The sequence below is a fragment of the Vibrio amylolyticus genome (assembly GCF_023145695.1).
Lineage (GTDB): Bacteria > Pseudomonadota > Gammaproteobacteria > Enterobacterales > Vibrionaceae > Vibrio > Vibrio amylolyticus.
In genome coordinates, this window is record NZ_JAJHVV010000013.1 from 1 (window position 1) to 57671 (window position 57671).

General features: G+C 42.2%; 58 protein-coding genes and 10 tRNA genes. 15 read left to right on the forward strand and 53 right to left on the reverse strand.

The annotated features are described in order from the left end of the window. Positions 1-374: 374 nt before the first annotated feature. The 7 genes from KP803_RS18065 to dusA form a co-directional block, all read right to left on the reverse strand. Positions 375-1151, reverse strand: coding sequence for a phosphoadenylyl-sulfate reductase (locus KP803_RS18065; RefSeq protein WP_248010267.1), 777 nt, complete (start codon positions 1149-1151; stop codon positions 375-377). Continuing rightward, on the reverse strand, positions 1144-2862 hold the full coding sequence (gene cysI / locus KP803_RS18070; RefSeq protein ID WP_248010268.1) for an assimilatory sulfite reductase (NADPH) hemoprotein subunit: 1719 nt from the start codon (positions 2860-2862) through the stop codon (positions 1144-1146). The genes KP803_RS18065 and cysI overlap by 8 nt, the downstream gene beginning before the upstream one ends. Then, complete coding sequence (locus KP803_RS18075; RefSeq protein ID WP_248010269.1) at positions 2862-4751, reverse strand: assimilatory sulfite reductase (NADPH) flavoprotein subunit; 1890 nt, start codon at positions 4749-4751, stop codon at positions 2862-2864. The genes cysI and KP803_RS18075 overlap by 1 nt, the downstream gene beginning before the upstream one ends. A gap of 95 nt (positions 4752-4846) precedes the next feature. After that, complete coding sequence (locus KP803_RS18080; RefSeq protein ID WP_248010270.1) at positions 4847-5077, reverse strand: hypothetical protein; 231 nt, start codon at positions 5075-5077, stop codon at positions 4847-4849. A gap of 155 nt (positions 5078-5232) precedes the next feature. After that, complete coding sequence (locus tag KP803_RS18085; protein WP_248010271.1) at positions 5233-5892, reverse strand: TIGR04219 family outer membrane beta-barrel protein; 660 nt, start codon at positions 5890-5892, stop codon at positions 5233-5235. 98 nt (positions 5893-5990) lie between these two features. Further along, entirely contained in the window at positions 5991-6200 is a 210-nt protein-coding gene (gene pspG / locus KP803_RS18090; protein WP_248010272.1) for an envelope stress response protein PspG, read from the reverse strand. Between the two features lie 183 nt (positions 6201-6383). Continuing rightward, entirely contained in the window at positions 6384-7370 is a 987-nt protein-coding gene (gene dusA, locus KP803_RS18095; RefSeq protein WP_248010376.1) for a tRNA dihydrouridine(20/20a) synthase DusA, read from the reverse strand. A gap of 241 nt (positions 7371-7611) precedes the next feature. Between dusA and KP803_RS18100 the strand changes: the two genes are divergently transcribed. The 5 genes from KP803_RS18100 (at position 7612) to KP803_RS18120 (ending at position 11795) form a co-directional block, all read left to right on the forward strand. Continuing rightward, the gene (locus KP803_RS18100) at positions 7612-8691 is read left to right on the forward strand and encodes a tyrosine-type recombinase/integrase (RefSeq protein WP_248010273.1); all 1080 of its coding nucleotides are present in this window, start codon (positions 7612-7614) and stop codon (positions 8689-8691) included. An 892-nt stretch (positions 8692-9583) separates the two neighbouring features. Beyond that, positions 9584-10603 (forward strand): integrase domain-containing protein, encoded by a 1020-nt coding sequence (locus KP803_RS18105; RefSeq protein WP_248010274.1) that lies wholly within the window; start codon positions 9584-9586, stop codon positions 10601-10603. Between the two features lie 13 nt (positions 10604-10616). Continuing rightward, positions 10617-10913: a hypothetical protein gene (locus KP803_RS18110; protein ID WP_248010275.1), complete on the forward strand. Its 297-nt coding sequence runs from the start codon at positions 10617-10619 to the stop codon at positions 10911-10913. 345 nt (positions 10914-11258) lie between these two features. After that, a complete protein-coding gene (locus tag KP803_RS18115; protein ID WP_248010276.1) occupies positions 11259-11606 on the forward strand; it encodes a hypothetical protein in 348 nt (115 codons plus the stop codon). Positions 11607-11657: 51 nt separating this feature from the next. Beyond that, positions 11658-11795, forward strand: coding sequence for a hypothetical protein (locus tag KP803_RS18120; RefSeq protein WP_248010277.1), 138 nt, complete (start codon positions 11658-11660; stop codon positions 11793-11795). A gap of 184 nt (positions 11796-11979) precedes the next feature. Here the strand turns inward: KP803_RS18120 and KP803_RS18125 are convergent, their stop codons facing one another. From KP803_RS18125 to KP803_RS18135, 3 genes are all read right to left on the reverse strand, one after another. Further along, a complete protein-coding gene (locus KP803_RS18125) occupies positions 11980-12219 on the reverse strand; it encodes a pyocin activator PrtN family protein (protein ID WP_248010278.1) in 240 nt (79 codons plus the stop codon). Positions 12220-12740: 521 nt separating this feature from the next. Continuing rightward, positions 12741-14504, reverse strand: coding sequence for a retron Ec67 family RNA-directed DNA polymerase/endonuclease (locus tag KP803_RS18130; RefSeq protein WP_248010279.1), 1764 nt, complete (start codon positions 14502-14504; stop codon positions 12741-12743). Between the two features lie 628 nt (positions 14505-15132). Beyond that, positions 15133-15939 carry a helix-turn-helix domain-containing protein gene (locus KP803_RS18135; protein ID WP_248010280.1) on the reverse strand — a complete coding sequence of 269 codons (807 nt, stop codon included), beginning with the start codon at positions 15937-15939 and terminating at the stop codon, positions 15133-15135. 59 nt (positions 15940-15998) lie between these two features. Between KP803_RS18135 and KP803_RS18140 the strand changes: the two genes are divergently transcribed. Continuing rightward, positions 15999-16892: a DMT family transporter gene (locus KP803_RS18140; RefSeq protein WP_248010281.1), complete on the forward strand. Its 894-nt coding sequence runs from the start codon at positions 15999-16001 to the stop codon at positions 16890-16892. 106 nt (positions 16893-16998) lie between these two features. On the opposite strand, the gene manA is transcribed toward KP803_RS18140, so the two are convergent. The 4 genes from manA to malX all read right to left on the reverse strand — a co-directional run bounded on the left by manA (position 16999) and on the right by malX (position 21731). Then, entirely contained in the window at positions 16999-18105 is a 1107-nt protein-coding gene (manA, locus tag KP803_RS18145) for a mannose-6-phosphate isomerase, class I (RefSeq protein WP_248010282.1), read from the reverse strand. After that, positions 18105-19274: a MalY/PatB family protein gene (locus KP803_RS18150; protein ID WP_248010283.1), complete on the reverse strand. Its 1170-nt coding sequence runs from the start codon at positions 19272-19274 to the stop codon at positions 18105-18107. Before KP803_RS18150 ends, manA begins: the two co-directional genes overlap by 1 nt. 52 nt (positions 19275-19326) lie before the next feature. Next, positions 19327-20010: an oligogalacturonate-specific porin KdgM family protein gene (locus tag KP803_RS18155; protein ID WP_248010284.1), complete on the reverse strand. Its 684-nt coding sequence runs from the start codon at positions 20008-20010 to the stop codon at positions 19327-19329. Positions 20011-20156: 146 nt separating this feature from the next. Beyond that, positions 20157-21731, reverse strand: coding sequence for a maltose/glucose-specific PTS transporter subunit IIBC (gene malX, locus KP803_RS18160; RefSeq protein WP_248010285.1), 1575 nt, complete (start codon positions 21729-21731; stop codon positions 20157-20159). Between the two features lie 231 nt (positions 21732-21962). Between malX and KP803_RS18165 the strand changes: the two genes are divergently transcribed. From KP803_RS18165 to KP803_RS18175, 3 genes are all read left to right on the forward strand, one after another. Further along, positions 21963-22985: a Mal regulon transcriptional regulator MalI gene (locus KP803_RS18165; RefSeq protein WP_248010286.1), complete on the forward strand. Its 1023-nt coding sequence runs from the start codon at positions 21963-21965 to the stop codon at positions 22983-22985. Between the two features lie 695 nt (positions 22986-23680). After that, a complete protein-coding gene (zur, locus tag KP803_RS18170; RefSeq protein ID WP_248010287.1) occupies positions 23681-24145 on the forward strand; it encodes a zinc uptake transcriptional repressor Zur in 465 nt (154 codons plus the stop codon). Positions 24146-24154: 9 nt separating this feature from the next. Continuing rightward, positions 24155-24616: a chemotaxis protein CheX gene (locus tag KP803_RS18175; RefSeq protein WP_102403200.1), complete on the forward strand. Its 462-nt coding sequence runs from the start codon at positions 24155-24157 to the stop codon at positions 24614-24616. Between the two features lie 99 nt (positions 24617-24715). Here KP803_RS18175 and pgi read toward each other — a convergent pair whose 3' ends face one another. Beyond that, positions 24716-26368 carry a glucose-6-phosphate isomerase gene (pgi, locus tag KP803_RS18180; RefSeq protein WP_248010288.1) on the reverse strand — a complete coding sequence of 551 codons (1653 nt, stop codon included), beginning with the start codon at positions 26366-26368 and terminating at the stop codon, positions 24716-24718. A 293-nt stretch (positions 26369-26661) separates the two neighbouring features. Here pgi and KP803_RS18185 point away from each other — a divergent pair, with 293 nt between their 5' ends. Then, positions 26662-27081: a secondary thiamine-phosphate synthase enzyme YjbQ gene (locus tag KP803_RS18185; RefSeq protein ID WP_248010289.1), complete on the forward strand. Its 420-nt coding sequence runs from the start codon at positions 26662-26664 to the stop codon at positions 27079-27081. Positions 27082-27116: 35 nt separating this feature from the next. On the opposite strand, the gene KP803_RS18190 is transcribed toward KP803_RS18185, so the two are convergent. Genes KP803_RS18190 through KP803_RS18200 form a run of 3 tightly spaced genes read right to left on the reverse strand, consistent with a single transcriptional unit; the run spans position 27117 to position 30815 of the window. Continuing rightward, on the reverse strand, positions 27117-28274 hold the full coding sequence (locus KP803_RS18190) for a BamA/TamA family outer membrane protein (protein ID WP_248010377.1): 1158 nt from the start codon (positions 28272-28274) through the stop codon (positions 27117-27119). Between the two features lie 44 nt (positions 28275-28318). Continuing rightward, entirely contained in the window at positions 28319-29437 is a 1119-nt protein-coding gene (gene alr, locus KP803_RS18195) for an alanine racemase (RefSeq protein ID WP_248010290.1), read from the reverse strand. Beyond that, entirely contained in the window at positions 29409-30815 is a 1407-nt protein-coding gene (locus KP803_RS18200) for a replicative DNA helicase (protein ID WP_248010291.1), read from the reverse strand. Before KP803_RS18200 ends, alr begins: the two co-directional genes overlap by 29 nt. A 169-nt stretch (positions 30816-30984) precedes the next feature. Here KP803_RS18200 and KP803_RS18205 point away from each other — a divergent pair, with 169 nt between their 5' ends. After that, positions 30985-31749, forward strand: a complete 765-nt coding sequence (locus KP803_RS18205) for a DUF481 domain-containing protein (protein ID WP_248010292.1) — start codon at positions 30985-30987, stop codon at positions 31747-31749. 156 nt (positions 31750-31905) lie between these two features. On the opposite strand, the gene rplI is transcribed toward KP803_RS18205, so the two are convergent. The 15 genes from rplI to fkpA form a co-directional block, all read right to left on the reverse strand. Beyond that, positions 31906-32358 (reverse strand): 50S ribosomal protein L9, encoded by a 453-nt coding sequence (gene rplI / locus KP803_RS18210; protein ID WP_248010293.1) that lies wholly within the window; start codon positions 32356-32358, stop codon positions 31906-31908. Between the two features lie 32 nt (positions 32359-32390). Then, a complete protein-coding gene (rpsR, locus tag KP803_RS18215) occupies positions 32391-32618 on the reverse strand; it encodes a 30S ribosomal protein S18 (RefSeq protein ID WP_000090472.1) in 228 nt (75 codons plus the stop codon). A gap of 16 nt (positions 32619-32634) precedes the next feature. Continuing rightward, positions 32635-32937: a primosomal replication protein N gene (gene priB / locus KP803_RS18220; protein ID WP_248010294.1), complete on the reverse strand. Its 303-nt coding sequence runs from the start codon at positions 32935-32937 to the stop codon at positions 32635-32637. Between the two features lie 7 nt (positions 32938-32944). Then, positions 32945-33343: a 30S ribosomal protein S6 gene (gene rpsF, locus KP803_RS18225; protein WP_248010295.1), complete on the reverse strand. Its 399-nt coding sequence runs from the start codon at positions 33341-33343 to the stop codon at positions 32945-32947. Between the two features lie 261 nt (positions 33344-33604). Then, positions 33605-34084 (reverse strand): bacterioferritin, encoded by a 480-nt coding sequence (gene bfr / locus KP803_RS18230; RefSeq protein ID WP_248010296.1) that lies wholly within the window; start codon positions 34082-34084, stop codon positions 33605-33607. Positions 34085-34174: 90 nt separating this feature from the next. Further along, positions 34175-34363, reverse strand: a complete 189-nt coding sequence (locus KP803_RS18235) for a (2Fe-2S)-binding protein (protein WP_248010297.1) — start codon at positions 34361-34363, stop codon at positions 34175-34177. Positions 34364-34544: 181 nt separating this feature from the next. Then, the gene (gene tuf, locus KP803_RS18240; protein WP_248010298.1) at positions 34545-35729 is read right to left on the reverse strand and encodes an elongation factor Tu; all 1185 of its coding nucleotides are present in this window, start codon (positions 35727-35729) and stop codon (positions 34545-34547) included. A gap of 144 nt (positions 35730-35873) precedes the next feature. Next, a complete protein-coding gene (gene fusA, locus KP803_RS18245) occupies positions 35874-37970 on the reverse strand; it encodes an elongation factor G (RefSeq protein ID WP_248010299.1) in 2097 nt (698 codons plus the stop codon). 128 nt (positions 37971-38098) lie between these two features. After that, the gene (gene rpsG, locus KP803_RS18250) at positions 38099-38569 is read right to left on the reverse strand and encodes a 30S ribosomal protein S7 (RefSeq protein ID WP_017035801.1); all 471 of its coding nucleotides are present in this window, start codon (positions 38567-38569) and stop codon (positions 38099-38101) included. Positions 38570-38672: 103 nt separating this feature from the next. Next, positions 38673-39047, reverse strand: coding sequence for a 30S ribosomal protein S12 (rpsL, locus tag KP803_RS18255; protein WP_017035800.1), 375 nt, complete (start codon positions 39045-39047; stop codon positions 38673-38675). 181 nt (positions 39048-39228) lie between these two features. After that, positions 39229-39507: a sulfurtransferase complex subunit TusB gene (gene tusB, locus KP803_RS18260; protein ID WP_248010300.1), complete on the reverse strand. Its 279-nt coding sequence runs from the start codon at positions 39505-39507 to the stop codon at positions 39229-39231. 8 nt (positions 39508-39515) lie between these two features. Further along, the gene (gene tusC, locus KP803_RS18265; RefSeq protein ID WP_248010301.1) at positions 39516-39872 is read right to left on the reverse strand and encodes a sulfurtransferase complex subunit TusC; all 357 of its coding nucleotides are present in this window, start codon (positions 39870-39872) and stop codon (positions 39516-39518) included. After that, the gene (tusD, locus tag KP803_RS18270; RefSeq protein ID WP_248010302.1) at positions 39869-40267 is read right to left on the reverse strand and encodes a sulfurtransferase complex subunit TusD; all 399 of its coding nucleotides are present in this window, start codon (positions 40265-40267) and stop codon (positions 39869-39871) included. The genes tusC and tusD overlap by 4 nt, the downstream gene beginning before the upstream one ends. Beyond that, on the reverse strand, positions 40264-41001 hold the full coding sequence (locus tag KP803_RS18275; protein WP_248010303.1) for a helix-turn-helix transcriptional regulator: 738 nt from the start codon (positions 40999-41001) through the stop codon (positions 40264-40266). The genes tusD and KP803_RS18275 overlap by 4 nt, the downstream gene beginning before the upstream one ends. A gap of 206 nt (positions 41002-41207) precedes the next feature. Next, positions 41208-41993, reverse strand: a complete 786-nt coding sequence (gene fkpA / locus KP803_RS18280) for an FKBP-type peptidyl-prolyl cis-trans isomerase (protein ID WP_248010304.1) — start codon at positions 41991-41993, stop codon at positions 41208-41210. Positions 41994-42124: 131 nt separating this feature from the next. Between fkpA and KP803_RS18285 the strand changes: the two genes are divergently transcribed. Beyond that, positions 42125-43105 (forward strand): WD40 repeat domain-containing protein, encoded by a 981-nt coding sequence (locus KP803_RS18285; protein WP_248010305.1) that lies wholly within the window; start codon positions 42125-42127, stop codon positions 43103-43105. After that, a complete protein-coding gene (locus tag KP803_RS18290) occupies positions 43098-43325 on the forward strand; it encodes a SlyX family protein (RefSeq protein WP_248010306.1) in 228 nt (75 codons plus the stop codon). Before KP803_RS18285 ends, KP803_RS18290 begins: the two co-directional genes overlap by 8 nt. A 38-nt stretch (positions 43326-43363) precedes the next feature. On the opposite strand, the gene KP803_RS18295 is transcribed toward KP803_RS18290, so the two are convergent. The 9 genes from KP803_RS18295 to tsaE all read right to left on the reverse strand — a co-directional run bounded on the left by KP803_RS18295 (position 43364) and on the right by tsaE (position 52668). Next, positions 43364-43549 carry a DUF2065 domain-containing protein gene (locus tag KP803_RS18295; RefSeq protein ID WP_248010307.1) on the reverse strand — a complete coding sequence of 62 codons (186 nt, stop codon included), beginning with the start codon at positions 43547-43549 and terminating at the stop codon, positions 43364-43366. 70 nt (positions 43550-43619) lie between these two features. Then, positions 43620-44597, reverse strand: a complete 978-nt coding sequence (hflC, locus tag KP803_RS18300) for a protease modulator HflC (RefSeq protein ID WP_248010308.1) — start codon at positions 44595-44597, stop codon at positions 43620-43622. A 2-nt stretch (positions 44598-44599) separates the two neighbouring features. Further along, complete coding sequence (hflK, locus tag KP803_RS18305; RefSeq protein ID WP_248010309.1) at positions 44600-45784, reverse strand: FtsH protease activity modulator HflK; 1185 nt, start codon at positions 45782-45784, stop codon at positions 44600-44602. A gap of 45 nt (positions 45785-45829) precedes the next feature. Next, complete coding sequence (gene hflX / locus KP803_RS18310) at positions 45830-47119, reverse strand: ribosome rescue GTPase HflX (protein WP_248010310.1); 1290 nt, start codon at positions 47117-47119, stop codon at positions 45830-45832. Positions 47120-47160: 41 nt separating this feature from the next. Then, a complete protein-coding gene (gene hfq, locus KP803_RS18315; RefSeq protein WP_017035788.1) occupies positions 47161-47421 on the reverse strand; it encodes an RNA chaperone Hfq in 261 nt (86 codons plus the stop codon). A gap of 201 nt (positions 47422-47622) precedes the next feature. After that, positions 47623-48555 (reverse strand): tRNA (adenosine(37)-N6)-dimethylallyltransferase MiaA, encoded by a 933-nt coding sequence (miaA, locus tag KP803_RS18320; RefSeq protein ID WP_248010311.1) that lies wholly within the window; start codon positions 48553-48555, stop codon positions 47623-47625. An 8-nt stretch (positions 48556-48563) separates the two neighbouring features. Continuing rightward, the gene (mutL, locus tag KP803_RS18325; RefSeq protein WP_248010312.1) at positions 48564-50498 is read right to left on the reverse strand and encodes a DNA mismatch repair endonuclease MutL; all 1935 of its coding nucleotides are present in this window, start codon (positions 50496-50498) and stop codon (positions 48564-48566) included. Between the two features lie 8 nt (positions 50499-50506). Beyond that, on the reverse strand, positions 50507-52174 hold the full coding sequence (locus tag KP803_RS18330; RefSeq protein ID WP_427916970.1) for a LysM peptidoglycan-binding domain-containing protein: 1668 nt from the start codon (positions 52172-52174) through the stop codon (positions 50507-50509). A gap of 29 nt (positions 52175-52203) precedes the next feature. Beyond that, positions 52204-52668, reverse strand: a complete 465-nt coding sequence (gene tsaE, locus KP803_RS18335) for a tRNA (adenosine(37)-N6)-threonylcarbamoyltransferase complex ATPase subunit type 1 TsaE (protein ID WP_248010313.1) — start codon at positions 52666-52668, stop codon at positions 52204-52206. Between the two features lie 209 nt (positions 52669-52877). Between tsaE and queG the strand changes: the two genes are divergently transcribed. Then, positions 52878-54020, forward strand: a complete 1143-nt coding sequence (gene queG / locus KP803_RS18340) for a tRNA epoxyqueuosine(34) reductase QueG (RefSeq protein ID WP_248010314.1) — start codon at positions 52878-52880, stop codon at positions 54018-54020. Positions 54021-54608: 588 nt separating this feature from the next. Here the strand turns inward: queG and KP803_RS18345 are convergent. The 10 genes from KP803_RS18345 to KP803_RS18390 all read right to left on the reverse strand — a co-directional run bounded on the left by KP803_RS18345 (position 54609) and on the right by KP803_RS18390 (position 55883). Further along, positions 54609-54685, reverse strand: a tRNA-Met gene (locus KP803_RS18345). A 71-nt stretch (positions 54686-54756) separates the two neighbouring features. After that, positions 54757-54832 (reverse strand) — tRNA-Gly (locus KP803_RS18350). 56 nt (positions 54833-54888) lie between these two features. Further along, a tRNA-Met gene (locus KP803_RS18355) sits at positions 54889-54965 on the reverse strand. A 49-nt stretch (positions 54966-55014) separates the two neighbouring features. Continuing rightward, positions 55015-55090 (reverse strand) — tRNA-Gly (locus KP803_RS18360). Positions 55091-55146: 56 nt separating this feature from the next. Then, a tRNA-Met gene (locus tag KP803_RS18365) sits at positions 55147-55223 on the reverse strand. A gap of 49 nt (positions 55224-55272) precedes the next feature. Beyond that, a tRNA-Gly gene (locus tag KP803_RS18370) sits at positions 55273-55348 on the reverse strand. A 55-nt stretch (positions 55349-55403) separates the two neighbouring features. Further along, a tRNA-Met gene (locus KP803_RS18375) sits at positions 55404-55480 on the reverse strand. 49 nt (positions 55481-55529) lie between these two features. Beyond that, positions 55530-55605: transfer RNA gene (locus KP803_RS18380), tRNA-Gly, on the reverse strand. 55 nt (positions 55606-55660) lie between these two features. Beyond that, positions 55661-55737: transfer RNA gene (locus KP803_RS18385), tRNA-Met, on the reverse strand. Positions 55738-55807: 70 nt separating this feature from the next. Continuing rightward, a tRNA-Gly gene (locus KP803_RS18390) sits at positions 55808-55883 on the reverse strand. A 305-nt stretch (positions 55884-56188) separates the two neighbouring features. Here KP803_RS18390 and KP803_RS18395 point away from each other — a divergent pair. Beyond that, entirely contained in the window at positions 56189-56920 is a 732-nt protein-coding gene (locus tag KP803_RS18395) for a hypothetical protein (protein ID WP_248010315.1), read from the forward strand. Positions 56921-57005: 85 nt separating this feature from the next. Here KP803_RS18395 and orn read toward each other — a convergent pair whose 3' ends face one another. Continuing rightward, a complete protein-coding gene (orn, locus tag KP803_RS18400) occupies positions 57006-57551 on the reverse strand; it encodes an oligoribonuclease (protein WP_248010316.1) in 546 nt (181 codons plus the stop codon). Positions 57552-57671: the final 120 nt, after the last annotated feature.

Consider the following 57671-nt stretch of genomic DNA (forward strand, 5'->3'; position numbering starts at 1 on the left):
GTTCTTCTTTTGTGATTCGTATCACTTGGAAGAGGCGGCCATTTTAGCGAGATAATCTTCAGTGTCAAACACTTTTTTAAAATTTTCTCTTTTTGCTTTCTAGCCTTGTCAACGTTGCTTGTTAGCCCGTAAGCCCTTGCTGTGTCAACGAGGAGGCATTATAGAGATCGAACTCACATTGGCAAGTATTATTTGTGAAAAAATGCAAAAACAAGCATTAAGAGCTGCTTTTTCATTCAAATGGCTATTTAGTCTATTTTACACAGAGTAAATATACACCTTACCCCCAAACTTATGCACAACATTACCATTTCTCTATTAGTGGTTGCCTAAAAAAAGCCACTTACGCGGCTTTTTAGTAGTCTTCGGTCTAATTAAATTCCTGAACCGTATTGCTCACCATCATCTTCATGGAGACCACACTCTCTTTTCAATCCAAAAAATCGAGTTTCTTCTTCATTCATTCCTGGCTCCCACTTTTTAGACGTGTGGGTATCGCCAACCGATAGATAGCCTTCTTCTCTAAGCGGGTGGTAAGGCAATCCATGTTTCTCTAAGTAGTAGTGGACATCCTTATTACTCCAATCGATCACAGGGAGGAATTTGAACACTCCATTTTGTATAGAGAGTATCGGTAAGTTTGCTCGGCTACTTGACTGTTCTCTTCTTAATCCAGAAAACCATGTACCCACTTCTAACTCATCTAGGGCGCGACGCATCGGTTCTACTTTATTCAGCTTATTGTATTTCTCAATTCCTTCTATACCTTTATCCCATAATTTTCCATAACGGGATTCTTGCCAGTTCGGACTATGGTGTGAGCGATAGACCTTAAGGTTTAAGGTTAACTTCTGGCTAAGGTCATCAATAAACTGATACGTTTCAGGAAATAGATAGCCCGTATCTGTCAATATGACAGGAATATCTGGCTCTTCTTGAGTGACTAAATGAAGCATCACCGCTGCTTGAATGCCAAAACTTGAAGAAACAGTATGAGTTCCTTCTAAATTATCTAAGGCCCATCTTACTCGTTGCTGCGCAGTTAGCCGTTCTAGCTCTGCATTAATTTCAGCAAGACGGATGATTTGCTCCGTCTTAGTTAATGAGAGTAGTTCTGCTAACTTCAATTTTGAAGTTACAGAGTTAAGCATAGAGATCCCTCTTTGATACTTTTACTTCGGCAATAATGCCAGCACGAATAACAAAATCACCAAACGCTTCATTAGGCTCTCGTTCTTTTGACCATTGAGCAACTAACTGATCAATCTCTTCGAGTATCTGTTTATCGGTAATGTTCTCTTTATACATCTTAGGGACACGAGTGCCCGCTTTATTACCGCCGAGGTGAAGGTTATAACGATTCGGTGCTTTCCCCACCAACCCAATTTCAGCCAGCATTGCTCTTCCACAACCATTAGGACAACCAGTAACGCGTGTAATAATGCTATCGCTCTTAGAAATGCTATGCTTTTCTAGGATTGCTTCAATATCGGTTACAAATTGAGGTAAGAAACGCTCTGCTTCTGCCATTGCCAATGGGCATGTAGGAAACGCTACACACGCCATTGAGTTTTTGCGCTGCTCACTGACTGCATCATCCATTAAGCCGTATTCACGAGCGATCTTTTCAATCTTCGCTTTTTCTTTTGTAGGTACACCTGCGACAATCAAGTTTTGATTGGCAGTCATACGAAAATCACCTTTATGTACTTTCGCAATTTCTGCTACGCCACTTTTTAATGGTTTGTTTGGGAAATCAAGTAAGCGACCATTCTCTATAAAGAGAGCAAGGTGATGTTTGCCATCGATTCCTTCAACCCAACCAATGCGGTCACCACGTTCAGTGAACTCATACGGACGGCTTTCACCAAAACTCACATCCGCACGCTTTTCTACTTCTGCTTTAAATACGTCTATTCCAACACGGTCTAATGTGTATTTGGTCTTCGCGTTCTTACGGTTTGAACGGTTACCCCAATCACGTTGTGTCGTTACTACTGCCGCAGCTACTTCCAACGTTTTCTCTAATGGAACAAATCCAAAGTCATCTGCTTTTCGAGCATAAGTTGAAGTGTCACCATGTGTCATGGCTAGGCCGCCACCAACTAACACATTAAAGCCAACTAACTTTCCATTGTCGGCAATCGCAACAAAGTTCAGATCGTTAGCATGAACATCAACATCATTTTGCGGTGGAATCACAACCGTTGTCTTAAACTTACGAGGTAAATAGTTGCTGCCTAATATAGGCTCTTCCGTTGTTTCTACTTTTTCACCATCCAGCCAGATCTCAGCGTAGGCTTTCGTCTTAGGTAATAGATGTTCACTTATTTTCTTCGCCCACTCATACGCTTCTTGATGAAGTTCTGATTCAACAGGGTTAGTCGTACAGAGTACGTTTCGGTTTACGTCACCCGCTGTTGCAATTGAATCAATACCAATGCTGTTTAACGTTTGATGCATTAACTTGATATTTGGCTTTAGAACACCATGGAACTGAAATGTTTGACGAGTCGTTAAACGCAGACTTCCATAACTGGTGTTTTCAGTCGCAAATTTGTCAATCGCTAACCATTGTTTCGGCGTGATGATACCGCCCGGCATACGTGCACGTAGCATTACATTATGTAAAGGCTCCAACTTTTGCTTTGCACGCTCTGCTCGAATATCACGGTCATCCTGCTGATACATGCCATGGAAACGAATCAGTTGGAAGTTATCAGCCGTAAAACCACCCGTAATACGGTCTTGAAGATCATTTTCAATGGTTCCACGTAAAAAGTTACTTTCGCGTTTCAAACGTTCATTGTCTGCTAATGGACCAAGCACTTGACCCAATACTTCTTGCTCTTGCTTGCTCATTAGTACACATCCCTTTGGTAGCGTTTCTCTTTACGTAAGTTATTAATGAATTCTTCAGCATCGTCGCGTGACATCTTTCCTTGCTGCTCAGCCACTTCGATCAAAGCCTCATGAACATCTTTCGCCATTCGAGTAGCATCGCCACACACATAAATGTACGCGCCATCTTTTAGCCATTGCCATACTTGCTCAGCTTGCTCTAGCACTCGGTGCTGAACATAGACTTTTTCATGTTGGTCACGGCTGAATGCCACATCCAATTGAGAAAGCACACCAGATTTTAAGTACTTCTGCCATTCAACTTGGTAAAGAAAATCTTGTGTAAAGGTACGATCACCAAAGAAAAGCCAGTTTTTACCATCCGCATCACGATTATCACGCTCTTGAATGAAGCTACGGAAAGGGGCAATACCAGTACCAGGGCCAATCATGATCACAGGAGCAGAGTCATCTTGAGGAAGCTTGAAGTTGTTATTGTTTTCAATAAAGACTTTAACTTCTCCGCCCTCTTCTAGGCGCTGCGCTAAGAAGCTTGATGCACCGCCAAGTCGAGACTCTTCACCTTTTTGGTATTCAACAAGACCAACGGTTAAGTGTACTTCTTCGTCAACTTCCGTTTGGCTTGATGCAATAGAATATAAACGAGGCGTTAATTTACGTAATAAGCCGACTAGGTCATCCGCTGATAGCTTGGTTTTCTTTTCAGCCAATACATCGACTATCTGCGTATTCCCAGCGTAAGCGCGCAGCTTATCTTTATCTTCCACCAGCTTTTGTAGCTTCTTACTACCAGAAAGCTCTGCATACTTAGTGACGAATTGTGGATTAGAAGCTGTAATTTCAAACTTACTCACTAAAGCACTATGAATAGACAGACTTTCGCCATCCACTTCGACACTCTCAACGCCTGAAAGGCCGACTTTCGACAATATCTCATTGGCTAAATCTGAACTGTTTTCGTACCACACACCAAGAGCATCGCCTGCTTGATAGGTAATTCCAGAGTCTTCAAGATCGATTTCTATATGACGAACGTCTTTACCAGAATCTCGACCTGTGATTTTTTGGCTCGTTAATAAGCTCGCGGTATACGGATTCTGTTTTGTATATTGCGAGTGCCCTGCCGCTTGAGCTACTGGTAATTGCACCACCTCAGCTTCATTACCTGAAGATAAGTCCTCTTGAAGGATATCCAGTGCTTTACCACGCCACTCTTTTGCTTCTGTTTCGTAATCAACATCAAGATCGATACGATCAATAAAGGCTGTCGCACCTTGTTTAGATAAGTAAGCATCAAAATCTTTACCGGTTTGGCAAAAGAACTCATAGCTTGAATCACCAAGGCCAATAACCGCATATTTTAAATTCGGTAATTTAGGCGCTTTCTTCGATTGTAAAAACTCGTGCAGCTCAATGGCATTATCTGGCGCTTCGCCTTCACCGTTGGTTGAAGCGACAATAATGACATGCGTCTCTTTCGCTAAGTTCTTGCCCTTATAATCACTGGCATCAAATAATTGCGATTCAACACCTAGCTGCTTCGCTTCATGCTCTAGTGCTTCTGCCACACCTTTCGCGTTTCCGGTTTGAGAAGCGAAGATGATCGTCAGCTTGCCCGCAGGTTTTGCGGCAACAACGGCTGCGGCTTGTGAAATAGGCGCTGAAGCAGCATTTGATTGCGTTTGACTCAGCCCCCAAAAATAACCACTTACCCAAGCAAGTTGATTCGCTGATAATTCTGAAACTGTTTGTTGAAGTTGTCCAATTTGCTGTTGATTAATAGGCGCTGTAAATGCAGCCTGATCATTTGCTGAAGTGTTTCCAGTTGACACTTCCTTTTGAGAGGACTCTTTCTTATTTAAAGACATGGTCACGACATCCCTATTCATTGCGTGTCGATAGATTAACCACTCTTGCTAATAACAAGAAAGAATAGATAAGTATGTTTTATAACTTTTTGGAAGATAAGAAGTGAAAGTGCTCTCTACTTTTGCTCTATTCGGACTTGAGAAAACCCAACTGCCATGGCTGATTTTGAAGCTAAATCAAGATCCATGTAGTGGCACTCTCCTCCGTGTGAATCTGTCAGTAGTACAAATCCACCACGAGCGTGACGAAACTCAACAACCCAGCTTCCCTCTTGAACAGAAGGCTCTATTATCGCTTCAACCAACTTATCTTCACGATACAAACTTCTTAATTCAGTAATCGTCATATCACCACGCTTCCATTAAAAAAATTCCATTACCGCCCTATAAGAATGGCTGATTCTGCTCAATCTGCTAATAAATTGCATGGTGATATAACGACTAGATATAAAAAACGCCACTTAATAAAGTGGCGTTATAAGAAATATATTTAACGGCGCTGCTAGAATTGGAACTCAGCACCTAAGAACCAACCATTTACAAAGATGAACTCTTTTCCTAATGGTTCGTCAGCCTTGAATTGATCAGACTCAATATCAATGGTTCGGTAGCCACCTTTTAAGGCTAATTCACCTGAAGATACATTGATACGATATTGCATACCTGCGATCAAGTCTGTTGTTTTTAACCCTTTGCTATCACCAAAGTCGACCTGACCAATAATGTCAAAGTTAGTATTTTCGATATTAATTAGAGCTTTACCGAACCAATTAAAAGTTAGTTCATCAAACGTTTCGATCTTGCCCGTCGTTGCGTTTTTGTACTTTGTATTGGAAAACTGACTGAGTGCAATACCGAAGTCGAAGTCCATTAATGCGTGATCAAATACAGTGTAGTAGAAGTTATAATCGTACTTGTCGAACGCCATATATTCAGCGTCAAGCGTTGTATAGCGGAACCCGACATTAGGTAAATATGGTAGATCATGTTCGAAAGCAATATTAAGAGAGGGTAGCTTCTCATCTTCACGTCGAACTTCGTTTACTTTGGTACTTCCCCACCACATATCAGCACCTAGGGTAACGCTGTTAGGTGACTGCGCATAAGCTGCTGATGAGCTAGCCAACATTAATAAAGCTAACCCAAATCCCCGAATATTCATCCTATAAGATCCCTAATTAAATAACTGTATTGATTGTGATCGATAATAATCGGGATGATAACACATTACATTCTCTATTTTTTGCTAAATTAAGAGGATCAACGGGGACTATAAACGTAGTTTTTAAAAAACCACACACCCACTGCGATAACGATAAGCCAAGGGAGTAGCTTAAAGACCACCCCAACCATACCCAATACACTTAATACCAAGAATGAAAGAACTGTTGCAGCCAAAACTGTCATCATTGTGATACCAGTGACCAGTAATGTAGCGATAAAGACAAGTATAAATATCAGTTCAAACATATGTATCTCCTAAAGTATTCAATTGGAATCTATAGAGATACTGCAGGTATCAAGCCAACTTTAAAATAAACATAAAATCAAAGAGTTAAAAACAAAAAAGGTGAGTATCAATAATGATAGCTCACCTTTCACATAAATATTGGTAAATTTCACCATGCTATATGGCGATAATTACACATTCCACTATCTCGGTACTTTAGCCAACGCCGCTTCTAGCACTTCAATTCCAGAACCTGCTTTATGTGCGTTCTCACTAATGTATCTTCTCCACTGGCGTCCACCCGGCATTCCTTGAAACAACCCCAGCATATGTCGTGAGATATGACCTAACTTAGCGCCACTTGCTAGCTGCTTTTCAATGTATGGATACATCATTTCGGCAATGTCATGACGTTCGATGACAGGCTTATCGTGACCAAAAACTCGTTGATCAACGTCTGCTAATAAATAAGGGTTTTGGTACGCTTCACGGCCAACCATTACACCATCAAGATGTTGAAGATGCAGTTGCGTCTCTTCCAGTGTTTTTACACCACCATTAACAGCAATGACCAAATGAGGGAAATCTTTCTTAATTTGGTACGCTCTATCATAATCTAGCGGTGGGATCTCTCGATTCTCTTTCGGGCTTAGACCACTAAGCCATGCTTTACGAGCATGAATCGTAAATTGTTCACACTTCGCTTTCTCAGAAACGGTGGTGATAAAGTCAGTTAAGAACTCATACGAATCGTGATCATCAATACCAATTCGAGTTTTTACCGTAATAGGCATATCGGCTACGTCTTTCATTGCCGACACACAATCTGCCACCAGCTGAGGCTCTGCCATTAAACATGCACCAAAGCGACCATTTTGAACACGGTCAGAAGGACAACCTACATTAAGGTTAATCTCATCATAACCACGCTCTTGAGCAAGCTTGGCGCAAGTTGCAAGATCAACAGGATTAGAACCGCCTAATTGCAGCGCAAGAGGATGCTCTTCTTCGTTATACTCTAGAAAGTCTCCCTTCCCATGAATAATTGCACCTGTGGTAATCATCTCGGTGTAAAGCAGAGTATCTTTCGTCATTAGACGATGGAAGTAGCGACAATGGCGATCTGTCCAATCGAGCATGGGAGCAATCGAAAATCGGGAATGGTAGAAATGTGGGTTTTTCCCTTTCATTTCAACAGCATTAGTTGTTTTTTGAGTCGCATCATTTTGCATCTTTTTGCCCTATTTAACCCGAAATTCGACCTTTTTTTAGCTTGGTGACCCGTGATTGACCCACCAAACCAACCGAAATAAACATTAAGCAGCCAAAATAGCCTCGTTAATGCCGATACCCCGATTCAAATCATGTTTTATTTAAAGAGCGGGGATTCTACATCAAGTTTCTCGCTCACCCAAGCATGAGGACTTTCGTATGGCCAGTTACCATATTGAAAAAATAGCAACGGCATCTAAACAAGGCAAAGGCTACCGATGTCGCATTCGTGAGCGCCGTAATGGTGTAAGTGTTATCGATAAGAGTAAGTTCTTTGCCACTAAAAAAGCGGCAGAAACTTGGGGGAAACGAGAAGTCTCTATAATAGAAGGAGTTGGAGTCGGAGGTTACTTCCCAACAGATGAAACTATTGGCGATTTGCTAAAAATGGCACTTACCGATCCCACTCTTAGCACTAAGCGAACTAAACGTTCTAACCTAAAGCAATTACTTGAGTATCCGATCAGTTTAATTCCTCTCAAAGAATTTAACGAGAATCACCTAATCGGTCATTGTAACTACCGAATAGAGATAGATGAAGTTCAGGCTCAGACAGTCGCGGTTGATGTATCTAACTTAAGGTCGATATTTAAGAAAGCTAAAGCAATGTGGGGAATGGCTATCAATGATCATGTATTTAAACAAGCCCATCCGACTTTGGTCTACATGGGCTTAGTAAAAAAGAGCACTCGACGTAGCCGCCGACCAACTCAAGAAGAAATTAAATTGCTTCATCAGGCGCTTTCCGAATTAGAGCAATCGCCGAAGTGCTGTATTCCCTACTCCACTATCTTTGAATTCTCTATTTTAACCTGTATGCGTATTGGTGAAGTTTGTTCTATTCGCTGGGAAGATGTGAACGAAATTCAAAGAGCGGTACGAGTGCGAGATAGAAAAGATCCTCGTAAAAAGGAAGGTAATCATCAATGGGTTCCTTTGCTTGGAGACGCCTGGGATATCTTGCAGAGACAACCCAGAGATAGTGAACTCATCTTTCCTTATCACTCTCGAAGTATCACTGCTGGATTTCGTAGAACACGAAAAGAGTTAGGTATAGAGGATTTGCGTTACCACGACTTAAGACGAGAAGGAGCAAGCCGATTATTTGAAGCTGGATTTACTATTGAAGAAGTCGCACAAGTGACTGGGCATCGTTCGCTAAATATCTTATGGCAGGTTTATACCGAGCTGTATCCCAACTCCTTGCAAGGTAAGAAAGTTAAGTCGGTGCTTACTTAGCCACAATAGAGAAGCTCACCTAACGTGATCTTCTCTCCCTTCTATATTTGCCAATTCACACCAATAAAAGCGAAATCACAAGTTAAGATCGCAAAATAGCGTCCTTATTTCCGATATCACGTAAAAAAAGGTGTTTAACTAGAAGTATTAACCGCAAATCAAATCGCCATCTTTTGATGGTCTTGGTTTGCACTCCAGATAGTGGAACTGGAATAAAAGGCCACCCATTGTGCTGACCCTTGGTCTCGTACATTGATATATTGGGGGTGTAATCCCTCGCCAAACCGTAGCGAACAACTCGCTAACTGTGCATCTTAGCAATGTGATGTGAACAGATCTCTAGACCCAGTTTCATTCTGTGTCTCGGCTTGAAGATCTCAGGCCAAACTATCGTTCGTCTATTTTACATTTTCCTAGGAACTCCCTCGGTAAGCTAAGCCTTATGGAAAATAGACGAACGAGACAGCCCCCAAACCAGCCCTTACTAGACATAGTCTCAGGACTGATTTACAGGCTTATATTCAGACATGAAAACACATGAAAACATGCTATTTCAGTCATATCAGGACCCTGTATTGTCAGCCGTATAAATACTTACGGAAGACTTGTGACGCAGCCACGTGTACTACTCCTAACTCTTCCAAGAGTAACCAACCTCATACCAATTTAATTCACTCGCTATAGCTATGACCTCTCCTCCTATGAGATCTCAAAACTCAGTCACTAGCTATCTCAAATTGAACAAATTTCGTATGACTATCAAGCGTAAGAGGCGCATTTATCTCTCTATATCCTATCGATGCCGCGCCCATATATTAGGCGCATTTACATTTATCGACAGCTAGCTGCAGCGAAAGGATGGTTATTTTTTACAAATACTTAGGAGTTCCCCATGAAAATTTATCGACCGACAAATCGTACGGAGCGTACGAACCCGAACGCTAGGAATTTTGGTTTACGTTCAAGAGATATGGACAGTGCAGCAAAGCACTCTCTCATAGAAAAGCATAATGCTAAGCAAATCGGCTATAAAACCGTAGCCGATCAGCACTCTCGCTTTAAACAGTTTAGTCGGTTCCTAAAAGAGGAGCACGGTATTAAGGATATGAGAAAGATAGATAAGGAGCATGTAGCTGCTTACGCTGAAAGGTTGAATGAGCGTTATGAGAATAACGATATCTCAGCAAAAACAACTCACGATTACCTTGCTGCCGTTAATAGCGTACTAGAGCAAGCCGTTGGAAATTGCTCACTAAAAGTAACAGGTAAAGAGGCAGGACTTCCTACTCGCACTGAGATTACTACCGTTAATAAATCAATCAACGAGCAACAGCATAAACAAGTTCTTAGCCAGCTACCTGAACGACTCTCATCTATGGCTGAACTTCAGCGTGAACTAGGCTTGCGCTTTCAAGAGTCATGCAAATCAAATCCTCAACAAATGCTCAAGGAAGCTTTATCTAATAAAGTTGTTACGGTTTCCAATGGCACAAAAGGTGGTCAAACACGCCAAGTACCAAGCTCATCACCAAAACAGATTGACGCATTGGAAAGAGCTGCAGCCATACAAGGGAACCACTACTCAATGATTCCAAAATCTCTCAGCTACGCTCAATTTCAAAGTGCAGCTTACAGAGAATACGCAAAGGTTGGCTTCCAACCACATAGTGAACGCCACGTCTATGCACATCAACGCTATTCAGCACACCTAGAAAAACAAACGAATGTTTCAAGCCTTCAATGCCCTGTAGCTTTAGGGCTAAAACATGGTCTTGAGCACTTCAACTATCTCGCTGAAAAGATTGGATGTTCTGTCGAGCAAGCAAAAGCTTTTGATTACCAAGCACGTATGTGTGTAGCAGAGGAGCTTGGTCATCATCGAATTGGAATAACTAACAACTACTTAGGGTAGTAAGGAGCTTACCGTGGACAAAATTGATTACGAAATTTTCATGGGAACAAAACTGTTCAAGCGAACAGGAGGAAAGAAAAACAGAAAGGAGCAAGTTCGTAACATGCAACGCTTCGCAGATTGGGTAAAGCAAGCCCACCCAGAAATAAGGTCTCTAGGGCAAGTAGGTCGCAAGCAGGTTGCCCATTTTTGGCGAGCGCACTCTAATAAGTCGGAGTCGTATAAGCGTAACCTTTATTATGCAATCCGCTACATCTGGAAGAAGATCTTGCACCGTACTAGTAATCCACCACATTTTGAGAAGGTTTAAAATAGAGCATTCACGTTCTCACTACCTAGATATAGCTTAAATAATACTGATATAAGCCTACATAATGATGATTACTTCCTAAAGCTCAGCACTGCTAGGAAGTACTCTAATGTAAAACACATTACCTCAATTGCATCAAACAATAATTCCCGTGCGAAAAACAAACTTTTTTTATTAAATTTTTATTGAAAATTGACGATAACACTATTATGCAGCTGTTTAAGGTGGTAACGTGGCTATAAATGAAGCAATAAAGTACTTTTAAAAGCATCATATTGCTTAACTTCTGCTCTTTTGTTCAGTAGAATACGTCACCCTACAAAAGAACATTAGCAGGAATAGTAAATGTCAATTAAAGCCAACGAACAGGAAATCAATCAACGAATTCAAGGGCTAGTTAAGTTTGCAAAAAGCGTTTTACACTTACCGTTCCCTGAATTGGATTTGGTGAATCCATCATTTACGGTTCTAGCGAAGACTTGTGACCTTATCGCTGCACTACTTCGAGCAAATGCCCAAGGTGGGCAAGCCGAAACTGCAGAAGAAGTAGCAGGCTATATGCGTGACATCGCGACAGCTATCGTTGACCGAGATGACAAAGCTGTAATCGACAGCATGTGTATCCTTGATCAATTTCTAGAAAGCAACCAGGTAACTCATCTAGGTTCTGCTAGTATTAAAGCAATAAAGTAACAAAACATAAAATTTGGTTTAAAAAAGAAAACCCCCAATCAGGAGTCAATTATGAGTAATGAGAGCTATAAGACAATCATGTCACTATTAGATGTTGTTGAGTCTGAGCTTAATAAAATTGCTGAGGCTGTTGGTCACGTAAGTTATGAAGAATTCATGGCTAACAACGAAAAGAAGCAAGCAGCGTAGTCCTTGCATTTTCAATTAACAATATTCAGTAAGAGGAACCTTCGGGTTCCTTTTTTCTTGCCTGTGTTTGCTGCTCACCTTCATACACTCTATGTGATTGAGCATTCCCTAATCGACAACTACTATAAGTAAGTCAAGATTCATTTAAAAACTCCAGGTAACACCTCTACTAACGATACTGCTATCAACATTTACTTCTATTTGCATCAATGTATTTTGCTAAATCTTCTAAGTGAACAAATAGAGGTGCTTTCTGTCCTTCTCCCATAGCTATGATGGGTAACCTTAGCTTTCCTTCGTTGTAATGACGTCTTGCGACTCGATAACTAACACCAAGATAAAGGCTGCACAGGTCCGCCAAAGGGATAAGTAACTTTCCATGCTCTTGGAGTAGGGTGTCATAGGTTGAAACTCGTGCTTTCATAACTCGCTCTCCTTCTTTAATTCATTACACTATGGAAGAATAATTGAGCAAATTTATGCAATAAGCAGGCTATTTTGCGATCTTAGCTGTTTTTTCTTGCTTGTCTTGTTGGTGTATATAAATAGCTCGCTCTACTACAAATTAAATACGCGTTCTGATTTATGCTTACGCTATTAGATATATTAAGTTGTTTGAGAGGATAGATAAGGTTCATTAAGCTAGAAGAAAGCTTGGTGATAGCACTGTGAAGTACAGCATTACTTCACTATCTGCTAGCACGCCAAACTAGCCCATTACATTGAAGGGAAGCTCTCAACCAAAATCATAAGACGATACTCGTTAGATGTGGAAATCAATTAAGTAATGAATTGCGAAGAGAGGATATACTGTAAGAGAAGCAACTCAGCTACGGATATCGAAACTTGAAGAATCATTTACACGTTTATACTCAGCTAAATCCTAACTTACCCCACAGAAAATAAACAGTACCTCACCTTTGTGTAAAGGTGAGGGTTATGCAACTAACTATAGCGCTTTTCAAAATCTAGCTTCACCTTTTCGATGATATCAAAGATCGGCTTGAAGTTAGTAAAGTCGATTGTTTCCCTGTTAGCTCGAATAACTTTTAAAGCAAAGGGCCTCTTCCCATACTCCTTTTCAGGGTTGGGGGCTTTGCTAAACGACTTTCCATCAAGCTTTATCGCTTTAGTTTTTTCATCAAAGAGTTCTTCTATATCAGACTCATCCTGTCCTTTCTTTCTAGGTGTTAGAATCATGTATAAATTATGAAATATATGCGTGAACTCCGCCTTACGCATATCTTCTGCTTTTGTCGGACAATTAGGGTATTTCTTATTAGTCAGCTTCCCTAACAGAGTTTCTACTCCCTCATCATTATCTAAGACGAGAATCACTGGGTTCTTAGGCTTCTGATTCTTAAAGTAATGGAACTCACTTTCAAATCGTTCTAGAAATTTAGAAAAGGTGCCAGCACCATCATCTAAGTCCCAGAAGTATTTAGTTCGGTCATCAAACTCAGGAAATAACAACCTAGGCTTATATGATTTTGTCAGTGACTTTTGACGGACAAGATTCGGATAAGTTTGACGCAGTCCATATAGAGCACTCTTCAAATATATAGGATCAGTCACGCCTTCAGTTAGAACGGTAGGGTATTCATTAGCATAAAATGAACGATAATAAGTAAATCGACTATATACAGCTTCTCGGCTATTCAATCTATTTCTATAGTTTGCCGATTTTTTGTGCTGAACCAGTTCATAGATTGGTTTGGGATGAGACTTCTTAAGGTAATTATTGAATCTATCAATTGAATCAATAAAAGCTAGTTTACCTCCAAGTTCTGCGAGTGATCCCTTCATAGTCAAACCAGTTGCTTTATTCACTGTCTCATATGAACCTTTCTTGAACTGGGAGTGAGCCATAGCTCTCACATTGCGCCAGTACTCACTTTTCACGTTAACTTTTTTATTTACAACCAAACCTGTTGCATCTTGTCGGGAGTCCTTAAATTGAACTCTGGTTTTTTTCGAGTTAATACTGAAACCTGATCTACTAATCTCGTGAACTAACTTTTTGCCAAGCTTTACTTCACCGTTGACTATTTTGACTATGTTTTTATCGAACTCAGCCTTTCTCGTAGAGATCGTAATATCATCAGCATATCTTGAATAGGAGCAACCTTTAGATTTGCTTAGCTTAGAGAGTTTAATATCCAATGAGTTGGTTATCAGATTAGCGATTACAGGTGAGCATGGGCTCCCTTGAGGAAGCTTATTATCGTGGCACGCAATTTGAGCCAAAACCGTTGCAACATCCGGTTCTAGTTGGAAGTCTCTATTTTTGATAAAGAACCCTCTAACACGGCCAAAATTGATGGTTCCAAAAAAATCTTCCAGATCAAGATTCAGAACGTTTTTTTTACCAACATGAACATATGCATTTGAAGCGATCGATTTATGCCTCTCGAAACCATGAGATAACATACATTCCTTTTTTACATCGTTCTTGACCATAATTGCATCTTTACAGTCCAACAATAATTTCGAGAGGCGTCGCTGTATGTCTTTTAACTCCGGGTTCGGAGCACTAATAACTCGAACTCCCCCTGTCTTTTTCTTAACTTCAAATTCTTTGTAATGAGAATCCATCCCTCTTTGATATAACGTATACGTCAGAAAGTGAGACTTTAAGCCAAGTAGCTTTGCTAAATCAGGTTTAGTTTGAGCAGCTTGTAATTGAAGAAGGGACTTATTTTTGGACATAACAATGACCGCCAGAAAGGAATAAAAAGGGTGGGCTCACATTCACTCCTATGCGCATAAGCGATATATTGCTACCAGCACAACTTGTCATCAAAAGGCGAGTCACTCGGACATTTTTTTCACAGGTTGCGAAACGCAACCAACAAATCTGGATGTGAGCCCATACCCCTATAATACTGAACACATAATAACTGTCAATGCATCACTAACAAATTGATCTAAAATGAGTTTCACTATTTTCTAGGCTCAATATTTTTTGCTCTGGTTCACTCAATCAGCCATTGAGTAATATACCCAACTTCAATGGTAGGCAAGAATCCAAAGTGTGATTATGGATATGATGATCACTTGCCTAACTACAGAATCTAACGAAATTATGACTTGGGAAAGCAACTCGATCTAAGTGTTGTTGACCGCTATACTAAGAGAGAAGATTTGAATCGGATTCGGTACGAATGAAGTTGGTTTTGAATGTGAATCGCTTCCTATTGGATAGGAACGATTGAAACCTCGTCCTGATGTGGACCATGGGAGTTTAAAATTACGCTTTACTTTCAGATGGATAGAGAAGGTTTGTTCTCATCGAGCATCGGTATGTTTCTGGGCTTATCAGCTATCTATACACCTACTAATTCAACTTCCTAAACTGGTCAGGTGTAACACCCGTAAGCTTGCGGAACATTTTAATAAATGAAGAACCTTGGCTATACCCTAATTCAAATGCTATCTCATTAATTGATATCGACTCCTTTAATAGCATTATAGCTTTAACCAGCTTTGCCCTTTGTCGCCAATCATTAAAGCTCATATTTAGCTCTTTTTTAAAGCGTCGTGTAAGCGTCCTCTCCGTACTGAATACTCGTTTTGCCCAAGTGGCTAAACTTGAATCATCTGCTGGATTTTCTTGAAGCTGCGCCAAGATAGGGGCAAGTAACTTATCGCGAGTAGAAGGAAGATAGTTGTCGATAACATTTGTCTTCGCTAATCGCTCCATCAACACATACCCCATGCATTTATCTTCCTCAGAGACTACAGCAGTTGTCTTCCTTTCAACTAAATCATCTATTAGCGCTCTAATGAGTGGTGTCAATGGAATCATGCAAGCTTGCTCTGGTAAGCTCTGACTAAGGTCCAAAGCTATGTTTATCGCACAATACTCTATATCACCACGATTAAAGGCTCGATGTATTTGGTTAGGGGGAGTCCAAATTGCATAACTTGCAGGGCAGACCATGACTTGCTGATCTACCTCCATTTCGAGTACTCCTTGCTTAATTAGATGCAGTTGCCCCCATACATGTGAATGAGGCAGCGTCTCTGTTTTTGCTTCTAAAAAAAAGTAGTGAAAGAAGATATCTGTTGGGAGTTTGTCATCTAGCTTAGGCTCAAATTTATTCGCTGTCCTATTGGCTATATTGGGTGTCCTAGTTGGCATACAGCTCTCGCTCCCATCAGTGTGACAATTCTGTTAGTTATTCCATAACAGAGATTCTTATGAATATTATTTTTCCGATTGCAGCCGTATTTATTTGGGCTGCTAATGCAGTAGTAAGTAAACTAGCAACTGGCGCTATAGAACCAGGAGCAATAGCTTTTTATCGTTGGTTTTTTGCCTTAATCGTCCTGCTACCGTTTTGCGTAAAACCCTTATTAGAACAAAGGACTACTGTATTAAAAAACTTAGGTAAACTGACTGTTCTAGCTTCTTTAGGGATGGTTCTAAATCAATGCCTTGCCTATTATGCAGCTCATACTACAAGTGCTACTAACATTGCTGTATTTCTATCACTAATGCCTTTATTTGGGCTTTTCTTAGCTGTTCCTTTACTAGGTAATAAATTAAAAAAGCAGGCTTTATTCGGTGCCATAATCTCTTTTTCTGGCTTAGTTTTTATGCTCAGCGAGGGTAATCCATCAAGTTTACTGGCTAGTGGTATCAAACAGGGGGATGCATTGATGTTTATCTCTAGCTTGGCTTATGCTCTCTATTCAGTATTACTTAATAAATGGAAACTACCACTTAAACCATGGACTTCTGTTTTTTGCCAAGTTGCTATTGGAGCACTTCTCCAACTGCCTTTGTTACTCGTTAGCGACTCCTATGTCATTACGAGCGAAGCATTCCCCATGGTCCTATTTGCTGCTGTATTTGCTTCTGTCTTAGCACCTTGGTTTTGGTTACAAGGAGTACGTCGTATTGGTGCTTCAAATGCCACGTTATTTATGAATTTGGTTCCAATATTTACTGTACTTATCAGCCTTGTTTTTCTTGGTAATCCACCTACTACATATCATTTAATTGGCGGTGGTTTTGTATTAATCGGATTGATAACCGCTCAAGTAAAAGTAAATGCACTGCGGCTACCACTATCCCCAAAAGCAGCCTAAATAATTCCAAAATCTCGGCCGACTAGTTTATCTTCTATCATTTTGAATCCATCTCTAATGCTAATTAGAGATGGATTGGGATGAAAAATCTAACGTTCTAATTTTTCTATTCAGACTCAAAAGCTCGAACTAACAAACCATCTCCTGACACCTGAAAAGTGCCTGGTTCTACAAACAGAGATTGACCTGCATTTAGTGCAGTACCATTGATTTGAACGCTACCTTTCGCTACTAATAAAATAGAGCGAGATGCCACGTTGATGCTCTGTTCAGATTCAAAGACTTGGCATAATGCTAGGCCAAACTTTGTTTCTAGTGGTTGTAGTACACGCTCGTTATTAATGAGGTTCGCAGTCAATTTTTGGGGGATGAAAGGAGCAAATTGAGTACAATTCATTAATTCCGCAGTATCTATGTGTTTTGGTGTTAGTCCTGCTCTCAATACGTTGTCTGAACAACCCATTAATTCGACACAAGTGCCTTGAGTGTAGGCATGTATCGTGCCCGCAGGTAAGTACATCGCCTCTCCAGGTTCAAGAGTCATGCAATTTAGATATAAAGGAGCAAGAACCCCTATATCTGTTGGATAATGATGCGCTAGTTCAACCACCTGTTGCCACATTGGAACGTTACGTGTGATAGCAATAGACAGTGCTTTGGCAATAATGTGCTGCTTGTCTTTTTCTGGCAGCTCTAGCAGTGATATAAGTAAGTTCTGATACCCAAAAGAGTCACCTTTAATTATCTTATTTAATGACTCAGATTCAATGGCATTTAAGTTAACCGTTATCTCTTCTAGCGCTCGGAAACCAACCATAATTTTAAATGGAGACAAGGCCATCACCATTTCCGGCTTTGCATAGGCATCTTTATAGTTCCGATGTGGAGCGTCCAATGGAACATTTAGTCTGTTTTCACGTTCAAACCCATCAACTGCTTGGTTTTCATTGGGGTGAACTTGCAGCGATAACGGCTGAGAAGCACTGAGTACTTTAAACAGGAAGTTAAGTGGTTTTTTCTCTAAAAACTGATCCAACCCTTGCCAAGATTCATCATCAAGTTGGATACTAGATGGCAACGATGGGTGTCCTCCTAGCCATAATTCAGCCAATGGGCTATCCCCTTTTTTTGGAAGCCCAAACAGCCCATAAAGTAGATGGGATCCCCATTGATAGTGCTGCTGTCTTCCCTCTAAAGTGTATGTTGTTTTCATTATGCTAACTCTTTGATTGCTAGAATGAGTGCTGCTAGGCCTTGCTCTACTTTTGAGCGTGGACAACCTAAATTTAGGCGAACAAAGTTCTTTCCAGCTTCGCCATAAGTACTACCTTGCATGATTGCAACTTTATGCTTTTTAATAAGGCACTGATTAAGTGCTTCCATATCTATGGATAAAGGCGAAAGGTCTATCCAAGCAAGATAAGTCGCATCAGGAACTTGATATTTAATCGACGGGAGCTGCTCTGATAGTGTTTGTTGTACATAGAAGTGATTGGCGTACAGATACTCTTTGAGTGCATCTAACCAAGGAGCCCCATTTTGATATGCAGCCATAAGACCAATAACACCTAAGATTGATGGTGAAGAAAGTCCATCAACTTGCTTGAGATTAAATAGATACTGATCACGAGCAGATCCCTCCGCGATAAATGCATAGGCACCATTTAAAGCCGGAATGTTGAATGATTTAGAAGCCGAACTAACTAAAGCCCAACGAGGTCCCATATCAAAGCCGTACCAAGGTGTATGAGGCTTAAAGCAAACATCCATATGTATTTCATCGCTAATAACTGCCACATTGTGTTTTTCACACAATTCAGCCATACGATTCAATTCTTCCATACTCCATACCTTCCCCGTTGGGTTATGAGGACTACAAAGAAGAAGTATTTTGTTATTCGGGTCAGCGAGATGGCTCTCAAACTGATGCCAGTCAAGTTGAAAACCTTGAGAAGTAGGTTGTAGTGGATTTGCAATAATCGTTCGATCTAAACCTAAAATCATTTTATCGAAGGCATCATAGGCCGGAGTATGGATAATGACCCCCTGGCCTGTATTACTCCAATATCGAATAAGCTGAGAAATAATGTAGATCACTGATGGTCCATAAACCAAATGCTCACTATCAAGAACCGTATCAAATCTTGTTTTAAACCAGCCTGTTATTGCATTTTTAAAATCTTCATGATTCCAACGGCTATAGCCAAATACAGGATGTTCTATTCGTGATTGAAGCGCGTCAATGACTACTGGTGGGGCGGAAAAGTCCATATCTGAAATAGTAAATGGTAATAAATTCGGCTCACCGAACCTATCTTCAACGTAATCCCATTGAGTACAATAGCTATTAGTACGATCGATTTTTTCAGAGAAATTGAACATGAACACTCCAAAAGCCCATTCACATGGGCTCTATTAAACTAAATAAATAATCTTAGAAACCGACTGTTGCACCAATAACAAACGCACTATTTCTTGTCTCTTCTATGCCATTTGTCATCATTGGTTGGTTTCTATATTCGACGTAAGGTGCCCACGCCGAGTTTTCGAAGAAATGGGTATATCTCACTTCGTGATCAAACGAATTATCAGCACCAGTATTACGGTCTAAATAAATATTCTTATATTGCAGCCCGTAGCTATCACCACGCCAGCCTACTGCGGTATCCAATCTATTTTCTAAAAAGTCACCGCTGTCTTGATCATAATGAAGACGGAAACGACCACTATAATAAATACCATTATCCCAGTTATAACTTGCCATCACTGCTGGGCGATATTGTGCATTGGCTAACGTATCACCGTCTTCATCGACATAAGTCTGCCCATCAATCATGAGGTAATGTAATCCAACACTCATAGAGAATCGCCCTTCATCCGCATCAAACATTTTTTGCTCTAATGCAAACATCGTATTGGTTGTATTCATGGTCCCTGAACCAAGTGAGCCTTCGATTTCCATCCAAAATGTTGTATTGGTTTCAAACGTATGACCCATCTCGACAGTGTAGGCGTTATCTTTTTTATCATGTATTTGGTAATTACCCGTTAAATAAGCGGCTGATGCTGTAGTGCTTAATAGGGCAAGAGAAATGGCTAAGGTAATGTGTTTTTTCATTGGTAAGCGCTCCGAATATATGGGCGAACGCATCCTTTCTTTAATTATAAAGACGTAATCCAGTCGTCTATTTTTGATATCCAGCTGATACCGATTAAGCGATATCAGCTGGTGTAGGTAGTGGAAGTTATATCTCGCAGTATGTGTTATGAAGTGGTTGGCATGAGAGATTGAATTTCATTTTTAACAAGGTGAACCTGTGTTCCGATAACAACTTGTAAGCTATGCTCATCAAGTTTAACGACACCAAGTGCTCCGTAAGATTTAAGTTTTGCATCTTCAACTAAGCTCATGTCGGCCACAGTTAAACGTAGACGAGTAATGCAGTTATCAAGTGAGGTAATATTCTGAGCGCCACCTAGAGCCGCTAGAATTAGCCCTCCTTTACCGCCTTCAGTTGCAAGAATCGTTTCTGCTTCTTCTGATAGTGCTTCTTCAGCTTCACGCCCCGGTGTTTTTAGGTTGAACTTAAGAATGGCAAATCTAAATACGAAGTAATAAACCGTGAACCAAATACCAGCGACAAGAGGAACCAAGTACCACTTAGTTGCAGTTCCCTGAAGGATACCGAAGACTAAGAAGTCAATGATATTGCCGTCAGTATTACCAATGGTAACGTCAAGCATACCCATAACCATGAAACCAAAACCAGTTAACATTGCATGAATAAAGTACAGAGCAGGTGCAACAAATAGGAATAAGAACTCTAGAGGCTCGGTAATACCACCAACAACACAAGCGACAACACCAGATAATAATAGCGCTTTAATCTTGCTGCGGTTTTCAACCTTTGCGCAGTGATACATTGCTAGGGCTGCACCAGGAAGTCCACCCAAAAATGCTGGCATTTTACCTTGTGATAAGAAAGCAGTTACTGAAGGTGTAAAGCCTTGAGTTTCAGAACATGCTAGCTCTGAATAAAAGATGTTTAGTGCACCAGATACCGTCTCACCACATACTTCTAACGTACCACCAGCTTCAGTAAATCGGATAAGAGCAACGAGAATATGATGAAGGCCAATAGGAAGAAGTAAACGTTCACCCGCACCAAATAAGAAAGGTCCAAAGTCACCAGCTCCAGCAATCGCATACCCAATACCATTGATGCCAGCTGCAAAGTAAGGCCAAATAAATGGTACAAGTAAGCCAACTAGCCCTAGTACAACACTCGAAATAATTGGAACAAAGCGCGCTCCACCAAAGAATGCTAATGCATCTGGCATTTTGAATGTATAGAAGCGAGTGTGCAGCTTAGCAACGATAATACCGACAATTACAGCTCCCAAAATACCAGTATCAATCGAATCTGTACCCAGAATTGACTTCACGCCATATGCCTGTCTCAGAGTGTCACTATCAAGCACTCCATTCACAGTTAGGTAGAAGTTAATTGCTAAGTTCAATGCCGCATAACCCACTAAACCAGAAAATGCAGCCACACCTTTTTCTTCACGTGCTAAACCCATAGGAATAGCAATGGCAAACATTACTGGAAGATAAATAAAAGCGACTAAGCCAATTTTTGTCATCCAAATAAAGACATATTGAAGAATTGTATTATCAAAAAGTGGCATTGCTTCTTTTAGAGCAGCACTTGAGAAAGAGCTACCTACACCCAGTAAAATACCGGAAAAAGCGAGCAGAGCTACGGGAACCATAAAAGTCTTCCCTAAGCTTTGGAAGAACTCCCACAAAGTGGATTTCTTATTCTCTTGTTTCATTGGATCTCTCCATTAGGATTCAGATTGGCTATAGAGCGAATTTCATTCACTACATTTTTGTAATTGAGGGAACAATACACCTGATAAACTTTTGATAAAACGTTTTACCAACTTTATTGTGATCATGATCTTTTTAATTTTTGCATCTCACCTAAAACTCTATAAGATATAGGATGTCAAACGTAAAATTACGTGATTTAACGTTTTATCAATATTCAGCATTTGTGAGCAATGACTAATAAAAAAGTAAACATAAAAGATGTAGCTAAGAAAGCTGGTGTCTCCGTTACTACCGTTTCTATGGTATTAAGTGATAAAGGGCGTATCTCTGTGGAAACTGCAGAGAAAGTCAATCAAGCTGTACAGCAGTTGGGATACATTAAGAATCAAAGCGCATCTAACTTAAGAGCTCAAAAATCAGCCTTGATAGGACTCGTGCTACGAGATATCAGCGACCCCTACTATGCGGAAGTTGCTGCAGGGTTAAGTGAAGTGCTGGAAGAGAAAGGCTATATGCTGTTTCTTGCTCAATCAGGATCAAACCAAGAAAAGTTTGACCAGTGCATTTCAACACTAAAAGCACAAGGTGTTGGAGGGATAGTATTCTGCCCAATTAGAGATATTGGTGTACCAAACATTGATAAACTGACTGATTTAGGTACACCGTTAGTTTGTGTCGCTAGAGCGAAGGTTGGTCAACAAGTAGACTTCGTAGGCCCAGATAATATGTTGTCAGCCAAGATGGCAACGGAGTACTTAATTAAACAAGGGCATCGACAGATTGCCTATGTGGGCGGGAATAGTGATTCTTTAAGCCGAGCAGAGCGGCTCGGTGGATATTGCAGTACTCTCATGCAATTTGGCTTACCTTTTAAACCAGAATGGGTAATTGAATGCGACAAGAGCCAAACTGTCGCTGCCGAAGCTGTTAGCCAACTCATAAGTAAAAACCCAAAGATCACAGCAATACTATGTCACTATTCATCAACTGCTTTTGGGGCTGTCTATGGTATCAATAGAGCTAACCGTAGCGTCGGCAAAGATAACTACATTGGTCAGCAGATCGCTGTAATTGGTTTTGATGATGTGCCAGAAGCAGAATTGATCCAACCTTCCCTTACTTTTGTTTCAACTCCAGTACGTGAAATAGGTCGCCAAGCTGGTCATAGGCTAATTAGTCAGATTGGTAGCAAGGAAAGTAGTCCACAAAGCGTAATCCTAAGCCCAGAGCTGATTACTAGGGACTCTGCTTAAAGGGGATTACCAAGATGGCTTAGGTTAGATTTCTCGTAATGTAGAGATTATACTAGAAAGAGTGATTTGATCTGGTTTCGGTAAAATGAAAGTAAATGTGGAATGTTAATCGCTTCCTATTAGATAGGAGCGATTGAAACCTCGTCCTGACGTGGACCATGGGAGTTTAAAATTACACTTTATTTTCAGATGGATAGAGAAAGTTCGTTCTCATCGAGCATGGGAGCAATCGAAAATCGGGAATGGTAGAAATGTGGGCTTTTCCCTTTCATTTCAACAGCATTAGTTGTTTTTTGAGTCGCATCATTTTGCATCTTTTTGCCCTATTTAACCCGAAATTCGACCATTATTGTATCAACTGGGCCATTAACGCCCTACATGAGCACTTTATAAAGCTAAGAAGAATGACTTCTACTGCTACTCAAGGCCATGAATTTTAGAGCGTCGGATTCTACATCAAGTTCACTCTACGCCCAAGCCTCTTTCTTATGAGTCACATCTTTGTTTTTCTTCTAAATCCACCCTATACCTCGTTACTCACGGACTTCTAGCTATCGTTCCTCTAATAATTACGGTAACTTATAGCCTATAATAAAAGAGTTATGTTTTTAGCCAAGTCTAAGTCGAGACAAATACTACAATGGTAAAACGATATTTAGCTGGAATTGGTATATTATTAATTATGTCCAATGGTTATGGTGATTAAGTTGGACAAAGATCTTGTACAGCAAATTGAAGATATATGCGAAACACGCAGGGTGAGGTTAACACCTCAGAGAAAGAGAGTATTTGAACTTATATGTGCAAATAAAAAAGCCTCTTCAGCTTACGAACTTCTTGATGATCTTAAGAAGACAGAGCCTCAAGCTAAGCCCCCTACGGTATATCGAGCGTTGGACTTCCTTATTGAGCAAGGTTTTATACATAAGGTGGAATCAACAAACAGTTTCATTTCATGTTGCTCATGTAATGCAGATAAACATCATTCTCATTTATTGATTTGTGACAGTTGCAGTAACGTTATTGAGCTACAAGATGATAACCTTGTAAGCTTGTTAGCCAAGAACGCTGAGAAGCATGGCTTTGAAATTTCGAATCATGTTATTGAATCTCATGGCATATGCCAGACATGCTCCTCAAATGTAGAAAATAAAATATAGAAGAAAGATATGCGCGCTGAATTTGTAAACCCGTTTTTAGCTTCATTAATGAATGTTCTAAAGACGATGGCTTCACTGGAGTTGAAACCACAAAAGCCTAGAGTTAAGAAAGATGAAATCGCCCGAGGTGATGTATCTGGCTTAATCGGAATGGTAGGGGACAAAAGCCGCGGCTCTATGTCTATCACTTTTGATGAAGCGCTTGCTCTAGAAATTATGCAGAATATGCTCGGTGAGCGGCCAAATGGCATTAATGAAGAAGTGACCGACATGGTTGGTGAAATCACTAACATGGTGACCGGTGGTGCAAAACGAATCCTAGCTGAAAGTGGTTTTGATTTTGATATGGCAACACCAATTGTGGTTGCAGGTAAAGGGCACACGATTCGTCATAAGTGTGAAGGGGCGATCATCATCATGCCTTTCACCTCGCAATGGGGTAACGCATTCATCGAAATTTGCTTCGAATAACAAATTGATTTGAATACAAGGCTCTAAGAACCAAAAAAGGTTGGCTATATGCCAACCTTTTTATTATCTGCTTACCTAGTTAAGGTAATCAAGCTCTCATTACGCCTTGAATGCTTTAAACGCATTAATTAGGCCATTTGTTGAACTGTCATGAGAGTTAATTTCAGAACCATCAGCCAATTCAGGTAGAATTTGATTCGCAAGCTGCTTACCAAGCTCTACACCCCATTGGTCAAAACTGAAAATATTCCAGATAACACCTTGAGCAAAGATCTTATGCTCGTACATAGCAATCAAGTTGCCCAGTGTACGTGGTGTAATTTTTTTCACTAAGATAGAGTTTGTTGGGCGGTTACCTTCAAACACTTTAAATGGTGCTAACTCAGCCGCTTCTAGCTCTGATTTACCTGCCGCTGCAAATTCCGCTTTCACCGTCTCTTCTGATTTACCAAATGCTAACGCTTCTGTTTGAGCAAAAAAGTTAGACATGAGTTTCTGATGGTGATCACTTGCTGGGTTGTGGCTAATTGCAGGTGCAATGAAATCACATGGAATGAGCTTAGTGCCTTGGTGAATCAACTGGTAGAACGCGTGTTGACCATTAGTGCCTGGCTCACCCCAAATAATTGGACCAGTTTGGTAAGTAACAGCTTCGCCATTGCGGTCAACTGATTTACCGTTTGATTCCATATTCCCTTGTTGGAAGTAAGCGGCAAAACGATGCATGTACTGGTCGTATGGCAAGATAGACTCAGATTCAGCGCCGTGGAAGTTGTTGTACCACAAGCTGATCAACGCAAGGATGACTGGAACATTGCTTTCTAGATCTGTCGTTTCGAAGTGGTTATCCATCTCATGAGCGCCTTCTAGAAGCTCAACGAAATTATCAAAGCCAACCGCTAGTGAAATTGAAAGGCCAATCGCAGACCATAGTGAGTAACGGCCACCAACCCAATCCCAGAATTCAAACATGTTGTCAGTATCAATACCAAAATCAGCAACTGAAGCTGCGTTGGTCGACAATGCTGCAAAGTGTTTTGCAACGTATGCTTGATCGCCAGCTGACTCTAAGAACCAATCTCGAGCACTGTGCGCGTTCGTCATTGTCTCTTGTGTCGTAAATGTCTTAGAAGCAATCAAGAATAGTGTTGTCTCTGGATTTACTTTCTTCAACGTTTCAACGATGTGAGTGCCATCTACGTTCGATACAAAGTGCAGATTCAGGTGAGTTTTGTAAGGCGCTAATGCTTCACTAACCATGTATGGACCAAGGTCAGAACCGCCAATTCCGATATTGACTACATCGGTAATTGCTTTACCTGTGTAGCCTTTCCACTCACCAGATACGATTCGGTGCGTAAATAACTCCATTTTAGCTAAAACGGCATTCACAGCAGGCATGACATCTTTACCATCAACCATCACAGGCTTGTCGCTGCGATTACGTAAAGCAGTATGAAGTACCGCGCGATCTTCTGTTTTATTGATCACTTCACCACTGAACATTGCATCAATCGCAGATTTTAATTCAGTCTCTTTTGCTAGGCCAAAAAGATGCGTTAACGTCTCTTCATTGATTAAGTTTTTAGAGTAATCGATGAGAATATCTGAACCAAATTGCGTTGAAAACTTATCAAAACGTTGGCCGTCTTGAGCAAAAAGAGATTTCAGATCCATATCTTGCGCGGTTTCAAAGTGCGCAGTCAAAGCTTTCCAAGATTGAGTTTGTGTTGGGTTGATATTTTTCAACATGATGTAAATTCCGATGTGACAGTAGGTTTTATCCTATCCTCTTTACTAGATAACATCGCTATGCTTAGTAGTAAGAGAAATAGAACCCCCGGTTAGCAAATATTAATAAGTGGTTCCGTAATTAGCTTGAAAACGTTGTAATTAATTTTCATATGACGATTATGACTCAGCTCGATGTCACCAACGTTGAACTGGGTCACGTTAACAACTTTCGTAACAAGAAACCTTGTTTACATAAGGTCTCAAGCTTATAACAATCGTTAAACAATCATTTTTCAAGATTAGGATAGACTATGTGGTTTCAGAAAAACATTCAACTTTCAGGGAGAAAACGAGGCTTTCATCTCGTTACTGATGAAATTGAACAACAAATCCCTGAATTAGCGTCATTAACCGTTGGTATTGTGCACCTCTTTCTTCAGCACACCTCTGCGAGTCTAACTATCAATGAAAATGCAGACGCTACGGTTCGAATAGATATGGAGGCTCACTTTAACCGATATGTGCCTGAAAACGCACCTTACTATCAACATACCTATGAAGGTGAGGATGATATGCCCGCTCATATTAAAACAGCGTTGATTGGTCATAGCCTTACTATTCCAATTAGACAAGGCACATTCGCATTAGGGATGTGGCAAGGTATCTATTTAGGAGAGCACAGAAATGATGCCGGAGGAAGAAATATTGTCGTGACGATTCAAAGGGAGTAACACTCAGGCACTCCCTCTTTTCGCACTTCTCAAATTTAAAATGGTTGGTTTATCATTACACGGAATAAGCTCTCTTCAGAGCCTTTGGCCACTTCCGCCCGTACAACAACTCCCTCTACTTGCAAGCGTACCGCTCCTCCAACACTCCACTGCATATCGGTATGCAGTGTTTTAAGATCATACTCTTCAGCTACTCGCCCTACATCCACAAACGCCACCCATTGCCACCACGGTAGGTCATAGTAATTAATGACTGGGATACTCCCCAACGGTTGCCACTCTGGCAGCATTCGATATTCCGCCGAATAGTGAATGGCGGAGCGACCATGATACCGCCCTCCAGTGTAACTTCTAAGGCGGTATAACCCGCCTAAACTCACTTGCTCATGTTCTGGAGGTCGAACACAGGTTAGTGATTCATCACAGCGGTTCCAACTTGGCGTATCAGCGGTATAAAAGTCAAAGGCGAGGACCTGCTGTTCAAAGATGCCTCCTAGAGAGCCCAGAGAAAAGTACTGACTGTTTTGCAGCTCAATTTGGTTCCAAATTTCTTCGTTAGCCCAACTCTCTGAGCCCATGCTGAACGTCAGTTCGGTATGGGAACCTTTGGTTGGGTTTCTTGTGCTGTCTCGGTTATCCCAGTCTAACGCTAACCGAATACCTTTTGCGGTTTCATCTGAAGAAATCGCTTTTGATAATTTGCGGGAAGTATAAAAAGGAATAAGAGAAATAGAGGTCACGCCAGAGTCAATGGGGCTTGCAAAAGAGCTATCACGTTGAGGCTTGAACATGCCCATGTAACCATCATCTTTAATAACCCCCCAAGGTAAAAGAAACTTAAACTCCAGCTTATAATTTTCTTCAAAGCCATCAACAATGCTTTTGCCTTCAATAGAAGAACCATTGTTCCCTTGATTACCAATATAATATGGCGCTTGGTTGAGCTTTGCTTGATACAGTTGAGTGCTAAATAATAAACGATCAGTAAGTGCATAATTATACGCGGAGAGAAAGCCAATATAGCTGTCTTTATCAGAATAGAGCCCCATTCCGAATAAGGCGGCCTGAGGTTGCCATACGCCTTTCGCTACACCAGCAACGCCAACACTTAAGCCAAGAGTCTCTGTACTAAATAAAAATGGTACGAATGCAGAGTCTTTCTCTTTTGCTGTGACATTACTTGCCAGTAACATGTAAAAAAGCACAAAAGAGTGAACAATCAAGCGCGACATAGAACCTACTTTTGATATTCCATAGCGACACGAGAAGTCAGCTTCGTCACCAATTCATACGCTATAGTACCGATATGTCTTGCCACTTCTTCTGCGGCAAGTTCATTTCCCCAAAGTATCGCTACGTCGCCAACGCAGTCTTTCGCATCAGCGCCAAGATCAACCGTGAGCATGTCCATAGACACTCGCCCAGAAATTGGGACTTTACGCCCGTTAACCCAAACAGGTGTACCGTTGGGAGCCATTCTAGGATAGCCATCCCCATAACCGATGGCAATAACACCAATCTTCGTGTCTTTGTTACATACCCAAGCGCTGCCATAGCCCACGCTTTCACCCTCTTTCACCTCTCGCACTGCAATGATCGGTGCTTTCAATGTCATCAGTGGTTTATAACCGAGTTGCTCTGCCGTTTTATCGGCAAACGGAGAAACACCATACATAATGATGCCCGGTCTGACCCAATCCAACTGACTTAACTCCCAAGCCAGTAACCCCGCCGATGCCGCGAGAGAACGCTCACCATCACAGCCCTCTGTTAAGGATAGAAATAGATCTAACTGCTCTTGAGTATCAGGAAGCGTCAACTCATCTGCGCAACCAAAGTGGCTCATATAACGAAGTGGGCTGGCTACATTCGGACAAGCCTTTAAACGAGCAACAAATTCTGCATAATATTCAGGACGAACACCCAAACGATGCATACCAGTATCCACCTTAAGCCAAACAACAACAGGTTTATCAAGCTTCGTCTGTTCCAATGCTTCAAGCTGCTCTTCACAGTGAACCGCCGTTTGAATATTATTCGTGACTAATATCGGCAGATCGCCTGAGGAGTAAAAACCTTCCAGCAGCAAGATCGGCTTTACCACACCACTGGCACGCAGCTGTAGAGCCTCTTCAATTCTTGCTACACCAAAGGCGTCGGCAGCGTGCGCAGATTTAGCAACATGACGTAGCCCATGACCATAACCATTCGCTTTAACAACGGCCATCACCTTACTATTTGGCGCCTGCGCCTTAACTCGACTAAGGTTGTGCTCCAAAGCAGGAAGATCAATACAGGCCGTTGCCGCTTTCATATAGCTCATGCTATTACTCGTCATCAAATGCCGGGCCAGCATAATTATCAAAACGAGAGTACTGACCCTGGAACGTTAAACGAACCGAACCGATAGGACCGTTACGCTGTTTACCAAGAATGATTTCTGCGATGCCTTTGAGTGAGCTTTCAGGGTTATAAACTTCATCACGATAGATGAACATGATCAAATCGGCATCTTGCTCAATCGCGCCCGATTCACGCAAATCCGAGTTAATTGGGCGCTTGTCAGCACGTTGTTCTAGGGAACGGTTAAGCTGAGACAGTGCAACAACTGGAACATTAAGCTCTTTTGCCAAAGCTTTTAATGAACGTGAGATTTCTGAAATCTCTAACGTACGGTTATCTTGTAAACCAGGCACTCGCATTAACTGGAGATAGTCGACCATGATCATGCTCAAACCACCGGAATCTCGCGCAATTCGACGTGCACGAGAACGAAGCTCTGTCGGTGTTAAACCTGAGCTATCATCGATATACATGTTCTTCTTCTGCATCAAAATCCCCATCGTCGAGGAGATTCGAGCCCAGTCTTCATCATCCAATTGACCAGTACGAATTTTTGTTTGGTCGACACGAGAAAGCGATGCAAGCATACGCATCATGAGCTGTTCGGCTGGCATCTCTAACGAGAAGATCAGAACGGGCTTATCTTGATCCATAGCTGCGTTTTCACACAAGTTCATCGCAAATGTGGTTTTACCCATGGAAGGACGAGCGGCAACAATAATTAGATCTGACCCTTGCAATCCTGCTGTTTTCTTATTGAGGTCGTTGAACCCTGTACTCACACCTGTCACACCATCTTGCGGTGTCTTATAAAGCGTTTCGATACGCTCTAACGTCTTCTCTAGAATATTATCGACATTTTGTGGGCCTTCATTTTCTGTTGTACGCTCTTCTGCGATGGCAAAGACCTTACTTTCAGCAAGATCCAATAAATCTTCAGAGCTTCGACCTTGCGGATCATAGCCTGCATCAGCAATCTCATTCGCAACGCCAATCAAGTTGCGCACAAGTGCTCGCTCTGCGACAATATCGGCGTAAGCATTGATGTTGGCAGCACTTGGAGTATTCTTAGCAAGATCAGCGAGATAAGCAAAACCACCGACATCTTCAAGCTGTTCTCTAAGTTCTAAGAACTCAGACAATGTGATCAAATCAAGAGGCTTGCTGTCTTCTAGGATCGCTTTAGCTGCCTCAAAGATAAGTCGATGTGGTCGGCTATAGAAATCGTTCGCTAGGACTTTTTCTGCAACTGAATCCCAACGCTCGTTATCCAGAAGTAAGCCACCAATAACGGATTGCTCTGCTTCCAATGAGTGTGGAGGAACTTTGATTGCATCAACCTGTTTATCTGAGGTAACTCGCTTTCTAAAATCTGGTTTTCGATCAGCCATTATAGTGCTCAATTTCTCTTTTATTGCCGCCATTATAACGAGAATATCTCATTTGTAATTAAGTAAGCGGATGTTTGTATTTTACATCGATAGAATTGACCTATCGTTGACGAAGTAGTGTGAGGTTCAACATACTATTTATCCCCCATTTTATCTCTTGAGGTTCTGAGTGCGTAAACTTTTGTTCGCAAGTTTTAGCTTGCTAGCGACTTCATTGGCTTATGCAGAGGAAGCAATACCAAATCCGCTAGAGATTGAAATACCATCGCCATGGAACTCCGAAATTGAATTCGGTTATCAAGCACACAGTGGGAACTCTGATTCTCAGTCGCTGAACTCTCGACTCAATGCAGAGTACGTTGCTGGTCGGCACCGTAGTAGTGGCGAGTGGAAATTCTATATGTTGTATAAGGATGGCGAAGAAGACAAACGTCAGTCCACTTATACAGCGCAAAGTGACTATAAGTTAAGCCCTAAAACCTATCTATACGGTAACTTTAAAGGGGTTGAATCTCGCTATAGTGCCTACTTTAAAGATCACACATTATCAGGTGGTCTCGGTTATCAGTTTACCAATACCGATGCTTTGCTGGTCGAGTTGGAATTGGGCCCTGGTTTTCGTTATCAAGAACCAAACTTAGATGAAATAAAAGACGACGATATTATCTTTCCAGAAACCGTGCAGGAAGGTATTTTCCGTGGCAATCTTAATGTTGTCTGGAGCGTGGTTAACGACTTAAAACTGGCGGCAGATATTACCGCGGTATCGGGACCAAGTAATACCCGATTAGATACGGATTTTAATGTCACTAATAACATCACTGACGCAATTGCTCTTAAAGTATCTTACGCTCGACAATACCACGACAAGGTACCTGAAGGACTAAGTAACGGAGACAGTATCTTTTCCGTTAATCTGCTGTTTATCTTTTAAGTCAGTGACTAGCCTTAACATTTGCTCTCCGGTTTGTGGTGATTCACCGTTCGTTATTTCAGAGATTTCGTCTAAAGCCTATTTTAAAGACAAAAAAACACCGGCCTAAGCCGGTGTTTCAAATCTTCTTACGAAGAATTCGTCTAGATACTGAAATTACTCAGCAGCAACAACTTGTAGTTTCGCAGTAGCAAAAACTTCTGAATGAAGTTGGATGCTAATGTCGAATTCACCAGTGTTACGTAGAGCACCTTCAGGAAGGCGTACTTCACTCTTAGCAACTTCAACGCCAGCTGCTGTAATAGCATCAGCGATGTCGCGAGTACCGATAGAACCGAATAGTTTACCTTCGTCACCAGCTTTAGAAGCGATAACAACAGCTTCTAGAGCAGTTACTTTATCAGCACGTGCTTGAGCTGCAGTTAGTTGCTCAGCAACTTTAGCTTCTAGCTCAGCGCGACGAGTTTCGAACATTTCAACGTTAGCTTTAGTAGCCATAACTGCTTTACCCTGTGGGATAAGGAAGTTACGAGCGTAGCCAGATTTAACGTTTGCAGTATCGCCAAGTGCACCTAGGTTACCAATTTTATCAAGTAGAATAACTTGCATTATTTAATCCTCTTTCTTAATAAAACGACCGTTTACTGATGCTTATCAGTGTACGGTAGAAGAGCTAGGTAGCGTGAACGCTTGATAGCACGAGCTAGTTGACGCTGATATTTAGCACTTGTACCAGTGATACGGCTAGGTACGATTTTACCAGCTTCAGTAATGTAGTTTTTAAGAGTTGCTACGTCTTTGTAGTCAATCTCTTGTACGCCTTCTGCAGTGAAACGGCAGAATTTACGACGACGGAAGAAACGAGCCATGGGCTATCTCCTGATCTTAAATTTGAGTTATGTTGTCGGCATGCAATACTAATTTTCCCACACCATTTCGGCCGGTCTGATAAGCGACAAAGCCACTCACCTTAATATTACTACCTTGAACTAAGTTCTGAATTATTGCTTGTGACCCTTGCCCACTGATGACTACCGGCATACGACAATAAACTTGTCTCGGTAAATCAGCTTCAATCATGGTGGAACGGTGCTCTAACCAAAAACGGCAATGAGCGATACCAGCAGGACTTCGGCTTCGAATTGGTTCTTTCACGACAGAGCCGCTAAGTTCCATTCGATTGGTCATAAGTTAATTACTCAGCAGCTGCTTCTGGCTTAGCTTCTGGACGATCTGTACGCTCTTCACGACGAGGAGCACGTTCAGCACGCTCTTCTTTTTGCTTAAGCATAATAGATTGTTCAGTCACAGCGCCTTTAGTGCGCATGATCATGTTACGTAGAACTGCATCGTTAAAACGGAAAGCAGTTTCTAGCTCGTCAATCACTTCTTGGCCAGCTTCAACGTTCATAAGAACATAGTGAGCTTTGTGAAGCTTGTTGATTGGGTAAGCCATTTGACGACGACCCCAGTCTTCTAGACGGTGGATAGTACCGCCAGCTTCAGTGATAGAACCAGTGTAACGCTCGATCATGCCAGCAACTTGCTCGCTTTGATCAGGGTGAACCATGAATACGATTTCATAATGACGCATTTGGTTGCTCCTTACGGATTATTAGCTTCCACGAGTGGCTCGGTCGTCCAGAGGAAGCAAGGAACTAAAGATAAATGACCGAGAATTAAGGACGGCAAATAGTACAGAAAGGAAGCAGAATAGGCAAGAGAAATGTGAGATTGACAATGGTTTCTAGTTTGGAGGGCTAATGAAGAAAATAAATTGTGGTTCAACGAGAGTAAAGCCGCTCAATCAATTGGAGATTGAACGGCTTGAATTGGATAGTGAATGTGCGTGTTATTAGTCGTCTTCGTCAACAAACTGAGCTTGTAGGTAATTTTCTATTCCCGTCATTTCAATCAGGCCAAGTTGTGTTTCTAGCCAATCTACATGCTCTTCTTCATCTTCTAAGATATCTTGAAAAAGATCGCGTGATACGTAATCTCGAATCCCTTCAGCATAAGCAATAGCATCTTTTAGGTCAGGTATCGCCGTCATCTCAACATTCAAATCACTTTCAAGCATCTCTTTGGCATTCTCACCAATATTCAGCTTACCTAGGTCTTGAAGGTTAGGAAGCCCTTCCAAAAACAAAATACGCTCAACCAGATGATCGGCATGTTTCATCTCATCAATGGACTCGTCATATTCCTTATCAGCAAGGTGCTTTAAACCCCAGTCTTTGTACATACGAGCGTGAAGAAAATATTGATTAATAGCAACGAGCTCGTTGCCTAGAACTTTATTGAGATGTTGGATGATGATTGGATCGCCTTTCATAGATTAGCCCTCCTCATATGGCTCTATTAAATGTAGAACGTATAAGAAGAGTGTCAACGTATCAAAGGACGTAAATGTCGTTAAAGTGCTCTAACTGGCCTGTCTAAATTGGGTAGAAAGTGTTTCGTCAATGATCTCTTTCGCTGGACGAACGCACTTACCGCACTGGCTGCCAAGTGCTGTGCATTTTTTTATGCCACGAATATCGGAAATCCCCTCTTCAATAACAAGCTTCTTAATTTTTTTATCAGAGATTCCATGACACAAACAAACGTACATACTACAACCTAAATAAATGAACCAGGGCCTAAATATAAATGAGAACCGTTATTATTACCACTTTCAATTGCAGCTTGTTTAGATACTTTTGTTATAAGAAAAATCACTTTTATAGCATGCATAAAAAAGGGAAGCCTAAGCTTCCCTTCTTGATACAATGATTGCAAATCTAACTAATTAATTAGTCAAAGATTTTAGCAACAACACCAGCACCTACTGTACGGCCACCTTCGCGGATTGCGAAACGTAGACCTTCGTCCATTGCGATTGGAGCAATTAGCTCAACCGTCATTTGAACGTTGTCACCTGGCATTACCATCTCTACGCCTTCAGGTAGAGTGATGTCGCCTGTTACGTCAGTTGTACGGAAGTAGAACTGTGGACGGTAACCCTTGAAGAAAGGAGTGTGACGGCCGCCTTCGTCTTTAGAAAGTACGTATACTTCAGACTCAAAACGTGTGTGTGGGTTGATTGAACCTGGAGCAGCTAGTACTTGACCACGTTCAACGTCTTCACGCTTAGTACCACGTAGAAGTGCACCAACGTTCTCACCAGCACGACCTTCGTCTAGAAGCTTACGGAACATTTCAACACCAGTACAAGTAGTCGTTGTTGTATCTTTGATACCAACGATTTCTACTTCGTTACCTACGTTTAGGATACCGCGCTCGATACGACCAGTTACAACTGTACCACGACCTTGGATTGAGAATACGTCTTCAATCGGTAGTAGGAACGGTTGGTCTACTGCACGCTCTGGCTCAGGAATGTAAGAATCTAGTGCTTCTGCAAGCTCTACGATCTTGTCTTCCCACTGCTTTTCGCCGTTTAGTGCACCAAGAGCTGAACCTTGGATTACTGGAAGATCATCACCTGGGAATTCGTACTCAGAAAGAAGTTCACGAACTTCCATCTCAACTAGCTCTAGAAGCTCTTCATCATCTACCATGTCACATTTGTTCATGAATACGATGATGTAAGGGATACCAACTTGACGACCAAGTAGGATGTGCTCACGAGTTTGAGGCATTGGGCCGTCAGTCGCAGCAACAACTAGGATACCGCCGTCCATTTGTGCAGCACCAGTGATCATGTTTTTAACATAATCCGCGTGTCCTGGACAATCTACGTGTGCGTAGTGACGTGCTGGAGTGTCGTACTCAACGTGTGAAGTTGCGATTGTGATACCGCGCTCACGCTCTTCTGGAGCGTTATCGATAGAAGCGAAATCTTTAGCAACACCGCCGTATACTTTTGCAAGAGTAGTACAGATAGCAGCAGTTAGAGTTGTTTTACCGTGGTCAACGTGGCCGATAGTACCAACGTTTACGTGCGGTTTCGTACGTTCAAATTTTTCTTTAGACACGATCGTGTTCCTTCCTAGTTATGATTCGACCTGATCATTATTGATCAGGAAGATCCAGAATTTGCTATTTTATGCGCCAACTCGCGTCAGCGCAATATTTGGACGCATTGATCTTTCAAAAAAAAGAAAAATGTGTCCGTTTTTTTAACCACGCTCTGCAATGATGGCTTTTGCTACATTGTTTGGCACTTCAGCGTACTCACTAAACTCCATAGAGTAAGAGGCACGACCTTGTGTCGCAGAACGTAAATCAGTTGCGTAACCGAACATGACAGACAACGGAACTTGTGCACGAATTATCTTCAGGCCAGCTGTCCCCTCGTCCATTCCTTCGATGATGCCACGACGACGGTTAATATCGCCAACGACGTCACCCATCCAATCCTCTGGAGTAGTCACCTCAACTTTCATCATAGGCTCAAGCAAAACAGGTTGCGCTTCTAGCGCCGCCGTTTTGAAAGCCATAGAGGCAGCAATCAAGAATGCTGTCTCACTTGAATCTGTTTCATGATAAGAGCCATCGTAGAGTGTCGCTTTGATATCCAAAATTGGGTAACCAGCAACGACACCACTATTCATCTGCTCTTCAGCGCCTTTTGCGACTGAATCGATAAACTCTTTTGGTACTGCGCCATCAGCAATCTCATTAGCAAAGACAAACCCTTCCCCCTTCTCTGATGGTTCAAGCTTAAGCCAAACATGGCCATATTGCCCTTTACCACCCGACTCACGGATGAATTTACCTTCTGCGTTTGCTGTACCTCGAATGGTTTCACGGTAAGCAACTTGTGGATTACCAACATTACAGTTAACGCTAAACTCACGTTGCATACGGTCAACAATGATATCTAAGTGAAGTTCACCCATACCAGAAATCAACGTTTGCCCCGTCTCATCATCCGTTTCAACACGGAACGATGGATCTTCTGCTGCTAGCTTACCCAGTGCAATCGTCATTTTGTCTTGATCGGCTTGAGAGCGCGGCTCAACAACAATTTGAATCACTGGATCAGGGAATTCCATACGCTCAAGAATGATCTTATGGTTCTGATCACACAGGGTTTCACCTGTGGTCACATCTTTAAGACCAATAATAGCGGCGATATCACCTGCTCGAACTTCTTTCACTTCTTCACGCTTGTTTGAGTGCATTTGAACAATACGACCCAAACGCTCACGTTGCTGTTTCACTGAGTTGTAAGCGGTTTTACCACTTTCAACGACACCAGAATAAACACGAACAAACGTTAAAGTGCCAACAAATGGGTCTGTTGCGATCTTAAATGCCAATGCAGAAAACGGTTCGTTATCATCAGCGTGACGTTCTACTTCATTCTCTTTTTCATCAATACCCTGAATTGCAGGTACATCCGCAGGAGAAGGAAGGAAATCAACTACTGCATCTAGAACGGCTTGTACGCCCTTGTTTTTAAACGCACTGCCACAAGTCGCTAGTACAATTTCATTACTCAGAGTACGAGTACGAAGACCTTGCTTAATTTCTGCTTCAGTCAACTCACCTTCTTCAAGGTATTTGTCCATTAGCTCTTCAGAGGCCTCAGCCGCTGCTTCCACTAATTCAGTACGGTACTCTTCAGCCATTTCTTGCATGTCAGCTGGAATGTCTTCGTACTTAAACGTCATGCCTTGATCAGCTTCGTTCCAGTTGATCGCTTTCATCTTGATCAGGTCAACAACACCCTTAAACTCATCTTCAGCGCCAATATTCAACTGAATCGGTACAGGTGTCGCACCAAGGCGATCTTTAATTTGTTCTACAACACGCAAGAAGTCAGCGCCAGTACGGTCCATTTTATTAACGAAAACCATACGAGGAACGCTGTATTTGTCAGCTTGACGCCATACCGTTTCTGATTGCGGTTCTACACCAGACGAGCCACAGAAAACAACGACTGCACCATCAAGTACGCGTAGAGAGCGTTCTACTTCGATAGTAAAGTCAACATGTCCTGGGGTGTCGATAATATTGATGCGATGATCTTGATACTGTGCTTCCATACCACGCCAAAAGGTGGTGGTAGCCGCAGAGGTGATAGTAATACCACGCTCTTGCTCTTGCTCCATCCAGTCCATGGTCGCAGCGCCATCATGAACTTCACCGATTTTATGAGAAAGGCCAGTATAGAACAGAATACGTTCACTTGTGGTTGTTTTACCTGCATCTACGTGAGCTACGATACCGATATTACGGTAGCGCTCAATAGGAGTTTTACGAGCCACTGTGTATCCTCTTTGTAGGAATTATTGATGTTTCAAAAAAGAGCTTTTGAAATATAAATAAACCCTAATATCTATTAGGTAGGAAGGAAGAAAGTGCTGCGAGAGGAACTCGCAGCACTAAAAAGGTATTACCAGCGGTAATGAGCGAATGCTTTGTTAGCATCAGCCATACGGTGAACGTCTTCACGTTTCTTAACCGAAGTACCTTTGTTCTCAGACGCGTCTAGCATTTCAGCAGCTAGGCGTTGAGCCATAGATTTTTCACCACGCTTACGCGCAGCTTCAACTACCCAACGCATAGCAAGAGCGTTACGGCGAACCGGACGAACTTCTACAGGTACTTGGTAAGTTGAACCACCCACACGGCGAGATTTAACCTCTACCGATGGACGAACATTTTCAAGAGCTTCTTCAAATACAGCTAAGTGATCTTTACCAGATTTCTCAGCCATAACTTCTAGTGCAGTGTAAACAATTTTCTCTGCAGTAGATTTTTTTCCGTCAACCATAAGGATGTTAACGAATTTTGCCAGCAGCTCAGATTTGAACTTAGGATCTGGAAGGATCTTACGCTGGCCTATAACGCGACGACGTGGCATGGATATTCTCCGTTGTCTTCTTCAGGTTTTTTCCAAAACTTTTCAGAATAATAAATAAAATAGTGTTTGGCCTTACTTAACGCTTTCTTTTAAAAAAGACGCATTAAGACTTAGGACGTTTAACACCATACTTAGAACGACCTTTCTTACGGTCGTTTACGCCAGCACAGTCTAGTGCGCCGCGAACTGTGTGGTAACGTACACCCGGAAGGTCTTTAACACGACCGCCACGGATTAGAACAACACTGTGCTCTTGAAGGTTGTGGCCTTCACCACCGATGTACGAAGTCACTTCAAAGCCGTTCGTTAGACGAACACGGCAAACCTTACGAAGTGCTGAGTTAGGTTTTTTAGGTGTAGTTGTGTAAACACGAGTACATACACCACGTTTTTGTGGGCACGCTTCTAGTGCAGGCACGTTGCTTTTAACAACTTGCTTTACACGAGGTTTACGTACCAACTGGTTAATAGTTGCCATTAACTAGCTCCTGATTTACTTGAAAGTAAGCTTTGTGAAAAATCTAGCCCTAATGTAGTTCATACAATTAGGGACGCAAAATTCTATTCAGACGTGGGAGATGTGTCAAGAAATATACAGATCTTTTTTCACTACGATGGTTAAAAAGTGGCTTTATCAAGAGTAGAAATGCTGAGTTTATCTACCAAGATATTGATTTAGAATGTTTTGCCGTCAGATCAACAAAGTTATCCATATCAATCACCGAAATTTTAGGCGAAACATAAGAATCGATACCCCTTGCCTGCAAGTCAATATTCAAGACAGAAATGGGGCAAGGTAAACTTTGTAGTTGCGTATGCAAAAAATGATTTGGGTTTGCCATATAAACCGAAGATTGGGTCAATAACAGTTCATCTTCTTTAGTCGCAAACTGGAGGACAATAGGTAGCTTTTCAATATGAGTCAAAATATAGAGCATGATCGTGCCTAAAAACTAAGAAGGTGATGACAGTCAGCCATAAGAGCTGTAATTTCCTGACTAGAGACAACACTCGCCTCGAACGCCATAGAGGCATCAAGTAAACCTCGCTGTTCTAAGGCTGCCTGACAGACGTAGACCTGTTCAATGTCATACAAGTCCATCAATTTAAAGCTGCTAATATAATCTCGACTTAACAGCTGTTCTGGTTGCTGTGAACTAATCGCTTGCGCCACGCCATCACCGATGAAAAAGACATAAATGTCCTCACTGTAGGCAGAAGCGGCTAGTAGGGCGTCTAACCCTTCTCGTCCTGCAGAAGTCGAATGAGGTGGTGAATGGAAAATAAAACCCAGTTTTTTCAAAATTGAACCACGCGATCTTGAGTCAACATAGCTTCCGCTAAACTTCCTAAACCAGATTGAGTAAAACCATCTGCCAGATTGCTACTCGTTAATTTATGCTGAACCGCTTCACTCTCACCGACAACCCCTCGGCGAAGGGCCGCTGCAACGCAGGTCTCTAACGCGGTGCCATGTTCCCTTGCTAGGGTTTGCCAAGCTTGAACTAAATCAAACTCGTCATTAGCTGGAACCGTGAGACTAGAGCCATTACTGACCCCATCTTGATAAAAAAAGACACTTTTTAATGTGTGCCCTTTTTTAATCAATGCTTGTGCAAAGAGAAATGCAGTTCTCGCAGCTTGTGAACCGTACACTGAGCCATTGACCACTAATGTGTAGCTAAGAGAAGAACTCAAGACTCTTCGTCCTCAGTCTTACGTTGACGGATATAAAGATAGACGGTGTGCTTCGAAATGTTCAAGCGATCCGCTACTCGATTAATCGCATCTTTAATATCAAAGATGCCTTTGTCATAGAGTTCCATAACAATTTGGCGGTTCTTGGTATTATTAGAGACTGACTTATCAGCATTAATCTCTTCAATCGTGCGCTCAACCGTTTGATCCACCAGCTCTTCAACATCACTAGCGAAGTTAACTGAGGAAGCGGCTTCATTTGCCTCTTGCGTCGGCATAAACGACTTTAGTACTTGAGAAAATGGCGCGTCTAAGTTTACGTTAATACATAGAAGGCCAATCACTCGATTATCACCATTACGAATAGCAACAGTGATCGATTTCATTAATACGCCACCTTTTGCGCGCGTAAAGTATGAGCGAGAGAAGTTGCGCTCTGACCCTTCGATGTCTTTAAGCATCTTTAAAGCAAGATCAGTTATAGGCGAACCAACTTGTCTTCCTGTGTTCTCACCATTGGCAATCTTAATTGCTGAGGTATTTAAGTCCTCTAATGAGTGTAAAACAATCTCACAAAATGGGCCGATCAAGCTGGCAATACCGTCAACAACTGCTTCGTAAGATCTTAGAATTATTTTGTCATGGTCACTAAATGGCATCACATGGACGGACTCCATCTCAAGCAACTCAGTCTCAAGTAGCATATCTGCATTTAGTGTTTCGGTCGTGGTCACGATATTCTCGCCTCAGTGCAAAAAATCAACAAATCTAACTAAGTTTATCAGAAAATTTGAAGAGAACATCAAGCTAAGTGGAGATCTGGTGATTTAACGCAAAGAATAAGGCATGGATCTCTAAATAAAGCGGCCCCATGTTATGGATAGCAAAAAATAAGGGCCTGATCTAATCAGGCCCTTATCGGTACAGCTGTTTATTTCGATTATTGAGTTTCTACACTCTCATCACTTTCGATTTTCAGAAGCTCAACTTCAAATACAAGCGTTGAGTTTGCAGGAATCGTCGGTGTGTCTTGTGGGCCGTAAGCAAGCTGTGGTGGAATAACAAACTTGAACTTAGAACCAACTGGCATTAGTTGAACACCTTCAGTCCATCCTGGAATAACGCGATTCAGTGGGAATACTGCTGGCTCACCACGATCGTACGAACTATCGAACTGAGTACCATCAATCAAAGTACCTTTGTAATGTACTTGAACCGTGTCAGTGTCTTTCGGCTGGTCGCCTTTCGCTTCTGTCATTACTTGATAAAGAAGGCCTGAATCTGTTTTCGTTACGCCTTCTTGCGCTGCGAATTCAGCTTGGAAGTCTTGACCCGCTTTTTCAGCGGCTGCTGCTTTCTCTTCCGCCTGTTCTTGCATTGCCGTTGAAACGCGTACGTCTAGCTCTTCAAGAGCAGCACGTGTTTCTTCTTCATTCAGTTCAGCATTACCAGCAAACACATGCTCAATACCTTTCAGTACAAGCTCTTTATCTAAATTGATACCAATTTCACTCGGCTTCTCAATGCTGGTGCTTAGGTAGTTTGCAAAAGAAACACCGATTGCATATGCCGCTTTATCATCGTCCGTTTTAAAGTGAACAGCTTTACCTGTTTCTGCAACTTGCTCTACTGCTGCTGTTTCCGCTTTTGGCTCTTCTTCTTTCTGACAGCCAACTGCCAACATTACTGTTGCTGCAAGCAGTGACACTTTAAAAATCGATTTCATTTAATTCTCCAGTTTTAGGCTAACCATTCGTCACAATCGCTCAGTTATAACTGGCATGCGAGACGTAGTTGTACCAATATAGCTTATATGTTTACAAATTGTCTTTAAACACCAAGCGGATATTGGACTTGATGCGAAATATTCTTCATTCAATTTTATGTGGCTTTGTCATCCTAATGTTAAATGGATGCTTTTTCTCTTCTAAAAATGATCAACGGTGGGAGCTAGAGCCCAAAGGCACAACAAGCTTCGCATTAAGCCGCGATGCAAGGTTTGCTTTAATTTACTCAAAAGAGCATCACCTAGTGCTATGGGACCTTGAACAAAATGAGCAACTCGCCCAATTAGGAAAACAAGACGCTCAACAGAACCTAGTTTCTCGTATTCGAATTTCCGACAATGGTCGCTTTGCTATCACTGCGAGCCAAATCAACTTCGCCGTTTGGGACCTATCATGGACGCAAGCAGAAGGACTTTGGTCTATTTCTGATGGTCTTATTCGTGATGTTGATATTTCTAGCAATGGCGAGCAAGTACTACTTGGGCTCTCTAACGGTAAAGCCATCCACGTCAATTTAGTCACCGGACGCCGCCTAGAGTTCCTTGCGCACCAAGAAAAAATTAATTCTGTTGCCCTTTCACCGAATGGCCGCTTTGCGTTTTCTGGTGGAAATGACTATAAAGCTCATTTATGGGATACCGAATCAGGGCTTATTATGAGGACGTTCGAACATGAACAACGTGTTGTCCGTGTCGCATTACAGAGGGATGGAGAGCTCGCCTTTAGCTCCGATGGAGGCAATCAAGCCATTATCTGGGATTTAACAACAGGGGAAGAGCAAGCTTCATTAAGCAGTTTCTCTCGCCAACTGATTTTTTCTACTGCCCGTTTCTCTGATGATGGTTCAAAACTGATTACTGGCACACCATCAAGCAGAGTTATGGTTTGGGACACAGAAACAGGGAAGCGCATGAGCGGATTTGAAGTAGAGCCATTAAAAGATGCTCGCCCTCCCCGTGCGGTAGTGTATGATGCCGCTTTCGATAATCAGCAGCGCGTTGTCTCGGGTACATCCGCTGGAATTGCACAGGCTTGGAAATTTGATGACTGACAAAAACTATCAAGCACTAGAAGATCGCATTAACGACTTAGAGTGCCAACTCGCTTTTCAAGAACAAACCGTAAGTGAATTAAACGATGCACTTTCTACTCAGCAACTGTTGATCACTAAGATGCAAGATCAAATGAAGTACGTTGCTGGGAAAGTAAAAAACATGGACTCTTCTAACCTTGCAGATCCTTCAGAAGAGACGCCGCCACCTCACTACTAATAAGGTGAAACATTCTCTAGCTTAACGTTACTGCTCATTTAAGCAAATACATAAGCTATCACCACCCCGGCAACCACTAAGCAGCCCCCCATTCTTCTAAGGTGGTTATCTGACTGCTCACTTAATTGAGCCACCATTGCACGCCAACCATTGGGGGCCAAAAGTGGGCCTAACCCTTCTACAATTAAGACCAATCCAAGCGCCATCCAGATAGAGTTCGACATTTGTTATCCTTTCTAAAAAGAAAGGCTCCTAAAAAGGAGCCTTATTCAACGGTTCAGTTATCAACTGCTGTTATTTCGCTGACGCACCGTGTGAGTTATTCATGTATTGGAAGAAATCACTCTTAGGATCTAATACTAAGATATCGCTCTTATCACCAAATGAACGCTCATACGCTTGAAGTGAACGAATGAAACCATAGAACTCAGGATCTTTTCCGAATGCATCCGCGTAGATGTTTGCCGCCTGTGCATCCGCGTCACCGCGTGTTACACGAGCCGTTCTATCTGCTTCAGCCAGTACTGTTGCTACTTCTAGCTCAGCCTGCGCTCGGATAACTTCCGCTTTCTCACGACCTTGAGAACGGTGTCTACGAGCAACCGATTCACGCTCAGCACGCATACGACGGTAAATAGACTCACTAATTTCTTCAGGAAGATTTATTTTCTTCATTCGGAAATCAACAATCTCAACACCCAAGTCAGTCATCGCACTACCCGCAGTTCCCGAAAGTACGTTTTCCATGATCTTGTCGCGTTCACCATCGATCTCAAGTGCTTCTTTCGCCGCTTCAGTGGTGACTTCTTCACTATCTGCGCTATCCGGTAAAACATCTTTGTTACGAGGACCAGAAACAATCTGCTTGATTTCACGAGCACCAATTTCAGAACGAAGAACGTCCGTCACTTTACGCTCTAGAAGTGCTTCTGCAGTCATGACATTACCGCCACCCGTTGTCAGATAAAAGCGGCCAAAATCAGCAATACGCCATTTCACATAGGTATCGATGATGACATCTTTTTTCTCTGACGTTACAAAGCGATCAGAACGGCCATCCATTGTTTGGATACGCGCATCAAGTGTTTTAACACGGTCAAACAGTGGCATCTTAAAGTGAATACCAGGTTCGTAAATACGAGAGACGCCATTGTCATCCAGTACACGACCAAAACGAATCACCATACCGCGCTCACCTTCTTGAATCACAAACAGTGACATCAGCATGAGAACAACGGTCACTGCCAATACAGGGATCATTAACTTACGCATTTTTAGTATCTCCCTTGACGTGAGCCCGACGTGCGGGATTGTGAATCAGATTGTTGATCATTACTTTTCGACTCAAGTTCGATTTGATCGTACGTTGAACCTGATGATGACTTACGATTACTTTGAGAGCTACCTTCTTTACCTGCCAATTTATCAATTGGGAGGTATAACAGATTGCCACTAGACTCAGAATCGATCAGAACTTTCGACGTATTAGAGTAAACCTTTTCCATTGTATCTAGATACATACGGTTACGGGTTACTTCAGGTGCCGCAGCATACTCTGGTAATAGCTTCTCAAACTGAGCCACTTCACCAATGGCTGCATTGATTGTACGTTCAGAGTAACCAAGTGCTTCTCTTTTCAGACGTTCTGCACGACCAGTTGCTTTTGGTAAGATATCGTTACGATACGCTTCCGCTTCACGCTCAAAACGCTCTTCATCTTCTCGAGCTGCGATTGCATCATCAAATGAGTCTTTCACTTGCTCTGGTGGACGCGCAGATTGGAAGTTAACATCAACAATCGTTAAACCCATATCGTAAGAATCGATAATGTCATTTAGCGTCTCTTGAGTACTTTGACGAATTTGCTGACGACCACTGGTCAGAATGCTATCCATCAACGAGTCACCAATAACAGCACGAAGCGCTGAATCTGTTGCTTGACCTAAGCTGTCATCCGCATTTGTTACTGTATATAGGTACTTATATGGGTCTGAAATTCGGTACTGAACATCCATCCCAACCGTCACTACATTTTCGTCTTTTGTCAGCATCAAACCTGAGCCACGAAGAGAGCGAATCGCCTGTACGTTAACGGCTTCATAGGTATCAATACCGGCTGGACGCCAGTTCAAACCAGGATCAACAATGCGATCGTATTTACCTAAACGTAATACAACACCTCGCTCTGCTTCACCAATTGTATAAAAGCCTGAGAAAAACCAAACTGCGACTGCGATTGCTGCAATAATACCTAAGCCAATTGCACCGCCGCCTCCGATAGAAGGGCCTTTACCACCTTTATTACCAAACTTGCCACCCAATTTTTGACTCAGTTTACTAAATACTTCGTCTAAATCAGGTGGTCCTTGATCTCGGCCGCCACGATTATCTTTATTACCCCAAGGGTCTTTATCGCGGCCGTTATTGCCGTTGTTATTACCAGGCTCATTCCACGCCATTAGAAAGCTCCATCATTAGATATGACGTTATACTGTAGCAGTCCTTTAAGTAACTATAAAGTCACGTAAAACTACCTCTTCTCTTTTCTCTAGCTTTGACCAATCAACTTGCTGCATTCGAATATCAATCAGCAGATCACCATCTTGGTCATACTCTTCTTGTTGAATACAATTCAATTGGAAGAATGCACTACGAATTCGTCCCTGATACTCAGGTGGGATTCGTAGTCGATAACTCACCATTTGACTCGCCAAGCGTTCTGTCAGCGCTTCAAACAGTAGATCAATCCCCTTTCCTTCCATAGCTGAAACCCAAACGGTACGTGGATGTCCTTCCTCGTCCCTTTCAATTCTCGGCTTCTGTCCCTCAAGGTTATCAATCTTATTCATTACTACAAGAGCGGGTATCTCGTGAGCATCGATCTCTTCTAGCACATCATGAACGGCTTGAATATTCTCACGAAAGCGGTCATCACTGGCATCAACAACATGTAACAAAATGTCAGCTTCTTGCGTCTCTTGTAACGTTGCCTTAAATGCAGCAACTAAGTCATGAGGAAGATGTCGAATAAAACCAACAGTATCCGCTAATATCGCCGTTCCCACATCAGAAAGTTCGATCTTTCTTAATGTTGGGTCAAGCGTTGCAAATAATTGGTCCGCAGCGTAAACACCCGCCTCTGTAATGCAGTTAAAGAGTGTTGACTTACCTGCATTGGTGTATCCAACTAATGAAATAGTGGGTATTTCTGCACGATTTCTCGCTCGACGACCTTGCTCTCGCTGTTTAGCCACTTTAGCTAAACGACGTAAAATCGTTTTGATTCGATCTCGCAACAATCGTCTATCGGTCTCTAGTTGAGTTTCACCCGGCCCACGTAAACCGATGCCACCTTTTTGTCTCTCAAGGTGAGTCCAACCTCGGATCAATCGAGTAGATATATGACGCAGCTGAGCAAGCTCAACTTGTAACTTACCTTCATGAGTACGAGCCCGCTGTGCAAATATATCTAGAATTAAACCTGTACGGTCTAAGACTCGACATTGACACAACGCTTCTAGGTTTCGTTCCTGGGCAGGCGAAAGAGCATGGTTGAAGATCACGACATCGGCACTCACTAACTGAACAGCTTGTGCGATCTCTTGAGCTTTGCCCTCTCCGACATAGTATTTAGGGTGTGGAGATTGACGACTGCCAGTAATCACTTGCAGTGTCGACACTCCAGCAGAAGAAACAAGCATTTCACATTCGCTTAAATCTTCCCACTCACCCTCTTGCGAGAAGTTGATATGAACAAGTACGGCTCGTTCACCGGCTTCATAACGGTCAAACAAGCAGCCAACTCCTTCTTGTTGAACTAATAATATTCAGTTTTTTAATCTTCTGATTTCTCTTGTGGACGTTGTTCAGGACGATCACCACTGTGATGACTTACTGCGCGAGCAGGAACCACAGTCGAAATTGCATGCTTATAAACCATTTGGTTAACCGTGTTCTTCAATAGAATAACGAACTGGTCAAATGATTCGATTTGTCCTTGTAGTTTTATACCGTTCACAAGATAGATTGAAACGGGAATACGCTCACGACGGAGTGCATTCAAGAATGGGTCTTGTAAAGATTGCCCCTTAGCCATTTTATTTTCCTTATTTTGTATTTTGTTGTAATTATTTAGCTAGTGGTTTCGTGCAAAAAGTTGTGTTGCTTTGCATCTGAGCTAAACGAGTAATAAACACCCCGTCATTACTTGTTATGTAGGCAATGCATACGTTTTTCAAGTAACGGATCCTTTACAGGGTATATTCACGCAAAAGCGATCTCATTATACACAGCTAATTTAATCAGATGCTATTGCATTTGATAACGTTTCTAGCGCGTGTTCAATGTTCTCGCTATCTAACCAAGTTAAATCATCCCAGCTGCGCAACCAGGTGATCTGACGCTTGGCCAATTGACGGGTTGCACAGACTCCGCGAAAAATCGCTTCATCTTTACTGCAATTCCCATCTAAATAGTCCCACATTTGTCTGTAGCCAACGCAACGAATCGACGGTAATTCTGGATGAAGATCGTCTCGGGCATACAGCGCCTTCATTTCATCTTCAAAACCAGCGTCCATCATTTTGTCAAAGCGTAGCTCAATACGACGGTGGAGCTCAGCCCTTTCCTTGGGAGCTATTGCAAACTGCTTTACTCGAAACGGAAGGCTTTCGCCTTTAATTTCAGTAAGCTCAGTAAGAGTTTTACCCGAAATTCGGTAAACTTCCAATGCCCTTGATAGTCTTTGTGGGTCATTCGGGTGAATTCTTGTTGCTGAAACAGGATCGATCTCTCGTAATTGGTCATGAAGGCTCTGCCAACCTAAGCTCGAGGCCTCACTTTCAATCTGCTTTCGAATCTCAGGATCTGCAGCGGGAAGAGGAGATAGCCCTTCCAACAACGCTTTGTAATAAAGCATTGTGCCACCAACAAGAAGAGGGATTTTACCTTCGGAAACAATACGATCCATTTCAGATAATGCATCTCGGCGAAAATCTGCTGCCGAATAGGCTTCACTAGGATCTAAGATATCAATCAAGCGGTGCGGTGCCAAAGACAACTCATGCTCATCTGGCTTTGCTGTGCCGATATCCATGCCTTTATATATCAAAGCGGAATCGACACTAATGATCTCAACAGGATATTTCTGTCGTAAGCGAATCGCGAGATCAGTCTTCCCTGATGCTGTTGGGCCCATCAAAAAGAGGGCTAAAGGTAATTTTTCGTTCATTATATTTTTTAAGCCAGTAACGCAGTAATTGTCGAAGAGAAATCAACCGGTTGAACAAATTTAGGGTCATCTAAAGGTAGTTGACCATGCCAAAGCTGTTCTAGTTCCGCAATAATTTGAATTGCTTCCGATAAAGTGTAGTCGCTTTTTACTTGGGTTATGTGATCCGATAACCAATCCGCTAACTGAGTTGCCCCAAACTGCGTATTGTTACCTAGGTCACTAGATGCGGCGTAAGATAACAGATCAGGAATGATTTTTTGCAGGTTTTGTTGTCGTAATGGTTGTGGAACCCCCATGACCATTAACGCCTGCTTATTACGTTCTTTAATCTGAATACCAAGTGGTCGTAAGAAGGGTTGCAACTTTTCGCAAGCGAAACGCTGACTCTCTTCAACCTTTAGTGAAAGTGGGACCAATAGTGGTTGAGGCTTTAAATCATTACCAAGTGTATCAAGCTGACCACGAGTCCGTAGCCACTCGGCTTTAGCCAAAGAAACTAAAACGCACCCCTCTTTTCCACCCATAACAACATAACGCCCAGCGGTAATTGCGATTGCCTTACCTAATGACTCTATAATTAAGCGCTCTGGAGTATTGAACTCTTTAGGCACCAAGGTGTTCAAGCTTTGGTCTTCAATCGCTGGTTCTGAAGGGAGTGTTGTCAATAGCTCAGAATAGGCATTCAGCTCTCGCTTAGTCGGAGCTTCCACCACCTCTGGTCTCGTTGGCTTTCTTGCTGATGTCGCTTTTGAGTTAGACCATTCATTTGAACGGCGAGGCGCTTCATTTACCGCATCTTGTGAATGACTCGACACTTTATTAGGATAAGATGGCGTTCGGTCTATCGAAGTAAAAAGCGGTGTTGATACTTTCTCGATAGGTTCAGCAGGCACTTCCGGCTGATGAAACGCCGATTCAGTAATTTGTGGGCTTTCGATATGCTTGCTCTGAGCTAAAGCATCACTCAGCGCCTGATAGATAAAGTCATGGACAAGCCTTGCTTGATGAAAGCGAACCTCATGTTTAGCAGGATGCACATTAACATCCACCTGATGAGGATCGATTTCAATAAACAAAATATATGTAGCAAACTGATCGGGACGAAGCGAGTTCTCGTAACTCTGTCTGATAGCATGATTGATCAACTTATCTTTCATCATGCGGCCATTCACATAGCAATATTGGAGATCATTTTGCTGTCTAGCGCCTTCAGGCGTCGTGATCCACCCATGCAAATGAAGCCCTTGATGCTCTAATTCTATTTTGAGCATGTTTTTAACAAAGCCACTGCCACACACTGCGGCAATGCGCTTTTCCGCTTGGATATCCGTTTTAGCGGCACGGTACTGTCTGACTGATTTTCCATTATGAGTTAGGTTAATCGTGACATCGAAGCAGCTCAACGCGATTCGTTTTATCAGCTCATCGATATGAGTAAACTCAGTCTTCTCAGTTCGAAGAAATTTACGTCTCGCAGGCGTATTAAAAAACAGATCAAGCACTTCAACGCTGGTACCAATGGGGTGAGCAGTAGGCTTTAGCTTAACCTGCATATCTCGCCCTTCACTATAAGCAGACCAAGCTTGCTCTTGCGTTGCTGGGCGAGAACTCATGGTTAGGCGAGCGACAGAGCTAATACTCGCCAGCGCCTCCCCTCGAAAGCCAAGACTGACAATCGCTTCAAGATCATCAAGAGAGTGAATTTTCGAGGTTGCATGACGACTCAGTGCAAGCCCCAATTCATCTTTATCAATCCCTTTTCCGTTATCGCGTACACGAATCAGCTTAGCCCCACCCTTTTCGATATCAATATCGATACGAGTCGCACCAGAATCTAAGCTATTTTCCACCAGCTCTTTAACAACAGAAGCAGGCCTTTCAACCACTTCTCCTGCTGCAATTTGGTTTGCTAAACGAGCAGGTAAAATCTTTATCGTCATTCTATACGCTACTTATTTGGAATAATCAGTACTTGGCCAATTGCCAACTCATCAGAACGCAGCTTGTTTGCCTTTCTAATGCTATTAATCGACACACCATATCTATCCGCGATCTTACCTAAGAACTCTCCGCGTTGAACTTTGTGCTTACGAATAGGCACATCTTTCACGCTCACCGTTATTTTTAGCTTTTGTCCTAGCCTTAGCGTGTCAGATTTTAAGTTGTTCTCTCGTTTAATCGCCGCAACAGTGACTTTGTATTTCCCTGCAATTTTTCCTAAATAGTCCCCAGAACGAACCGTATGGGTAACCGTTTTCGTTTCGACTGTATTAACAACGGTAGAGACACTGCCACTCGCGGGGATTTTTAGTACCTGTCCAATTGCGAGACCACTGCTTTTCAATTTGTTCTCTTTCATCAGGACGCTCGTAGACGTCCCGAATTTCTTCGCAATCGCTGACAATGAATCGCCACGCTTAACTTTATAGGTACTTGCTTTAGTTTGCGCTGTAAAACCAGTCCCTTCCGGTGGGTTCGCTTTCAAGTACTTGACAATTGCTTTCGTAATAGAACGTGCCAACTTATCTTGATGAGAACGTTGAAACAGCAATTGCTCTTCAGTTGGGTTAGAAATAAAGCCCGTTTCGACCAAAACGGATGGGATTTGAGGTGAACGTAATACCGCTAAGCTGGTATTAATCGGCTTAGAATTATGTAGCTTCGTCACTTTTCCCATTTCAGAGAGTATTTCTGTTGCTAATTTATAACCTTCTTTTTGTGAATGACTAAACTGCAGATCAAGGAGCGTTTGGTTTACATTACGATCATTAATACTGCTCGGGAATGCAGCCCCACCACCACCAAGTAGCTCTGACTGCTTCTCTTTATCCTCAATCCAACGGGATATTTCTGTATTCGCTCGGCGAGTATTCAATACAAAGACGGAGCCTCCACGAGGCTGTGGCGTTGTAAAGGCATCCGCATGCACCGAAATCAACAGATGTGCATTATTTTCACTCGCAATAGCGACACGTCGATTCAGATTCACATAATAATCACCGGTACGGGTCAGTTTCGCCTTAACGCCAGGAATCGCATTAAGTTGTGCCTCAAGCTTTCTCGAGATACTTAGTGTGGCGTTTTTTTCATATTTACGAGTTGGACCAATTGAACCTGGATCCTCACCACCATGACCAGGGTCAATAACAATTAAGACCTCTTCTTGCCGCTTAATCTGAGAGGCGTCTTTACTTACCGTTGGCGTTGAGACAGTCGCAGGTGCTTTCGTTGCCGCTTTACCGTGAGGAAGATCGATCACCAATCGATGACCATATTGGCCACCAGGCGTTGGAGCAAGTTTAAAAATGTTCGTCGACACTTTCTGCTTTAACTCAAAAACCAAGCGGTACGTTGACTTCTCAGGCGGGGTACTTTTCCTCACTTGAGTCAACACGGGGCTATCCGTGACTTTCAGAGGAAGCTTGGTACTCAGTGATGTATTATTCAGGTCAACAACTAATCGACTCGGACTGCTCAATGTAAAATAGCTAAAGTCCGCTTCCGCTTTTAAATCGATAACGACCCGAGTTTCATCAGGCGATGGCCAAACACGCACTCCCTCTAAAGCATTCGCCCACAAGGTGTGTGAAAAAAATAGTAAAGAAGCAGCAACAATCAATAAACGTGCTTTTAAGGCTTTAGTACTCAACTTAACTCCAATTGATTCAACAATGAACGTCCATACTCATTATTCGCAGTCAAGGTAATCATTCGCTGTTCACCTTGATAACGTAACTCCAAATCAAGATCCGGCTCAGGAAGCAGCCCTGCACCTTTCTCTGGCCACTCAACCAAACATATCGCATCCGGCGTGAAATAATCTCGAATTCCCATAAACTCAAGCTCTTCAGGATCAGCCAGACGATAGAGGTCAAAATGATATACCTGCCACTTATCGAGTTGATAAGGTTCAACTAATGTATAAGTTGGGCTTTTTACATTTCCCTGATGCCCAAGAGCGCGCACAAAACCACGACTAAACGTTGTTTTTCCTGCGCCAAGATCACCATGCAGATATATAGTCGTTTGTTGTGTGCAAAAATTAGCTAACAGAGTACCGACTTTAATCGTCGCCTCTTCATTAATAAGGGTAAATTGTTTTGTATTCATGGTTGGCTTCTCAAGCTTACTCAAACTGACTATATATAAATCAAAAGAATAGGAATAGTAAACTGGGATAGAATTGAGAGACAAGAGCTCTTGTGTAATTAAACGCAAATAATGACAAATATTCTCTCAATCCAAGTCATATAATTGCTAGATCCTTGTTATAAGATCTTGTAAGATCCCGCCCCCCTATTTCACCAGGCTCTTTATCTATGGCAAGTTATCCATCAGTAGATTATCAACATCTCGCTGATCAAATCAAAGTATGGGCAACAGAGCTTGGTTTTCAAAAAGTCGGCATTTGTGATATCGACTTATCTGACCATGAACCACAGCTTCAAAAAAGCATCGATGCGGGTTTATATGGTGAAATGGACTGGATGGTTCGTCACGGCATGATGCGAGCGCGCCCTGCTGAGTTATTACCAGGAACCATTCGTGTGATTAGCGTGAGAATGGACTACCTTCCACCTCAAGCACAGTTTGCTTCGAACCTATCGGACAAAACGCAAGCCTACATCAGTCGTTATGCGTTAGGTCGCGATTACCACAAGCTCATTCGCAACCAATTAAAGAAGCTGGGCCAAAAGATTGAACAAGAAGTTGGGGCATTTGGTCATCGCCCTTTTGTTGATACCGCGCCGATACTAGAGAGGCCACTTGCTCAAAAAGCCGGGTTAGGTTGGGCAGGAAAACATTCACTACTCTTAGATAAAGAGACTGGCTCATGGTTCTTCCTTGGGGAATTACTGGTTGACCTTCCACTTCCTATTGATGAACCGAGTCAAAATGAATGTGGCAAGTGCACGGCATGCATGACATCTTGCCCGACTCAAGCCATCATCTCTGAAGGTGTTGTGGATGCGAGACGATGTATTTCATACCTCACCATTGAATATGACGGAGTCATACCTGAAGAATTCCGAAAACCGATAGGCAATCGTATTTATGGCTGCGATGACTGCCAATTGGTGTGCCCTTGGAATCGCTTTGCAGAGATCACGGAACAAAAAGACTTTCATCGCAGAGATACTCTCTCTAATGCAGATCTGGTTTTGCTGTTTTCGTGGAGTGAGAAAGAGTTCCTACAAAAAATGGAAGGCTCAGCGATTCGAAGAATTGGTCATATTCAATGGTTAAGGAACTTATCTATTGCGATGGGCAATGCTCCATTTTCCGCTCGTATTGTTGAAGCTTTGAAAAGTAGACTAGGGCTAAACTCAAATCTAGACACCCATATCGAGTGGGCACTTAATGAACAGTCTAATCAGGAGCCATTAATTAATCGAAAAGTTGATAATAAAAATCAAAGATTAATTAGAGTGATAGAAAAAGGTCTTCCTAGAGATGCATGAATCTTACATAAATCAACGGTTCATTTTTTGACTTAGTTCTAAAAAATAGAATGTGGAAAAAAAACTAAACTAGACAGCGTTTCCTATAGTTCAGAAAAGTTAGCCACAAACCCTTTAAATGATTAGGATCAATAAACAATCACTTAATGATCTTGCCAAAGAGCGAAATCAAACACAAAAAACAAAGAGAATGACTTACACATCAATGACTTGTGAGTTATTGGTTTACTGTGGTCCGAACTAAGGTTTTAAAAAGATCTTTTCTTAGCCAGCTTTTCTAGCCCGAAAAATCAGTTTACCCACTAACTTATCCACATAGAAGAATTTGTGGATAACTCTGTTGATAGGCAGTAGAAAGTAACACTCAACATCAACAATGACGCGGCGTTCGCTTATCTATAAGCTAATCGACTATTCAAGTCAGACAAGAACATCTACCACAAGATAATGTTTATTCATTTTTGGGGGTTATGCTTCGCAGCATGATAGAAAAGAGCAGTGCCTTACGGCTATAAGTGAAGAATCACTTAGAAAATAGAAGAGCTAAAAATCCTCTTGTTAAACTCTTTGAATAACTTAACAAGAAAGTGGTTGCGGGAGCCGGATTTGAACCGACGACCTTCGGGTTATGAGCCCGACGAGCTACCAAACTGCTCCATCCCGCGTCCGGATGCATTGCTTAAGGCAATGAAACTAAACATCTTATCTAGAAGCATGTTGCTAATAGGAAAGAATTTGGAGCGATACATCGGGTTCGAACCGATGACCTCAACCTTGGCAAGGTTGCGCTCTACCAACTGAGCTAGTATCGCAATAGTTATTCGCTGCTCTTACTGCCTTTGGCAATAAATAGCGCCTAACTGTAATGTGGTTGCGGGAGCCGGATTTGAACCGACGACCTTCGGGTTATGAGCCCGACGAGCTACCAAACTGCTCCATCCCGCGTCCGGATGCATTGTTTAAGACAATGAGGCTTTCTCTTTAAAAGAGAATTTGGAGCGATACATCGGGTTCGAACCGATGACCTCAACCTTGGCAAGGTTGCGCTCTACCAACTGAGCTAGTATCGCAATAGTTATTCGCTACTCTTACTGCCTTTGGCAATAAATAGCGCTTAACGGTAATGTGGTTGCGGGAGCCGGATTTGAACCGACGACCTTCGGGTTATGAGCCCGACGAGCTACCAAACTGCTCCATCCCGCGTCCGGATGCATTGTTTAAGACAATGAGGCTTTCTCTTTAAGAGAGAATTTGGAGCGATACATCGGGTTCGAACCGATGACCTCAACCTTGGCAAGGTTGCGCTCTACCAACTGAGCTAGTATCGCATAGTTACTCGCTGCTCTTACTGCCTTTGGCACTAAATAGCGCTTAACTGTAATGTGGTTGCGGGAGCCGGATTTGAACCGACGACCTTCGGGTTATGAGCCCGACGAGCTACCAAACTGCTCCATCCCGCGTCCGGATGCATTGTTTAAGACAATGAGACTTTCTCTTTAAGAGAGAATTTGGAGCGATACATCGGGTTCGAACCGATGACCTCAACCTTGGCAAGGTTGCGCTCTACCAACTGAGCTAGTATCGCATTAGTTAATCGCTGCTCTTACTGCCTTTGGCAATAATGGCGCTTAACTGTAATGTGGTTGCGGGAGCCGGATTTGAACCGACGACCTTCGGGTTATGAGCCCGACGAGCTACCAAACTGCTCCATCCCGCGTCCGGATGCATTGTTTAAGACAATGAGACTCTGTTTTATCGTTCACATTAGCAAACAGTAAAACCTAATTTGGAGCGATACATCGGGTTCGAACCGATGACCTCAACCTTGGCAAGGTTGCGCTCTACCAACTGAGCTAGTATCGCTTTAACAACGTTTCCGTTGTTTAGGGATGCGAATTATAAGAGCATTTATTTGTGATGCAAGTCATTATGATAAAAAAGCTGATTTTTTTTATCTCCTGACTAAAAAATCGTCACAATCATTGCTATTCCTCTCTTTAAATTACTCAAAGATAAGCAATCAATCATAATAGTGCGAACTAAGCCTTTATTTTCTTTATCCAATTACTGAATTGTTAGAACTTAACTAAGCTTTGATATAACGTAATTTCATACCTCTGTACTTTTTCTGAGCGCCTAGAAACAGAGTACTCTGTCATGGACCGACAATGATGTTATGTTTTTTATCTATTGCACTCTCACCACGCTCAAGAGCCGTTGTGCTCTCCCTATTAGCGTGCTCCCTACTCGCCTCCTGTGGTTCGGTACCTAAACCCATTCGAAACCTGGGGAAAACAGATATTGACTTTGTGATGGATGTGCATACGCGTCAACAAAAAGAGATGATGATTCGGTTAACTCGAAAGCTCTATGTTCGAAATCCAAGTCAGCTTGATAAGAATCCAGAGATGACGATTGATAGGCGAATTGAACAGATATTCGGCTCCCCTGATGAAACGGAACTTCCTTCACTCATTTTCGATGAACTCAATGGCATGACGAGTATTGATGCCATTTTACTGAGCTTTGACGAAACATTTGAAGGGGACCGTGTGTTTGCCGCCGCCGTAGGCCTTGCTGAAATGTTGAGGCGATCTTACAACCACCAACAAGAGTTCTTCATTCTCGACTCACTGGATGAGCAAGCCCTCTATAATAGCGCACGTAATCTCGAAGTCTTTGTGTGGCGTCTCTATCATAGGCGTGATTCCAATGGCGAGCTTTTCCTTCTGTCTAATCGACTCAGCGAAACTGACTTTGATATCAGCTTTGATCGACTGCTGGCAAAAATGGCGACAGTGCAAGATATGATGGCTCTGATTGTGGCTGATAAAACAGACCGTGGCATTACTAAGGTCGTGCACGGCGTCGCTCAATTTGTATTTGTGCCTATTCCATAGCGAAATGGTTAATGAGTGAAACAGGTTAACCAAAAACAAAAAATGCCAGCTCGATAAGCTGGCATTTTCACAAAGTCTTCATTAGCTAGATTGAAATAATCGTCTTTCTGTAATACTGAAGTTCCGCAATTGACTCACGAATATCATCTAACGCTAAGTGACTACCGCTTTTAGAAAAGCCCTTTAACACTTCAGGCTTCCAACGACGAGTCAGCTCTTTTAATGTGCTGACATCGATATAGCGATAGTGGAAATACTGCTCAAGCTCTGGCATGTGCTTGTAAAGAAAACGGCGATCTTGACCAATGCTATTACCGCAAATAGGTGATTTTCCTTTCGGCACCCACTTTTCTAAAAACTCAATCGTTTCTTTAATGGCTTGTTGCTCAGTAACTTTAGACTGACGAACACGCTCTACAAGACCACTACCATTATGAGTCGAGGTGCACCACTCATCCATTTTTTCCAATTCACTTTCATCTTGATGAATAGCAAGAACCGGACCTTCAGCTAAAATGTTGAGTTCACTGTCAGTGACGACAGTGGCAATTTCAATGATCTTATGTGTCTCAGGATTTAAGCCTGTCATCTCAAGATCGACCCAAATTAAGTTTTGATCGCTAAAGGACATGAATGAGTTGCCTATTTGTTTACGGATAAAAGAGGTACTATACCCAAATAAGGATCCCCAAGATAGCTTTGAATCATCAGCGTTTGCTGAAAGATAAGCACTTCTGAGGGTAGATCGCAT

Coding starts and splice junctions, on each gene's coding strand:
- KP803_RS18065 (WP_248010267.1), bottom strand. CDS start 1,151: ATGCTTAACTCTGTAACTTCAAAATTGAAGTTAGCAGAACTACTCTCA.
- cysI (WP_248010268.1), bottom strand. CDS start 2,862: ATGAGCAAGCAAGAGCAAGAAGTATTGGGTCAAGTGCTTGGTCCATTA.
- KP803_RS18075 (WP_248010269.1), bottom strand. CDS start 4,751: ATGAATAGGGATGTCGTGACCATGTCTTTAAATAAGAAAGAGTCCTCT.
- KP803_RS18080 (WP_248010270.1), bottom strand. CDS start 5,077: ATGACGATTACTGAATTAAGAAGTTTGTATCGTGAAGATAAGTTGGTT.
- KP803_RS18085 (WP_248010271.1), bottom strand. CDS start 5,892: ATGAATATTCGGGGATTTGGGTTAGCTTTATTAATGTTGGCTAGCTCA.
- pspG (WP_248010272.1), bottom strand. CDS start 6,200: ATGTTTGAACTGATATTTATACTTGTCTTTATCGCTACATTACTGGTC.
- dusA (WP_248010376.1), bottom strand. CDS start 7,370: ATGAAAGGGAAAAACCCACATTTCTACCATTCCCGATTTTCGATTGCT.
- KP803_RS18100 (WP_248010273.1), top strand. CDS start 7,612: ATGGCCAGTTACCATATTGAAAAAATAGCAACGGCATCTAAACAAGGC.
- KP803_RS18105 (WP_248010274.1), top strand. CDS start 9,584: ATGAAAATTTATCGACCGACAAATCGTACGGAGCGTACGAACCCGAAC.
- KP803_RS18115 (WP_248010276.1), top strand. CDS start 11,259: ATGTCAATTAAAGCCAACGAACAGGAAATCAATCAACGAATTCAAGGG.
- KP803_RS18120 (WP_248010277.1), top strand. CDS start 11,658: ATGAGTAATGAGAGCTATAAGACAATCATGTCACTATTAGATGTTGTT.
- KP803_RS18125 (WP_248010278.1), bottom strand. CDS start 12,219: ATGAAAGCACGAGTTTCAACCTATGACACCCTACTCCAAGAGCATGGA.
- KP803_RS18130 (WP_248010279.1), bottom strand. CDS start 14,504: ATGTCCAAAAATAAGTCCCTTCTTCAATTACAAGCTGCTCAAACTAAA.
- KP803_RS18135 (WP_248010280.1), bottom strand. CDS start 15,939: ATGCCAACTAGGACACCCAATATAGCCAATAGGACAGCGAATAAATTT.
- KP803_RS18140 (WP_248010281.1), top strand. CDS start 15,999: ATGAATATTATTTTTCCGATTGCAGCCGTATTTATTTGGGCTGCTAAT.
- manA (WP_248010282.1), bottom strand. CDS start 18,105: ATGAAAACAACATACACTTTAGAGGGAAGACAGCAGCACTATCAATGG.
- KP803_RS18150 (WP_248010283.1), bottom strand. CDS start 19,274: ATGTTCAATTTCTCTGAAAAAATCGATCGTACTAATAGCTATTGTACT.
- KP803_RS18155 (WP_248010284.1), bottom strand. CDS start 20,010: ATGAAAAAACACATTACCTTAGCCATTTCTCTTGCCCTATTAAGCACT.
- malX (WP_248010285.1), bottom strand. CDS start 21,731: ATGAAACAAGAGAATAAGAAATCCACTTTGTGGGAGTTCTTCCAAAGC.
- KP803_RS18165 (WP_248010286.1), top strand. CDS start 21,963: ATGACTAATAAAAAAGTAAACATAAAAGATGTAGCTAAGAAAGCTGGT.
- zur (WP_248010287.1), top strand. CDS start 23,681: ATGGTGATTAAGTTGGACAAAGATCTTGTACAGCAAATTGAAGATATA.
- KP803_RS18175 (WP_102403200.1), top strand. CDS start 24,155: ATGCGCGCTGAATTTGTAAACCCGTTTTTAGCTTCATTAATGAATGTT.
- pgi (WP_248010288.1), bottom strand. CDS start 26,368: ATGTTGAAAAATATCAACCCAACACAAACTCAATCTTGGAAAGCTTTG.
- KP803_RS18185 (WP_248010289.1), top strand. CDS start 26,662: ATGTGGTTTCAGAAAAACATTCAACTTTCAGGGAGAAAACGAGGCTTT.
- KP803_RS18190 (WP_248010377.1), bottom strand. CDS start 28,274: ATGTTACTGGCAAGTAATGTCACAGCAAAAGAGAAAGACTCTGCATTC.
- alr (WP_248010290.1), bottom strand. CDS start 29,437: ATGCTGGCCCGGCATTTGATGACGAGTAATAGCATGAGCTATATGAAA.
- KP803_RS18200 (WP_248010291.1), bottom strand. CDS start 30,815: ATGGCTGATCGAAAACCAGATTTTAGAAAGCGAGTTACCTCAGATAAA.
- rplI (WP_248010293.1), bottom strand. CDS start 32,358: ATGCAAGTTATTCTACTTGATAAAATTGGTAACCTAGGTGCACTTGGC.
- rpsR (WP_000090472.1), bottom strand. CDS start 32,618: ATGGCTCGTTTCTTCCGTCGTCGTAAATTCTGCCGTTTCACTGCAGAA.
- priB (WP_248010294.1), bottom strand. CDS start 32,937: ATGACCAATCGAATGGAACTTAGCGGCTCTGTCGTGAAAGAACCAATT.
- rpsF (WP_248010295.1), bottom strand. CDS start 33,343: ATGCGTCATTATGAAATCGTATTCATGGTTCACCCTGATCAAAGCGAG.
- bfr (WP_248010296.1), bottom strand. CDS start 34,084: ATGAAAGGCGATCCAATCATCATCCAACATCTCAATAAAGTTCTAGGC.
- KP803_RS18235 (WP_248010297.1), bottom strand. CDS start 34,363: ATGTACGTTTGTTTGTGTCATGGAATCTCTGATAAAAAAATTAAGAAG.
- rpsG (WP_017035801.1), bottom strand. CDS start 38,569: ATGCCACGTCGTCGCGTTATAGGCCAGCGTAAGATCCTTCCAGATCCT.
- rpsL (WP_017035800.1), bottom strand. CDS start 39,047: ATGGCAACTATTAACCAGTTGGTACGTAAACCTCGTGTAAAGCAAGTT.
- tusB (WP_248010300.1), bottom strand. CDS start 39,507: ATGCTCTATATTTTGACTCATATTGAAAAGCTACCTATTGTCCTCCAG.
- fkpA (WP_248010304.1), bottom strand. CDS start 41,993: ATGAAATCGATTTTTAAAGTGTCACTGCTTGCAGCAACAGTAATGTTG.
- KP803_RS18285 (WP_248010305.1), top strand. CDS start 42,125: ATGCGAAATATTCTTCATTCAATTTTATGTGGCTTTGTCATCCTAATG.
- KP803_RS18290 (WP_248010306.1), top strand. CDS start 43,098: ATGACTGACAAAAACTATCAAGCACTAGAAGATCGCATTAACGACTTA.
- KP803_RS18295 (WP_248010307.1), bottom strand. CDS start 43,549: ATGTCGAACTCTATCTGGATGGCGCTTGGATTGGTCTTAATTGTAGAA.
- hflC (WP_248010308.1), bottom strand. CDS start 44,597: ATGCGTAAGTTAATGATCCCTGTATTGGCAGTGACCGTTGTTCTCATG.
- hflK (WP_248010309.1), bottom strand. CDS start 45,784: ATGGCGTGGAATGAGCCTGGTAATAACAACGGCAATAACGGCCGCGAT.
- hfq (WP_017035788.1), bottom strand. CDS start 47,421: ATGGCTAAGGGGCAATCTTTACAAGACCCATTCTTGAATGCACTCCGT.
- miaA (WP_248010311.1), bottom strand. CDS start 48,555: ATGAACGAAAAATTACCTTTAGCCCTCTTTTTGATGGGCCCAACAGCA.
- mutL (WP_248010312.1), bottom strand. CDS start 50,498: ATGACGATAAAGATTTTACCTGCTCGTTTAGCAAACCAAATTGCAGCA.
- tsaE (WP_248010313.1), bottom strand. CDS start 52,668: ATGAATACAAAACAATTTACCCTTATTAATGAAGAGGCGACGATTAAA.
- queG (WP_248010314.1), top strand. CDS start 52,878: ATGGCAAGTTATCCATCAGTAGATTATCAACATCTCGCTGATCAAATC.
- KP803_RS18395 (WP_248010315.1), top strand. CDS start 56,189: ATGATGTTATGTTTTTTATCTATTGCACTCTCACCACGCTCAAGAGCC.
- orn (WP_248010316.1), bottom strand. CDS start 57,551: ATGTCCTTTAGCGATCAAAACTTAATTTGGGTCGATCTTGAGATGACA.